The sequence below is a fragment of the Microbacterium sp. Beta genome (assembly GCF_005502545.1).
Classification (GTDB): domain Bacteria; phylum Actinomycetota; class Actinomycetes; order Actinomycetales; family Microbacteriaceae; genus Microbacterium; species Microbacterium oxydans.
The window spans coordinates 1-57,671 of sequence record NZ_SCOG01000020.1 but is presented as its reverse complement, the minus strand read 5'-3'; the positions used below and the strand labels follow the sequence as shown (position 1 = coordinate 57,671).

47 protein-coding genes (1 of these 47 running past the window's edge) are annotated in these 57,671 nt (G+C 66.4%); 14 read left to right on the top strand and 33 right to left on the bottom strand.

Going from position 1 to position 57,671, the window contains the following annotated elements; genetic code table 11:
• The 9 genes in view from FFS56_RS16020 to FFS56_RS15980 are tightly spaced (at most 18 nt apart) and all read right to left on the bottom strand, a layout consistent with a single transcriptional unit that may run on beyond the window.
• Nucleotides 1–85, bottom strand: partial view of a gluconokinase, GntK/IdnK-type gene (locus FFS56_RS16020; protein ID WP_233437346.1) — the 5' portion only. 410 nt of this gene lie to the left of the window's left edge; only the first 85 of its 495 coding nucleotides appear in the window; it begins with the start codon at nt 83–85; its stop codon lies off the left edge, out of view.
• Nucleotides 82–1,320 carry a D-mannonate dehydratase ManD gene (gene manD, locus FFS56_RS16015; RefSeq protein WP_127012831.1) on the bottom strand — a complete coding sequence of 413 codons (1,239 nt, stop codon included), beginning with the start codon at nt 1,318–1,320 and terminating at the stop codon, nt 82–84. The genes FFS56_RS16020 and manD overlap by 4 nt, the downstream gene beginning before the upstream one ends.
• Nucleotides 1,317–2,543 (bottom strand): mannitol dehydrogenase family protein, encoded by a 1,227-nt coding sequence (locus tag FFS56_RS16010; RefSeq protein ID WP_164734130.1) that lies wholly within the window; start codon nt 2,541–2,543, stop codon nt 1,317–1,319. Before FFS56_RS16010 ends, manD begins: the two co-directional genes overlap by 4 nt.
• Nucleotides 2,540–3,400, bottom strand: coding sequence for a sugar phosphate isomerase/epimerase family protein (locus tag FFS56_RS16005; RefSeq protein WP_127012833.1), 861 nt, complete (start codon nt 3,398–3,400; stop codon nt 2,540–2,542). The genes FFS56_RS16010 and FFS56_RS16005 overlap by 4 nt, the downstream gene beginning before the upstream one ends.
• Complete coding sequence (locus FFS56_RS16000) at nt 3,397–4,515, bottom strand: Gfo/Idh/MocA family oxidoreductase (protein WP_046748546.1); 1,119 nt, start codon at nt 4,513–4,515, stop codon at nt 3,397–3,399. Before FFS56_RS16000 ends, FFS56_RS16005 begins: the two co-directional genes overlap by 4 nt.
• Nucleotides 4,512–5,345 carry a TIM barrel protein gene (locus FFS56_RS15995; protein WP_127012834.1) on the bottom strand — a complete coding sequence of 278 codons (834 nt, stop codon included), beginning with the start codon at nt 5,343–5,345 and terminating at the stop codon, nt 4,512–4,514. Before FFS56_RS15995 ends, FFS56_RS16000 begins: the two co-directional genes overlap by 4 nt.
• Entirely contained in the window at nt 5,342–6,253 is a 912-nt protein-coding gene (locus FFS56_RS15990; RefSeq protein ID WP_046748544.1) for a carbohydrate ABC transporter permease, read from the bottom strand. Before FFS56_RS15990 ends, FFS56_RS15995 begins: the two co-directional genes overlap by 4 nt.
• Nucleotides 6,250–7,179, bottom strand: a complete 930-nt coding sequence (locus FFS56_RS15985) for a sugar ABC transporter permease (protein WP_127012835.1) — start codon at nt 7,177–7,179, stop codon at nt 6,250–6,252. Before FFS56_RS15985 ends, FFS56_RS15990 begins: the two co-directional genes overlap by 4 nt.
• A gap of 18 nt (nt 7,180–7,197) precedes the next feature.
• Nucleotides 7,198–8,556, bottom strand: a complete 1,359-nt coding sequence (locus FFS56_RS15980; RefSeq protein WP_046748542.1) for an extracellular solute-binding protein — start codon at nt 8,554–8,556, stop codon at nt 7,198–7,200.
• A 116-nt stretch (nt 8,557–8,672) separates the two neighbouring features.
• Here FFS56_RS15980 and FFS56_RS15975 point away from each other — a divergent pair, with 116 nt between their 5' ends.
• Both FFS56_RS15975 and uxaC read left to right on the top strand, forming a co-directional pair.
• Complete coding sequence (locus FFS56_RS15975; RefSeq protein ID WP_046748541.1) at nt 8,673–9,719, top strand: LacI family DNA-binding transcriptional regulator; 1,047 nt, start codon at nt 8,673–8,675, stop codon at nt 9,717–9,719.
• On the top strand, nt 9,716–11,143 hold the full coding sequence (gene uxaC / locus FFS56_RS15970; protein ID WP_046748540.1) for a glucuronate isomerase: 1,428 nt from the start codon (nt 9,716–9,718) through the stop codon (nt 11,141–11,143). The genes FFS56_RS15975 and uxaC overlap by 4 nt, the downstream gene beginning before the upstream one ends.
• On the opposite strand, the gene FFS56_RS15965 is transcribed toward uxaC, so the two are convergent.
• The gene (locus FFS56_RS15965) at nt 11,138–11,848 is read right to left on the bottom strand and encodes a WYL domain-containing protein (protein WP_208644282.1); all 711 of its coding nucleotides are present in this window, start codon (nt 11,846–11,848) and stop codon (nt 11,138–11,140) included. The genes uxaC and FFS56_RS15965 overlap by 6 nt on opposite strands.
• 61 nt (nt 11,849–11,909) lie before the next feature.
• On the opposite strand from FFS56_RS15965, the gene FFS56_RS15960 reads away from it, so the two are divergent.
• Nucleotides 11,910–13,046, top strand: coding sequence for an epoxide hydrolase family protein (locus FFS56_RS15960; protein WP_127012836.1), 1,137 nt, complete (start codon nt 11,910–11,912; stop codon nt 13,044–13,046).
• Between the two features lie 25 nt (nt 13,047–13,071).
• Here the strand turns inward: FFS56_RS15960 and FFS56_RS15955 are convergent, their stop codons facing one another.
• Entirely contained in the window at nt 13,072–13,686 is a 615-nt protein-coding gene (locus FFS56_RS15955; RefSeq protein WP_046748538.1) for a class I SAM-dependent methyltransferase, read from the bottom strand.
• A gap of 86 nt (nt 13,687–13,772) precedes the next feature.
• Here FFS56_RS15955 and FFS56_RS15950 point away from each other — a divergent pair, with 86 nt between their 5' ends.
• The 3 genes from FFS56_RS15950 (at nt 13,773) to FFS56_RS20695 (ending at nt 17,299) form a co-directional block, all read left to right on the top strand.
• Nucleotides 13,773–14,309: a Chromate resistance protein ChrB gene (locus FFS56_RS15950; RefSeq protein ID WP_231589713.1), complete on the top strand. Its 537-nt coding sequence runs from the start codon at nt 13,773–13,775 to the stop codon at nt 14,307–14,309.
• Nucleotides 14,306–15,505, top strand: a complete 1,200-nt coding sequence (locus FFS56_RS15945) for an MFS transporter (protein WP_127012837.1) — start codon at nt 14,306–14,308, stop codon at nt 15,503–15,505. Before FFS56_RS15950 ends, FFS56_RS15945 begins: the two co-directional genes overlap by 4 nt.
• Nucleotides 15,506–15,571: 66 nt before the next feature.
• Complete coding sequence (locus tag FFS56_RS20695) at nt 15,572–17,299, top strand: RNA polymerase sigma factor (RefSeq protein ID WP_212742674.1); 1,728 nt, start codon at nt 15,572–15,574, stop codon at nt 17,297–17,299.
• A gap of 62 nt (nt 17,300–17,361) precedes the next feature.
• On the opposite strand, the gene FFS56_RS15935 is transcribed toward FFS56_RS20695, so the two are convergent.
• Together FFS56_RS15935 and FFS56_RS15930 are read right to left on the bottom strand one after the other, a co-directional pair.
• The gene (locus tag FFS56_RS15935; protein ID WP_046748534.1) at nt 17,362–17,661 is read right to left on the bottom strand and encodes a DUF1330 domain-containing protein; all 300 of its coding nucleotides are present in this window, start codon (nt 17,659–17,661) and stop codon (nt 17,362–17,364) included.
• Nucleotides 17,662–17,843: 182 nt separating this feature from the next.
• The gene (locus FFS56_RS15930) at nt 17,844–18,302 is read right to left on the bottom strand and encodes a VanZ family protein (RefSeq protein WP_127012840.1); all 459 of its coding nucleotides are present in this window, start codon (nt 18,300–18,302) and stop codon (nt 17,844–17,846) included.
• Between the two features lie 421 nt (nt 18,303–18,723).
• Here FFS56_RS15930 and FFS56_RS15925 point away from each other — a divergent pair, with 421 nt between their 5' ends.
• Nucleotides 18,724–19,482, top strand: coding sequence for a hypothetical protein (locus FFS56_RS15925; protein ID WP_127012841.1), 759 nt, complete (start codon nt 18,724–18,726; stop codon nt 19,480–19,482).
• Nucleotides 19,483–19,521: 39 nt separating this feature from the next.
• On the opposite strand, the gene FFS56_RS15920 is transcribed toward FFS56_RS15925, so the two are convergent.
• From FFS56_RS15920 to FFS56_RS15895, 6 genes are all read right to left on the bottom strand, one after another.
• The gene (locus tag FFS56_RS15920; RefSeq protein WP_127012842.1) at nt 19,522–20,460 is read right to left on the bottom strand and encodes a hypothetical protein; all 939 of its coding nucleotides are present in this window, start codon (nt 20,458–20,460) and stop codon (nt 19,522–19,524) included.
• Nucleotides 20,461–20,550: 90 nt separating this feature from the next.
• Entirely contained in the window at nt 20,551–21,648 is a 1,098-nt protein-coding gene (locus FFS56_RS15915; protein WP_233437347.1) for a DNA cytosine methyltransferase, read from the bottom strand.
• Nucleotides 21,649–21,701: 53 nt separating this feature from the next.
• Complete coding sequence (locus FFS56_RS15910) at nt 21,702–23,579, bottom strand: DUF1998 domain-containing protein (RefSeq protein WP_283205802.1); 1,878 nt, start codon at nt 23,577–23,579, stop codon at nt 21,702–21,704.
• Entirely contained in the window at nt 23,518–26,712 is a 3,195-nt protein-coding gene (locus FFS56_RS15905; RefSeq protein WP_127012845.1) for a helicase-related protein, read from the bottom strand. Before FFS56_RS15905 ends, FFS56_RS15910 begins: the two co-directional genes overlap by 62 nt.
• The gene (locus tag FFS56_RS15900; RefSeq protein WP_208644283.1) at nt 26,709–28,244 is read right to left on the bottom strand and encodes a nuclease-related domain-containing protein; all 1,536 of its coding nucleotides are present in this window, start codon (nt 28,242–28,244) and stop codon (nt 26,709–26,711) included. The genes FFS56_RS15905 and FFS56_RS15900 overlap by 4 nt, the downstream gene beginning before the upstream one ends.
• The gene (locus FFS56_RS15895) at nt 28,223–33,016 is read right to left on the bottom strand and encodes a helicase-related protein (protein ID WP_127012846.1); all 4,794 of its coding nucleotides are present in this window, start codon (nt 33,014–33,016) and stop codon (nt 28,223–28,225) included. The genes FFS56_RS15900 and FFS56_RS15895 overlap by 22 nt, the downstream gene beginning before the upstream one ends.
• An 88-nt stretch (nt 33,017–33,104) precedes the next feature.
• On the opposite strand from FFS56_RS15895, the gene FFS56_RS15890 reads away from it, so the two are divergent.
• On the top strand, nt 33,105–33,551 hold the full coding sequence (locus tag FFS56_RS15890) for a very short patch repair endonuclease (RefSeq protein ID WP_127012847.1): 447 nt from the start codon (nt 33,105–33,107) through the stop codon (nt 33,549–33,551).
• A gap of 754 nt (nt 33,552–34,305) precedes the next feature.
• On the opposite strand, the gene FFS56_RS15885 is transcribed toward FFS56_RS15890, so the two are convergent.
• From FFS56_RS15885 to FFS56_RS15870, 4 genes are read right to left on the bottom strand one after another with little or no spacing between them, the layout of a single operon-like run.
• Entirely contained in the window at nt 34,306–35,751 is a 1,446-nt protein-coding gene (locus FFS56_RS15885) for a TniQ family protein (protein WP_137772190.1), read from the bottom strand.
• A complete protein-coding gene (locus FFS56_RS15880; RefSeq protein ID WP_127012849.1) occupies nt 35,751–36,881 on the bottom strand; it encodes an AAA family ATPase in 1,131 nt (376 codons plus the stop codon). Before FFS56_RS15880 ends, FFS56_RS15885 begins: the two co-directional genes overlap by 1 nt.
• A complete protein-coding gene (locus FFS56_RS15875) occupies nt 36,878–38,998 on the bottom strand; it encodes a DDE-type integrase/transposase/recombinase (protein WP_127012850.1) in 2,121 nt (706 codons plus the stop codon). The genes FFS56_RS15880 and FFS56_RS15875 overlap by 4 nt, the downstream gene beginning before the upstream one ends.
• Nucleotides 38,995–39,666 (bottom strand): TnsA-like heteromeric transposase endonuclease subunit, encoded by a 672-nt coding sequence (locus FFS56_RS15870; RefSeq protein WP_233437428.1) that lies wholly within the window; start codon nt 39,664–39,666, stop codon nt 38,995–38,997. The genes FFS56_RS15875 and FFS56_RS15870 overlap by 4 nt, the downstream gene beginning before the upstream one ends.
• Nucleotides 39,667–40,033: 367 nt before the next feature.
• Here FFS56_RS15870 and FFS56_RS15865 point away from each other — a divergent pair, with 367 nt between their 5' ends.
• On the top strand, nt 40,034–40,315 hold the full coding sequence (locus FFS56_RS15865; protein ID WP_127012852.1) for a hypothetical protein: 282 nt from the start codon (nt 40,034–40,036) through the stop codon (nt 40,313–40,315).
• A gap of 11 nt (nt 40,316–40,326) precedes the next feature.
• Here the strand turns inward: FFS56_RS15865 and FFS56_RS15860 are convergent, their stop codons facing one another.
• Entirely contained in the window at nt 40,327–40,701 is a 375-nt protein-coding gene (locus tag FFS56_RS15860; protein WP_127012853.1) for a hypothetical protein, read from the bottom strand.
• Between the two features lie 676 nt (nt 40,702–41,377).
• On the opposite strand from FFS56_RS15860, the gene FFS56_RS15855 reads away from it, so the two are divergent.
• Nucleotides 41,378–41,662: a helix-turn-helix transcriptional regulator gene (locus FFS56_RS15855; protein ID WP_127012854.1), complete on the top strand. Its 285-nt coding sequence runs from the start codon at nt 41,378–41,380 to the stop codon at nt 41,660–41,662.
• A gap of 24 nt (nt 41,663–41,686) precedes the next feature.
• Here the strand turns inward: FFS56_RS15855 and FFS56_RS15850 are convergent, their stop codons facing one another.
• From FFS56_RS15850 to FFS56_RS15805, 9 genes are all read right to left on the bottom strand, one after another.
• Nucleotides 41,687–42,475, bottom strand: a complete 789-nt coding sequence (locus FFS56_RS15850) for a DUF6602 domain-containing protein (RefSeq protein ID WP_127012855.1) — start codon at nt 42,473–42,475, stop codon at nt 41,687–41,689.
• Nucleotides 42,476–42,946: 471 nt separating this feature from the next.
• Nucleotides 42,947–44,539 carry a ThiF family adenylyltransferase gene (locus FFS56_RS15840; protein ID WP_164734133.1) on the bottom strand — a complete coding sequence of 531 codons (1,593 nt, stop codon included), beginning with the start codon at nt 44,537–44,539 and terminating at the stop codon, nt 42,947–42,949.
• On the bottom strand, nt 44,536–45,585 hold the full coding sequence (locus tag FFS56_RS15835; protein WP_137772191.1) for a nucleotidyltransferase: 1,050 nt from the start codon (nt 45,583–45,585) through the stop codon (nt 44,536–44,538). The genes FFS56_RS15840 and FFS56_RS15835 overlap by 4 nt, the downstream gene beginning before the upstream one ends.
• A gap of 392 nt (nt 45,586–45,977) precedes the next feature.
• Nucleotides 45,978–47,507, bottom strand: coding sequence for a multicopper oxidase family protein (locus tag FFS56_RS15830; protein ID WP_127012859.1), 1,530 nt, complete (start codon nt 47,505–47,507; stop codon nt 45,978–45,980).
• The gene (locus tag FFS56_RS15825; RefSeq protein WP_101305248.1) at nt 47,500–50,103 is read right to left on the bottom strand and encodes a heavy metal translocating P-type ATPase; all 2,604 of its coding nucleotides are present in this window, start codon (nt 50,101–50,103) and stop codon (nt 47,500–47,502) included. Before FFS56_RS15825 ends, FFS56_RS15830 begins: the two co-directional genes overlap by 8 nt.
• A complete protein-coding gene (locus FFS56_RS15820) occupies nt 50,100–52,553 on the bottom strand; it encodes a phosphoketolase family protein (RefSeq protein WP_137772192.1) in 2,454 nt (817 codons plus the stop codon). The genes FFS56_RS15825 and FFS56_RS15820 overlap by 4 nt, the downstream gene beginning before the upstream one ends.
• Nucleotides 52,554–52,611: 58 nt before the next feature.
• Entirely contained in the window at nt 52,612–53,472 is an 861-nt protein-coding gene (locus FFS56_RS15815) for a F510_1955 family glycosylhydrolase (protein WP_101305246.1), read from the bottom strand.
• A gap of 105 nt (nt 53,473–53,577) precedes the next feature.
• The gene (locus FFS56_RS15810) at nt 53,578–54,192 is read right to left on the bottom strand and encodes a DUF305 domain-containing protein (RefSeq protein WP_101305245.1); all 615 of its coding nucleotides are present in this window, start codon (nt 54,190–54,192) and stop codon (nt 53,578–53,580) included.
• Nucleotides 54,193–54,291: 99 nt separating this feature from the next.
• On the bottom strand, nt 54,292–54,762 hold the full coding sequence (locus FFS56_RS15805) for a DUF6153 family protein (protein ID WP_005049599.1): 471 nt from the start codon (nt 54,760–54,762) through the stop codon (nt 54,292–54,294).
• A 155-nt stretch (nt 54,763–54,917) separates the two neighbouring features.
• Here FFS56_RS15805 and FFS56_RS15800 point away from each other — a divergent pair, with 155 nt between their 5' ends.
• From FFS56_RS15800 to FFS56_RS15785, 4 genes are all read left to right on the top strand, one after another.
• Complete coding sequence (locus FFS56_RS15800) at nt 54,918–55,382, top strand: DUF6153 family protein (RefSeq protein ID WP_101305243.1); 465 nt, start codon at nt 54,918–54,920, stop codon at nt 55,380–55,382.
• A 394-nt stretch (nt 55,383–55,776) separates the two neighbouring features.
• Nucleotides 55,777–56,448: a M23 family metallopeptidase gene (locus tag FFS56_RS15795; RefSeq protein ID WP_157831541.1), complete on the top strand. Its 672-nt coding sequence runs from the start codon at nt 55,777–55,779 to the stop codon at nt 56,446–56,448.
• A complete protein-coding gene (gene lgt, locus FFS56_RS15790) occupies nt 56,448–57,338 on the top strand; it encodes a prolipoprotein diacylglyceryl transferase (protein WP_101307116.1) in 891 nt (296 codons plus the stop codon). The genes FFS56_RS15795 and lgt overlap by 1 nt, the downstream gene beginning before the upstream one ends.
• Nucleotides 57,316–57,671 (top strand): cytochrome c biogenesis protein ResB (locus tag FFS56_RS15785; protein ID WP_137772331.1); only part of this gene is annotated, 356 nt, incomplete at its 3' end. The genes lgt and FFS56_RS15785, both read left to right, overlap by 23 nt.

The following is a 57,671-nucleotide window of genomic DNA, read 5'->3' as shown; positions in this document are numbered from 1 at the left end:
TCCGGCGGGCGAGCTCCTGACCGACCGTGGTCTTGCCCACCCCGGAGACCCCCATGACGACGATCGACCGAGGCTCGGTGCTCACCAGTCGTGCACCGTTCCATCCGCCAGCCGGTTGTACGGCAGATAGGCGCGCTCATACGGGTACTTGCCGGCCTCGTCGACGTCGAGCTCGACGCCCAGGCCCGGCTTGTCGCCGGGGTGCAGCAGTCCGCCACGCCAGGTGAAGGACTGCCGGAACACCTGATCGGTGCGGGATCCGTGCTGCATGTATTCCTGGATGCCGAAGTTGTGTATCGAGAGGCCGAGGTGCATCGCCGCCGCCATGCCGACCGGCGAGATGTCCGTGGGCCCGTGCATGCCGGACTTGATCTGGTACATCGCGGCGTAGTCGAGCGTCTTCTTCAAGGGGCTGATACCGCCCATGTGAGTCACGGCCCCGCGCACGTAGTCGATGAGCTGGTCGCGGATGATGTCCTTGAAGTCCCAGACGGTGTTGAAGATCTCGCCGATCGCGAGGGGCGTGGTCGTGTGCTGGCGCACGAGTCGCAGCGCCTCCTGGTTCTCGGCGGGGGTGCAGTCCTCGAGCCAGAACAGGTCGTACGGCTCGAGAGCCTTGCCGAGCTTCGCCGCCTGGATCGGCGTCATCCGGTGGTGGCCGTCGTGCAGCAGCGGGATGTCGGGGCCGAACTCGTTGCGCACCGCCTCGAAGACGCCGGGCAGGTGGTTCAAGTAGGCGCGGGTGTCCCAGTCCTCTTCGACGGGCCTCGCCCCTCGACGTGCCGGCTCATGGTCGTACCGGGCTTCTCCCCCTCCGGTGTCCGCGGCCTGCGAAGCGATGCCGTAGATGGCCTTGAGCCCGGGAACACCGGTCTGGATCCGGATCGCCCGATACCCCTGGTCGAGGTGCGCGCGCACGGAGTCGAACAGTTCCGGCAGCTCCTTGCCCGACGCGTGACCGTAGGCGAGGAGGCCGGTGCGCGATGCCCCGCCCAGCAGCTGGTAAACCGGCATCCCCGCCTTCTTGCCCTTGATGTCCCACAGCGCCATGTCGACCGCGGCGACGGCGGCCATCGTGACGGGTCCCCTTCGCCAGTACGCGCTCCGGTAGAGGAACTGCCAGGTGTCCTCGATGCGATCCTCGTCGGCACCGATCAGCAGCGGGACGACGTGCTCGGTGAGATACGCGACGACCGCGAGCTCGCGCCCATTGAGGGTGGCGTCACCGAGACCGGAGAGGCCGTCGGCCGTCGTGAGCTTGAGGGTGACGAAGTTCCGGTCGGGGCTGGTGACGATGACCTCAGCCTTGTCGATACTCATGCGAGGGTCCCTTCGGGAGTGAGGTGGTCGATGACGGTGCGTGCGCGGTCGGCCGCGGGCACGGCGGAGATGGTGCGGGCGATCACGGCCGTCGCGGAGTCGGTCGGGTCGAGTTCGACGAGGGAGCGGATCCAGCTCTCCACGGCGTGCAGCTGCGCGTCGTCGACGGCATCGCCGGCCTCTCGGCGTCTCCGCAGGGGAGCGACGAGGCGCAGCGCCACCTTGATCGGACTGTCCCGACGGATCTGGTCGAGCCGATGGGCGATGCGCGGATTCGAGAAGCGGAGGCGCAGATCGTCGAGCCACCCGTCGAGCTCCGCGACCGGCAGGTCGACCGCGGTGCGCTGCGCAGCCCACAGCGCCTCGGTGTCGGCGCGCAGGTCGGCATCGCCGAACGCCTCTGCGATCGTGTCGTAGCCCCGCAACCGCCCTGCCGCGGCGAGGAAGGTGTGCCCGGCGTTGAGCAGATAGAGCTTGCGCGCTTCGTACGGCCCGACATCGGCGACGAATCTGGCTCCGACCTGCGCCCACTCCGGAGCACCGCCCGGGAACTCACCCGCGAGGATCCATTCCGCGAACGGTTCGGTGACCACCGCGGACGGATCGTCGAGGCCGGTGAGCTTCCGCACGGCGTCGATGTCGGCAGGCGTCACGGCAGGGGTGATCCGGTCCACCACCGTGTCGACGAACGACGCGATGTCCGAGATTCGCGCAGCCTGGGAGCCGGCGGCCTTGCGCACCGCGTCGCTCAGCACCCGGCCGTTCTGCGGCAGGTTGTCGCAGCTCACGACCGCGATGGGTCCTGGACCGGCCCGCGCTCGCGCGACGAGGCCGTCGGCGATGCGCCGCGGAACCCCGGAACCGGCCGAGTACCCCGCCTCGGTGACAGTCACGGTCAGAACCGCGACCCGAGGATCGGTGAGAGTGTCGAGCCAGGACCGCTCATCCGATCCGGGTACCGCCCGCACGATCGACTGCACGGTGGTCGCCCGGTCTCCCTCGGCGGAACGCTCCAGCACCGTGTACACGCCGTCGTTGCGCGACAGCAGCTCTGCGGCCTCCGGGGCACGCCCGGTGAAAGCGGCGATGCCCCAGCCGTCGTCTGCGGCTGCACGCTCGTTCGCCTGCTGGGTGTACCAGGCCTGGTGAGCCCGATGGAAGGCGCCGAGACCCAGATGAGCGGCACGGAGCGGGGGATGCTGCGTGCGCGCCGGCCCGGTCACGATCCGATGCCGGCGGCGCCGGCAGACGCGCGCAGGAATGCGAGGTCGTCGATCAGGCGCTCCTCCAGCGGAGCATCCGTCGAGAAGTCCTCCAGCGTCACCCAGCCGTCGTAGCCGACCTCGGCGAGGGCGCGGAAATAGTCCGGCACGCTGGCGATGCCCTCGCGAAGCGGAGCCCATGCCGACTCCCAGCGCACATCGCCGTCGAGCCCGGTCTGCCCGGTGCGCTGCCAGACGGCGTTCTTCACATGCACGTGCGCGAGGTACTCCCCCAGGAGTTGCAGGCCGGCGCGAGTGTCCTCCTGCCCTTCGATCACGAGGTTGCCCAGGTCGTGGATCACACCGATGGTGCGCGGGTCGATGCCGTCGACCAGGCGGAGGGCAGCCGACGCCGACGCCGAGATCGTCTGATGGTGCAGCTCGACGAGCACCTTCACGCCGAGTGCCCCCGCCTCGCGGGAGGCCCACTCCAGGTCGTCCCTGGTCTGCGCGAACACCGTGCGATAGTCCTGGGTGTCGTTGAAGGGGATGCGCACGCGCACCTGACGCGCACCGAGTTCTGCGGTGGCCCTGAGCGTCCGCAGCACATCGTCGTGGTCGGGTGCGAGCGCGTAGCCGCCGATGCCGCTGAACTCCAGCCCGGCCTCGCGGGTGATGCGGGCGATCTCGGAGACCGACCCCTCGAGCCCGGTGAGCGGCCAGGTCGCGCGATTCCCGGCCCAGAATCCGGGCGGGTCGGCCTCGTCCTGGTCGGTGATGCGCCACTCGATGCCGTCATAGCCGATCGCGGCGATGCGGCGAGCCGCCTCTGCCGGCTCCCAGTCGGGGGTCGCCGCGGTGAACACCGAGAACTTCATGCGATGCCTCCCGTCCGCACGTCCGCATCGTCGACGGTGCCGTCGATCAGGTCGGCGACGCGTACCGCAGAGCCGGTGGTCGCCGACACGTAGATGCCGCGCACCACGGCGAGCGCCAGCAGCGCCTCGGGTACGCCGACCCGCGAGGCTCTCCCCTCACGGATGCTCTCGACGATGTCGGCGTACTGGCGGGCGTGACCCTCGGCGAACGCCTGCGGGTCACGGTCGTCGCCGAGCCGATGCCCCTCGGGCACCCAGTCGACGCTGCGGTCGGCGGTGTCGCCGTCCACCCACAACCGCGCGAGCTGGTCGTTCTCGATGATGCCGGTCCCCTGCGCGCCGTGCACGGCCAGCCGCACCGGCTGCTCAGGGAAGGCGGCGGTCGTGGCGTGCAGAACGGCGAGCGCGCCCGACTCGAAACGCACCGTGACGACCGCCACGTCTTCGACCTCGACCCGCTCGTGCGCGAGCAGCGCCGTGTGCGCGAACACGTCGACGGGGGTGCCGAGGAACCACAGCAGCAGGTCGACGGTGTGCACACCCTGGTTCATGACGGCTCCTCCGCCGTCGAGCTCCCAGGTGCCCCGCCAGGCGCCGGAGTCGTAGTACTCCTGCGAGCGCCACCAGGGCACGGAGGCCACCGCACTCGTGATCCGCCCCAGGCGTCCGGTGTGGGCGGCCTCAGCGACGGCCACAGCGCCCGGGTCGAAGCGGTGCTGACTGATCACCGAGATCCGGATGCCGCGCGCCTCGGCGTCCCGTGCGATCGAGGCCAGCCGGCGACCACGTTCCATCGACACGTCGAGGGGCTTCTCGAGCACAACGTGCATCCCCCGCGCGACCGCCCGCTCGGCGAGTTCGACATGGGAACCGCTCGGGGTGCAGATGACGACCACATCGATGTCGTCGGGGATCGACTCGATATCGGAGTGCGTGGATGGGCGCTCTCCTCCCAGTTCTTCGACGATGAGGTCGGCCAGACGATCGGTCGCGGTCGGCACTTCGTCGACGACCGCGACGATGCGCAGGCCGGGGGTGGCCGCGATCGCTCTGGCGTGGTTGACGCCGATGATGCCGCATCCGACGATGGCGACGTCGAGGATTCCGTCGGTCATGAGAGGGTGACTCCGATCTCGTCTGTGAGTGTGCGAAGGGCTCGGCCGGCACGACCGAAGGCCTCAGGCCCCGAGAAGCCGCCGAGCGCGTCGACGTCGGTGAGGTGGGGTTCGAGCGAGGCGAACCCCACATAGCCGTCGTCGCGCAGGGCCGTGAGGGTCTCGCGAAGTTCGCCGTCGCCGTCACCCACCGGGACGACCTCACCCGTCGCGGCGAGAGCGTCCTTCAGCTGCAGATACTCGAGGTGCGGCCGCAGCTTGGCGTAGCCGTCGGTGAACGGCCGGACGCCGACCTGGACGAAGTTGGCGTTGTCCCAGGCGACGCGCAGCCGGTCGGAGCCGACCGACTCGATCACATCGAGCACGCGCGAGGGGATGTCGCCGTAGATGTCCTTCTCGTTCTCGTGCACGAGGGTGACCCCGGCCGCTTCGGCGGTACGGGCGAGCGCCGCCATCCGCACGAGCACCTCGTCGCGGATGTCGTCCGCCGAGAGGTGCTCGGCTCGGAAGAACGAGAAGATGCGGATGTAGGGGGCCTCCAGCACCTCGGCCGCCCGGATCGCCCGTTGCAGCCGACCGACCTCGTGCTCGACGGGCAGGGACACATCGACCTTGCCGATCGGCGACGCGATCGCCGAGACCGCCATGCCGCGCTCGCGCACCACGGCCGCGAGCTGCGCGAGCTGCGACTCGTCGAGATCGACGACGTTCACCCCCCACGCGCTGCGCACCTCGATGTGCCGCGCGCCGAGCGCCTGGAGCACGGCGATCTGCACAGACGGATCCGGATCGATCTCGTCACCGAATCCTGAGAGCTTCCACGGGGTCATTTCACTCCTCCTGCGGTGAGACCGCCTACGAGATAACGCTGGAACACGAGGTACAGCACGACGACGGGGATCGCGCAGATGAGCGAGGCCGCCATCATCTGGCCGTACAGGGGCACGGCTCCCGTCTCCTGCGTCGCGCCGAAGATCTGCAGGGCCACCGCGGCGGTGCGGCTGTCACGGTTGGTCATGACCGAAGCGAACAGCACGTCGTTCCAGCCCTGCAGGAATGCGAAGATCGCGGAGACCACGATCCCCGGCCAGCTCAGCGGCAGCACGATGCGCGTGAGGACCCGGAAGTTCGAGGCACCGTCCATGCGGGCCGCCTCCTCGAGCTCGCGCGGCAGTCCGCGGATGTACGTCACCATCACCCAGGTCGAGAACGGCAGCGCGAAGGTGAGATAAGTGACGAACACCGACCAGTGGGTGCCGATGGTGGGGATGCGCAGCACCGATGAGAGCGTCGAGAACATCACGAACACCGGAAGCAGCATGAGCGTGCCGGGGACCGACTGCAGCCCGAGCAGTCCTCGCAGGATCGTGACGCGTCCGATGAAGGTGAAGCGCACCAACACCCACGCCATCGAGACCGCGACGGCCGCGCAGACGACGGCGACCGCGCCGCAGATCAGGAGGCTGTTGGCCAGCCCTCCCGCGAGATCGACGCTGCGCCACACCTTGACGTAGTTGTCGAGCCGGAGCTCGGTCGGCCAGTACGCGCCGCCGGCGACCGCGACATCCGCATTGATCGAGGCGAACAACATGTACGAGACAGGCCCGAACACGAGCAGGCACAGGACGATGTTCGCGGCAGCCAGAAGCGGGCGCGGCAGCAGCCGATCCACCTGGCTGTGACCGCCGGGGCGGCTCCGGCGCGGGTTGACCTGCGCGATCGTGGTGGTGGCGCTCATCGCTTCGCGTCCTCTCCGGTGTCCAGGCGCACGGCGCGCAGGTAGATGAACAGGGGGATCGCGACGATCGCGAGCGAGGCCACCGCCATGGCCGCCGAGAGGCCGAACCGGAAGCTCTGGAACGCCGTGACGTAAGTGAGGACCGGCAGCACCTCGACATCGACCGGCGCCGGTATCCCGAAGAGCACGAACGGCATCGTGAAGGCGTTGATGCTGTGCAGGAAGGTGAGGATGAATGCCAGCAGGATCGATCCGCGCAGATACGGGAGGATGACCTTGCGCAGCTTGATGCCCCACCCCGCGCCATCGAGCGCCGCGGCCTCGTGCACCTCCGCATCCACCCCCTGCAGTCCGGCCAGCGTCAGCAGGTACACGAACGGCCAGCTCACCCAGAGCTGCGCGATGACCAGGGTCCAATAGCTCTGCGGCCCGTTGAGCCACAGCCCCGGGTCGACCCCGAACACGCCGAATGCCTCGTCGACCACTCCTTCGGGCTGGAACATCGCCCGAAAGACCGTGGCCACCACGAAGGCGGGGAGGATGTACGGGATCAGGTAGACGGAGCGCACCAGCCCGCGACCGCGGAAGGCGTTCTGCGTGGCCAGCGCCGCCGTGACTCCGATCGGGATCGCCGCCACCGACACGATCAGCGCATAGCTGACGCTCAGCCCGATCCCGCGCAGCAGCGGCGAGGAGGAGAACGCCTCGACGAAGTTGCCCAATCCGACGAACGGCGCCTGCAGCCACTGCCGGATCGTGTACTGGTCCAGGTCGAGCATCGAGATCCAGAAGGCCAGCAGCAGCGGCACCAGGATCAGCAGTGTCATCAGCACCCCGCCGGGCAGCAGCATCCACAGCGGGCGGGGCCGCTCGCTCGGCGGGGTGTCGTCGGTCCGTTTCCGACGCGTGTCGGTGGCGATCGCCATGTGCGTGTCCTCGCGTCGCTACTTGGACTTGTCGAGCGCCGACTGCGCGCTCGCCTGAGCCTCGGCGATCGATGCGGCGATCGCGCTCTGGCTGAGCGATCCCCCCTGCAGGGCGGGCAGCGATTGGACGACCACGTTGGTCAGGGCGAGCTGCGTGTCCCCCCAGGCGCCCGTGAACGGGGTGGCCACCGACTGCGAGGCGGCCTGCACGTTGGCGCTCAGATCGGGGTTGTCCTTCTCGACCTGTGCCGCCGCCTCCACGCCCGTCGGCAGTTCGCCGAACGTGTCGAAGTAGTCGAGCTGCGACTCGGTGCTGGTCAGCATCTCGATGAACGCGAATGCGAGGTCCTGGTTCGGCGAATACTGCGCGACGACGAGGTTGTCACCGGAGAGGATGCTCGCCGCTTCCTCTCCGCCCTTCGGGAGTTCGGTCTCCCCCGGCGGGATGGTCGGCAGGAGCGCGTAGGCGTAGGAGTCGGCGACAGGTGAGCCAGCGAACGTGGGCTTGGAGTTGGCGGAGGTCATCGGCAGGAAGCCGGCCTTCCCTTCGGCGAAGGCGGCGACGGCCTGCGCGTTCTTCCACCCGACCGATGCCGGGTCGACGAGTCCGTCCTGGTACCAGCCGAAGTAGGTGTCGTAGGCGGCGGCCACGGCCGGGTCGTCGATCTCCGCCTTCTTGGCGTCGACGTCGATCAGCGGGTTGCCCGCCTGCACACTCATACCCCAGACGAACTTCCAGGGGTCGAAGCTGTCGGCGTAGCCGATCGCGAGGCCGTGCACATCCCCGGATTCGATCTTCGCGGCCGCAGCCGTCAGCTCGTCCCACGTCGTGGGCGGCTCCTCGATGCCGGCAGCCGCCAGCAGCTCGGTGTTGTAGGCCATCACGAACGGTCGGCTCACGAACGGGATAGCGATCTCATCCTTCTCGCTCGGGCCGGAGATTCCCAAGGTCGACGGCACGAAGCGGTCGCGGCCGCCGACCTTGTCCCAGTCGGCATCCGTGAGCTTCACGAAGGCGCCCGTCGCGTAGGCGGTCGGTGTGAAGGTGGTGCCGAGACCGTAGACGTCGGGGCCCTGTCCGGAGAGCACGGAGGTCTGGATCTTCGTGAGCTCGTCGTTGGCGCTGGCGAAGGTCTCGAACTCGACGGTGGCTCCGGTCTTCTCCTCGAACGCATCGGAGACCTTCCCGAACCATTCCTTCTGCTGCTCGGGGTAGAGGCCGTTCGCGGCCATCATCACGGTGAGCGTCTGGCCTGTCCCATCGACAGCGCCACCGGTGCCGCCGTCATCCGTACCAGCGCCGGATCCCGAGCATGCGGTCAACGCGATCGCTGCTGCGGTCATCGCCCCGAGGGCGATCAGGGGTCGAGACTTCATTGAACTCTCCTTCGAGACAGTGAGTGGACGTGACTGCGTCTCCGCCAAGGTAGGCAAGCGTGGCAATTGTTAGCAATCCATTGCCAGTAATTGCCATCCTGTGATTCTGTTGCCCCATGTCGTCCCTCACACCGCCTCCGCACCGGCCGACCCTCGCAGACGTGGCCGATGCCGCCGGCGTCGCGATCTCCACGGCCTCGCGCGCACTCGCCGTCCCCGGTCGCGGGAACCCCGACACCCGCGAGCGCATCATCCGCATCGCGAAGGACCTCGGTTACACCCCCGTCACCGCGTCGAACGCCTCGGCGACACCATCGACCCGCATGGTCGCCGTCCTCGTGTCGGACGTCACGAACCCGTTCTACTTCGGCATCATCCGGGGCACGCAGCAGGCTCTTCGCGTCGCCGGATACTCGCAGATCCTCGTGCATACCGAGGAGTCGCCCGAGATGGAGGAGAGCACGCTCGAAGAGCTGCGCAGCTCGTACGACGGTGCGATCCTGACCGCCTCCCGCCTGTCCGATGAGCGGCTGGCTGAGCTCAGTGCCGAGCTCCCGCTCGTCGCGTTGAACCGGGCGGTGCCGGGAGTGCCGTCGGTGTTCATCGACACACCGCTCGGCTTCGACCAGGCCGTCGAGCACCTCGCCTCGCTGGGCCATCGACGCATCTGCTACGTGGCGGGCCCTCCGACGAGCTGGGCGAGCAACCTGCGCTGGCGGGCCGTGGCGGCCGCGTGCGAGCGGCTCGGCATCGAGTACACGAAGGTGGGGCCGTACCAGCCGCGCACCAAAGCGGGCGCCGCCGCGGCGGATGCGGCACTCAACACCGGAGCAACCGCGTGCGTGGCGTTCAACGACCTCCTCGCGATCGGCATGCTCATCCGGCTCAAGGAACGAGGCGTGCGTGTTCCGGAGGACATGAGCATCGTCGGCTGCGACGACATCTTCGGCGCCGACTTCTGCAACCCGCCGCTGACCACCCTCACCGCTCCGGTCGAACAGGCCGCACGGCTGTCGGTATCGATGCTGCTCGATCGATTGCAGAGCGAGCGCATCGGCGCGAGCGCACTCACCCGCCGCCACATCGCCGCGCTGCCGACCCATCTGACCGTGCGGGAGTCGACCGGCTCCGCACCGCGCCGTACCCCTGGAGGAGAATCATGAGCAGAGAACTCAGCCCGCACGTCGACCGACTCCTCCCCGCCGACCCCGGCGTGCGAGAGCTCGCCAGGAGGCTGTACGACACCGTCGCTGCCGCGCCGATCCTCTCCCCGCACGGCCATGTCGATGCTGCATTGCTCGCCGACGACAAGCCCTTCCCAGACCCTGCGACACTGCTGATCACGCCCGACCACTACGTGCTGCGTCTGCTCCACGCAGTCGGCGTGCCCCTCGACGCGCTGGGCCGGGGAGCCGCGCCCGCTGATCCGCAAGAAGTGTGGCGGGCGTTCTGCGCGAACTGGGATGTGTTCCTCGGAACCCCGGTGCGCTACTGGTTCGAGACCTCGCTGGCCGAGGTGTTCGGGGTGACGGAGCAGCCGAGTGCGGGCAACGCCGACGAGCTCTACGCACACATCGACGCGCAGCTGCACACCGCCGCGTTCCATCCGCGGGCGTTGTTCGATCGCTTCCGCATCGAAGTGCTCGCGACGACCGACGATCCCGCAGACGATCTCGCAGCTCACGCACGATTGCGCGACGATCCTTCCTTCCACGGGCATGTGCTCCCGACGTTCCGCGCCGACCGCTACATGGATCCGTCGTCCGCAGGGTGGGCGAGCGCGATCGCGGATCTGTCGGAGGCGGCGGGTGCGGATGCCGGGAGCTACGCCGGGCTGCTCGAGGCTCTGCGCCGCCGCCGCGCCGCGTTCCGGGCAGCGGGCGGCACAGCGACCGACACCGGGGTGCTCGATGCCGGATCGCAGCCGCTCACGAGTGCCGATGCGGAGCGCATCCATGCCGCGGGGCTCCGGAGCGAAGTCACGGCGGAAGACGCGACGGCGTACCGCCGCAACATGCTCTACCGACTGGCGGAGATGTCGTCCGACGACGGGCTGGTGATGCAACTACATCCCGGCGTCATCCGCAACCACCACCGCGACACACTCGCACGGTTCGGCTCGGACAGCGGACACGACCTTCCGGACGTCGCCGCCTTCACGCGGCCGCTCACCCCGATCCTCAACGACTTCGGCACGAACGAGACGTTCCGGATGGTGCTGTTCACGGTCGACGAGACAGCGTTCAGCCGTGAGATCGGACCACTCGCGGGCTTCTATCCGTCCGTCTACGCCGGTGCGCCGTGGTGGTTCCTCGACACCCCCGACGCGATCGCCCGCTACCGGCGGTCGGTGACGGACAGTGCCGGGTTCACGAAGACGAGCGGGTTCGTCGACGACACCAGGGCTTTCTGCTCGATCCCCGCCCGGCACGACATGTCACGACGACTCGACGCCGGCTACCTGGCGGCACTCGTCTCCGAGCACCGGCTCACCGAAGAACAGGCCTTCGCATTGGCGCACCGTTTCGTGGACGACATCCCGAGGACGACGTTCCGCCTGCCCGGGGGTACCGCCTCAGCTTCATGAGGTGGACGCCTTCGTCACCCTGCGGACGACGTACTCGACGACGTCGCCCTCCGGGATCGCGCGGGGCCGGAAGCGCACACCGGTCGACGCCCGTGGAACCATGCGATCGACGCGGAAGATGCGCCAGTCGTCTCGATCGAGATCCCACGCGAGCAGGTACCAGACCGACCCCCAGCTCACCAGGCGCTGCGGTTCGGTGTGCCGCTTCTCTTCGTCTCCGCCGGGTTTCGTGTAGCCGAAGCGAAGCCGTTCATGGGCACGGACGGCCGCGGCGACCGTGCTGAGCGCCGCGAGGTCGAGCGGGGGTTCGGCCCCAGGAACCACACTCGTCGCCTCACGGATCGCGTCGACGCGACGGCGCAGTCGCGAGGGCATGACCTGCTCGAGTTTCGCGAGGGCGGTGAGCGAGGTCTCTTCGACGCCGAGCCGCCAGGTGGCGGCCACCCCCAGCCCGACGGCGACCGCGACCGCCTCGTCGTCGTCGAGCAGCAACGGAGGCATCGCGGTTCCGGCGGCCAGGCGGTATCCGCCCGCGACGCCGGGGCGCGCATCCACCGGATAACCGAGCGAGCGGAGCTTGCCGATGTCGGCGCGCACGGTCCTCGTGCTCACACCCAGTCGGTCGGCGAGTGCGGAACTCGTCCAGTCGCGTCTGAGCTGAAGCAATGACAGCAGTTCCAGCAGACGGGCCGAGGTCTCGAGCATGTCTGATCCTCTCAGCAAATGCGGAAGCTGGTCTTCCGCATTGCCTGAGAGCGTCAACAGCATGACACAGAACACCTCCCTCAGCCCTTTCCGCATCGACATCCCGCAGGATGCCATCGATGACCTGCACGATCGTCTGACCCGCACGCGCTGGCCGCTCCCCGTTCCCGGACGTGACGATCGCACCGACTTCAGCCGGGGGATCCCGCTTCCCTACCTGCAGGAGCTCGCGGATCACTGGCGCGATGGATTCGACTGGCGGGCGCAGGAGAGGGCCCTCAACGCGCATGAGCAGTTCACGACCGTCGTCGACGGTCAGACGTTCCATGTGCTCCATGTGCGCTCGGCGAACCCGGCAGCCACGCCTCTGCTTCTCAGCGACAGCTGGCCGGCGTCGTTCATCGAGTACCAGCGACTGATCCCGCTGCTGACGGACGACTTCCACGTGGTCATCCCGTCCCTGCCCGGACTGGGGTTCTCGAACCCGCTCTCCGGCACCGGGTGGGATCTGGCTCGAACCGCCGACGCCTACACCGAGATCATGACGCGCTTCGGCTACGACCAGTTCGCGGCGCACGGCACGGACGTCGGCACCGGCATCATCGGCAGACTGGCCGCGCTGCACCCGGAGCACGTCATCGGCACGCACTTCGCCAGCGACCGCGTGTGGCTCGGACTGGTCGGCACCATGTTCCCCGCCCCCGATGGTCTGTCCGAGGAAGAGCTCGCCCAGCTCGAGGCCGCACATGCTGCGAGCGCTGCGGAACGCGGCTACGTCGGCATGCACAACCATCGACCCGACACGGTCGGACCGGCCCTCACCGACTCGCCCGTCGGCCAGCTCGCGTGGATCGTGGAGAAGTTCAAGCGCAGGATCGACGGCGGGTACGGGGCGCCGGACGTCGACCGCGACCAGCTCCTGACGAACGTGAGTCTCTACTGGTTCACCCGCAGCGGTGCTTCAGTCGCGCAGTTCTTCTACGAGTCGGAGCACGCCCAGCTGGACTTCGTCATGCCCTCCGGGGTGCGCGCCGGCTGGGCCGTCTTCGACGCGCATCCCCTGATCCGGCGCACGATGGATCCCGCCGGTGCGATCGACCACTGGAGCGAGTTCGCCGCGGGCGGGCACTTCCCGGCGATGGAGGAGCCGGAGCTGCTGGCCGACGACATCCGCAGGTTCTTCCGCGGTCTCGCCTGATCCGCTCAGGCACCGTGCGCATCGATCAGATCGCGACCGCGCTGATCGATGCGTGCGGGCGCCTTCTCTCCTGCACCCTGGTCTCGCTGTCGAGCACCGAGAAGCCGGCGCGCTCGAGCTGGTTCGACATACCCTGCACCGACCAGTAGTGCGCCGTCGTGACGGCGTGCGGGAAAGGCTGCCCGTCCGCCCCGTCGAAGAAGCCGACCAGCAGATGTCCGCCCTCACGGGTCCCGCGGCGAGCGGCCTCGAGCAGATTCGGAAGCCCATCCGGAGTCGCGTGGATCAGCGAGTACCAAGCCAGCACGCCGCCCAAGGAACCGGGCGGGATGTCGGTATCGGCCAGAGACGCCGTCCGATACGAGATGTGGGGGAATCGCGCCGAGGCGCCGGCGATGAAGTCCGGCACCAGGTCGATGCCCTCGGCATCGGCACCGCGCTCGACGAGGAACGCCGTCCAGTGTCCAGGACCACACCCCACGTCGAGGATGCGTCCGTCGACGCCGTCCGCCCAGCGACCGATGCGCTCCCGGTCGACGTCATCCATCTGCGCGATGTCGCCGAACAACTCCGTGTACTCGACCGCACGCGCCGCATACCCGTCGCGCACGCGCGCATCCTCCGTCTCCTGCTGAGCCATGGCCCTCCCCGCTCTCGCGATGATCGGACTCCACGCTATCGAGGTCTCGCCCACAGATGGATGTAACACCTGTTACAGTTTCGAGTGTGACGAAATCGGATGGCTGGCTCGTGCTCCTGGTGCAGGTACCCGCATCACCCTCGCGGCATCGCGTCGCGGTCTGGCGCGAGCTGCGTCAGTTCGGTGCGGTACCCGCAGGGCAGGGCACCTGGGTCACGCCAGATGTGCCTGCGTGCGTCGAGGGGGTCGACCGGGCGCGCGCGCTCGCACAGCGCGGCAACGGCGACATCCTCGTGCTTCGCACCCAGGCCGACGGCGGTGACACCGCCGCACTTCGGAAGCTCTTCGACGCCGCGAGAGCAGACGACTGGGCGGAGTTCGTCGCCGACTGCGCGAAGTACCGCGCCGAGATCGCGCGTGAGATCGAGAAGAAGAAGTTCACGCTGGCCGAGCTCGAAGAGGAGGAGCAGAGCCTCGACCGACTGCAGCGCTGGCACCGCACGATCCGCGCCCGCGACGTGTTCGACTCCGCCTCGTCCAAGGACGCCGACCGCGAGTTGGCCGCGTGCGTTCAGGATCTCGCCCGGTTCGCCGACCTCGTCTACCAGGCCGTCCACACGTGAGCCTGCCGACCGCGATCGGACCGGCGACCCGCCAGGTCGCACCGCTGTATGCAGCCGGCTTCGTGACGGCGTTCGGCGCCCACAGCATCGCCGCAGGCATCGGGGCGACCGGCGGGGACATCGGTCTCGACCTCCTGCGTCTGGGAGCGCTTCTGGCGATCTACGACCTCGCCGAGGTGTTCCTCAAACCCGTCTTCGGCTCGCTGTCCGACCGGATCGGCGCCAAGCCGGTGATCGTGTTCGGGCTTCTGGCCTTCGGCGTCGCATCGCTCGTCGGGGTGTGGTCGTCGAGCACGGCAGCCCTCGCGATCGCACGGCTCGGGCAGGGCGCCGCAGCCTCGGCGTTCTCGCCCGCTTCCTCGGCGACGGTCGCACGGCTCGCGGCCCCGGGCGCGAAGGGGCGATACTTCGGCAGATACGGATCCTGGAAGGGCCTCGGCTACACACTGGGTCCTCTCCTCGGCGCCGCACTGATCTTCCTGGGCGGCTTCCCCCTCCTCTTCACGTGCCTAAGCGCGCTCGCCGTCCTCACCGCGATCTGGGTGGCGATCTCCCTGCCCCGACTCGAGCCGCTACCTCGACCCCGGTACACGGTCGCCGACCTGGTCCGTCAGACGACGGAGCGGGGCTTCCTCATCCCGACGCTCGTGCTCGCCGCGTCCACCGGCGCGCTCGGTGCGGCGATCGGCTTCCTCCCCGCTCTCGCCAGCAGTGAAGGTGCTCCCCTCTTCGCGAGCATCGCGATCGCCTCGGTTCTGGCGCTGAGCTCGGCACTCACCCAGCCCTGGGCGGGCAGGCTCCGCGACAGCGGCCGCCTGAGCGATCGGACCGCGATGACACTCGGCCTCGCGGTGATCACGGCCGGCATCCTGGTCGCCGCGTTCGTCTCCGTGCTCCCGTGTCTCTACGTCGCCGCCGCCCTGCTCGGCATCGGGATCGGCGTCTCGACGCCTTTCGCCTTCGCGCATCTCGCCGAGACGACACCACCCGAACGGATGGGGCGCACGATGGGCACGGCCGAACTCGGCCGCGAGCTCGGCGATGCCGGTGGGCCGCTGCTGATCGGAGCCGTCGCGGTGGCGGCGACGCTTCCCTGGGGTCTCGCGGCACTCGCGGTCGTGGTCGCCGCTTCGGGAGCGACCACCCGGGTCCTGCCGCGATCACCGGGAGGAGAGCGGGCGGAGAGCGACACCTGATGCACTTTCGTCGCCGACGCAGGCCGCCCGATGGAACCGGATCTCCGTGCCGAACGAATACCTAGTGTGAGCAACGACAACGACATCATCCGCGAATCGCTCGAGGCCGCGGAACGGTTCTCCGAGATCTTCGAGCGACATATCGGCGCCGTCTCGGCCTACGTCGCCCGCCGCGTCGGACCGGCTGCGAGCGATGACATCGTGAGCGAGACGTTCCTGATCGCGTTCCGCAAGCGGAGGCGCTACGACTTGACGCGGAGTTCCGCGCTGCCCTGGCTGATGGGCATCGCGACGAATGTCCTCGGACAGCACCGAAGGGACCAGGCGCAACACTGGCGCGCGCTGCAGGCGTCCGTCGGTCAGCACGACCAGGTGGCTGCCGACGATCACGACCGCTCCTCCTCGCAGCTCGATGCAGCAGGCGAGATCGAGCGCCTCTACCCCCGCATCGCCGCGCTGACGGCCCGTGACCGCGAGGTGCTCTTCCTGCACGCCGCGGCGATCTCACATACGAGCAGATCGCCGCGGCGCTCGCGATCCCGGTCGGTACCGTGCGTTCACGCCTCAGCCGCATCAGGGCGAAGCTCGCCGCTCCTCCGCCGCCGGCGGCTCCACCCCACCGGCCGCGCGCGGCGACCACCCACATCCGACTTGCCGAGAAAGAGACCATCCATGGACATCCTTGACACCGTGCGGGAGATGAAGCCCACCTACCCCACATCGCCGCAGGCACCTCGCCGCGCCCTCCACCAGGCGATCGCGCAGTCGCGACGTCGCCGCCCACTCGGACGGATCATCGGGATCTCCCTCGCGGGCACGGCGGTCGCCGCGGTCGCCGTCGCCGCCTCCGTACTCATCCCGCCGGGAGTCGTCGGCCAACCGCCGGCCGCCTCGGCATCGACCTATCTCAACGAGACCGCGGCCTCCATCCGATCGGCTGCCGCGCAGCCGGTCCAGGTGACCATGGCGACCAGACACCTGCGCCTCGTCGGTGGTCGGAATGAGCAGTCCCCTCCGTTCGGCAGCTTCAGGACGGATGCCACGGGTGCCGTCGTCACCGAATCGGCTGTGACGTATCTCCATGCGGCGGACGGAAGCTCGTCACAGACGTCGCACACCGAGTTGCACGCCACCGAGACCTACGGCGACGCCACGGCCGTCCACCGCGTCTGGACTTCGTACTACGGGTCATCCTTCCCCATCGGCGCGGAGCCCCTCACGGTGCGCGATGTCGACGTCGACGCCCCTCCCATCGGGGAACTCCCGGTGTCGACCACCGACTTCCCGTCGGACCCCGCGGCCTTCCTCGCCGCATGGACGACCGGCATGGAGGATCAACTGATCGCTGCCAAAGCAGAAGCGGCGAGGATGCCCATGGACGGCGAACCGGAGTCGAACGGACTGTACGCGAGCATCGAGGAACGGCTCGACATCCCCGCCGCGGAGCATATGCTCAACGAACTCGGACATTCAGTGCCCATCCTCTCCGCCTCCCCGGAGTATCGCGCGACGTTCCTGGAGGCACTCGCCCTGGCAGACGGGATGGCAGTTGAGAACGACGCCTCCGCCGACAAGATCCTGGTGTACGAGACCGACGACGCCCGCTTCCGCCTGACGGTCAATCCCCCGACCGGCTCCATCCTCCGGATCGAGAAGTTCCTGCTCCGGGTTCCCCCCGGTCCCGGGAACGTGTCCATCGAAGACACCACTCCCGTCGAGGTCGGCTCCGCATCCTTCCTCCCGAAGGAGATTCCGGATTTCGCGGTGACCTTCACGACGGAACCGGTGGGCTGAGCCCGGCGCTCCGCAGTGCGCCTCCGCATCCTCTCGGGTGCGGAGGCGCACTGTCGCCGGGCTCAGTCCGCCGCCGGCACCGCCGCGATCACCCGGATCTCCCTCGTCGCGGCATCACCGAGGATGCGCAGCGCCTCCTGATAGGCCTCGGAATGGTACGCCGCCACCGCAGCCTCGAGATCCGGGAACTCGATGATCGTCGTGCGCAACGCCGACTCGCCTTCCAGCACTGCGAGAGGCGCACCCCGCGCGAGGAACCTTCCGCCCCCGGCCCGCATCGCGGGACCTGCGCGCTCGACGTACCGCGCAAGCGTTTCGTGATCTCGAATGCTCGTGAACGTGTTCACCCAATAGACAGTCACCGTGATGCTCTCCCGTCCATCTCGGAGAGTCCATCCTGAGCGACCGGCGTATGTCCGACCAGGCCGAGAACCGCCGACGATCGACTCGATCCTGCCGATTCCGCTCGAACGCGGGCTCGGCGCCGACTCGGTGTTCGTGCGGGCCAGGACCGGGCCGACCGCTACCGGAGCAGCATCAACGACTACTTCCCGTCGCCAGCGCGAGATCGGCGGATCGGCCGGAGAACTGTTCGGACGATCCCCACCACGACTGCTCCCACGACGCCGCCCACCGTGTTCCAGACGATGTCCTGCACGTCGGGAACGCGACCGGGTATCGAGGCCTGTACGTGTTCGATCGCGAACGATGCACCGAACACCAACACGGGCGCGAGTATCCAGAGGCGCCTGCTGAGCGCGAGCGCCACTGCGGTTCCGAGCGGCACGAAGAGCAGAGCATTGAGAGTGCTCTCCAGCTGGAGATAGCTCATCAGTTCGACCAGCGGCGCGGCGAAGACGTGGGCGAAGTCCATGAAGAGCGCGCGGGCAGGACCCGCGAATCGGCGCGGCGTCAGTGTGACGGCGACGACCGCCAGCGCCGCGAGACCCGCGACGAGCAGCCGGGGACCGGAGGATGCACGAGGGCGAGCAGAGGGGTTCATATGTCCACCCCACCGCATCCGATGTTGCGTGAGCGTATGCGTTTCGGTCGGCAACCTTCAGAGGTGGAACGCGATCAGCGCCGGAATCCCCGGGTCATGTAGGTTTCCGCTCGAGATGGCAGCCGTTACTCGGGAATCCACGGTAATTGGCAGTGGCTTCCGGTCGGGATTCCACATGAGATGGCGGATTCCTACACGCCGCTCTGTCCCTCTGGCTCCGCATCAGCACAGCTTCGGCGCCAGTAGTAGGGGGGCTCGGCCCGCAGCGGCGCCTCGTGGAGCTCCGTGCTGGAAACGTTGTCGGATGATTTATTTAGCGCGGCGAGTCAACGTCTACCGATGCGATCATGATCTGGTGGCGTCCATCAGCTTCCTTCATCACAACCAACGGGTTGTGGATCTAGAACGCCGAGGGGCGGAGATGACGAGCAACATGATCTACAGGATCCGCCGCTCCGGCACACTCGATTGGCCGATAAAGGTGCCCACCCCTGAAGGCCCGCACTTCGTCTACCACCAGGCTCGGCATCTCTTCCTCGGTCGATCCGGGCGAGGACCGCTACACGTCGCATGGGACACCAACCTTCTGCTCGACTATTTCGACCATGGGGCCGCCCTCTGGGACAACGAGTCCCTCGCGGAACGATGCCCGGGCGAGTACGGCGAAGAGCTTGAGGCCCTACAAGTGATCATCAGCTTATGGGTTGTCCGAGATATCAGATTCCACATCCTCGAAGGAACGATCGCCGATTCCCGAACCCCGCTGTCCGATGAACGACGCGCGAGACGGCGGCAGGCATGGCGAGAGTTCTGTGACGCACTCGCCCTGGTCGCCGACGACGAGAGTCTGCGGATCGACACGCTCCTGCTCCCGAGATCTGCACTGCAGAACGCCCTCGCCATGGTCCCCGCGGGGAACGACCGCCGCCTTGTTGCTGAAGCCGTTCAAAGCCGCCTCCATGTTTTCCTCACACGCGACAAGGGGGTGCTCGCGGCAAAGGAAGCGCTTCGCCCATTCGGCCTCCTGATCATGTCCCCAGGAGACCTACTCGAGGCGCTCGCGGCCGCCGGTGCTATCCACTGCCTGCTTGACCGACGGCACCTGTACTGGCCAATGCCTGATCAACAGCGAGTCTCTCACCTGATTCGCGCGCTCGATCCAACTGAGTTCAGAGCATGAACGGGACCCGACGCACCGAGCCGGACTGCACGCCAGGCTTTACTGACGCTCGAGGAAGCTTGACCCGTCCGTACCAAGAGGAAACGTCGGTGACACTTGCCGTTGCCCATACTCACGATGACCGACAGGCTGCCCGGTCGTGAAGTCCGTTGCCGTGACTCCGATCCGACGCTGATGAATCTTCCGCTGGTACTCGTCTACGTCCGTTCCCGCGTGCCCGCCAAGCGCCGCTGCGAAGGCACTTGCGAGCTCGAGGATCTGCAAGGTCACCGTGATCGCTACTTCCCGGCTATCCATAAATGGCGCCTCATCGTATGTGCCCACGACGTTCGGGAGAAACCACCCTCGAGTGTGGGTTGCGCCCGAACCCAGCGCCCAGTCCCAGTAGCCGACCGGCAGGTAGCGCTTGTACGCATCGGTGGTGTTGAAGCTGACGTTCTCGGTCTCTTCGCAGAAGGTGAGGTTCACTGTGAACTCAGCGCGACGTTGTCCGGCGAGGCGCACGAACCCATTGCTCTCGAGGTAGCCATGCATGGTGGTGATGTTCTCACGTGACTCACGAGCGTCACTGTCGCCGTGAACGCCGAACGCCTCCGCAGTACGAAGGTTGTCCTCGATCGACTCGAGCTGGTACGCGCTCATCCGCAACAAGGTGTGGGCTGGTGAGACCTTTGGGTCATGAATGTGGCAAAAGCGCAGGATCGCCTCGCCAGCCGATCGCGCGAGAACCATAGCGCTCACAGGGGCGCCGCCGGATTCGAAAAGCGTGATGACTCCACCGACGAGGTCAGCCACCGCGCGGATCGAGCGCTCCATATCGATCTTGCTCTGCAGTACCACTTCGGCGAGGAACTCAGCGCATTCATGCCCCTCCACGAACTCGCGGAGCGCCGTGCGCGGGGCACCCTCAACGAGATCGGCGCCAGCAGCCAGCGCGTCGGCGATCAGCGGGAGGGCATCGTCGAGCGTCGAACGCAAGAGCCGGGCGCACCACTCCGGTGATCCGACCTCCCGGCGTCCGGTACGCGCACCCTTGTCACTTTCAGTCCGCACTGCTGATGCCGTGAGTCAGAGAACGTCCGAGAGAAGGCGGCCGATCGCGGCACCAAGAGGAATCGGCACAGCGTTGCCGATCTGCCGTGCGATGTCCGTGCGCGAACCTACGAACCGATGCGCGGGGCCGAACCCTTGAAGCACGGCCGCTTCATAGTGAGTGATCGCCCGATCCTCCTCCGGGTGGATGTACCGCCCCTTCTCGGGCTTGAAGAACTCGGTGCGAATCGTCACCGCGGGACGGTCCCAGTGGAGACGACCCATGACATCCCCCGAGCCCGTCTTGTGCGTGGTCCAGCACGGTGCCATCAGATCCGGATACGGCTCCAGGTTGCGTCGGTTGCCACCGGCCGGGATCACGGCGAACCGCTTGAGCGAGAGATCTGTGTACCTACGGCTCCAGTGCAGATCGCGTACTGAGAATGCCCCTGCGTACTGCCTGCCCGCGAACTCGGTCCGACGGCGATCGAACAGTTCGTCACGGTCGGGAACGCGGGGCAGGCGACCGAGCGCGTCCTTCACGGTCACGTATGGCTTCAGTCCGTCGATCTCGGGAGCGGCCGAGTGCGTCGGCTCAGGGAAGCCCGGAAAGCCAAGATCTCTGCGGTAGCCGATGATCACCGTTCGTCGTCGAGACTGCGGAGCCCCGAAGTCCGCAGAGTTCAAGACTTCCGCCCGGAAGTCGTACTCAGCGAGCATTCCGCCCTCGGAGGTTGCTTCCTTGAACTGTCGGTACTGAGGCGACTTCTTGAACTCGGCGACGTTCTCGACCACGAAGTACTTCGGTCGTGCGCGCCGGATCGTCTGCGCGTACTCCTGCCAGAGCGAGTTGCGCTCGTCCTCTACGTCCTGTTTCCCAAGGCTGGAGAATCCCTGGCAGGGAGGGCCTCCGATGATCAAGTCCGCGCGCGGCACTTCCTCCTCGGCGAGCCATGTCTTGATGTCACCTGCGTAGACGATGCCTTCACCGTAGGTCGCCTCATACGAGGCCGCGGCTGCACGATCCACCTCCACTGCGCCGACGGTTCGGAATCGGTCCGAGGCCGCATGAAGCCCCGCCGTGAGTCCACCCGCCCCGGCGAACAGGTCCAGCACTCTGATCTCACGGGTCACTTCGTCATCGTAATCAGCCTTCAGCCCACCCGCCCGCCGGCGCGCCGGCGCACTCATGAACCTGCTCCCAAGGCGGCCCGCACCTCGGGGAGCACACCACTAAGCAGCCCCGTCACCTCGCTTCCGCCGAGAACGAGTTGCCGATCCAGGAGTCGGTTACCCGTCTCGCAGGAGGTCTCGCTCACCAGGGCGCAGCCGTGACAGGCCGAAAGGTTCAGCTGGGATGATCCTTGCCGATCGCTCTCGATGCACACCGGGTCGTTCGAACAAACGTCGCCATCGTCCAGTGCTGCAATGAGCAGGGGGATCAACAGGTTCGGGGCTCCGAGGCGAACAAGGCCACCGAGAGTCCCCTGCGCGTCGCCGGCCGCGGTGTAGATGAGAATGCCCGCCGTGTGATCAGGTCGTTCAGTGCTTGCGTAAACCCGTTCCTGCAGGGCCGCCGACGAGTAGCCGCTGGCGAATGCGAGGCGACGGATCAACAGATGAGCGATCGTGTGCAGCGCGATGAAGCGGGGTTCCGGGACGTCGAGGCGCGAGCGAGCCCACTCCAGCTGTTCACGACGTTCCATAAGGATGTGCGCACGGGCTTGCACGTCTGGACGGGACTCCCACGCCTGCAACGCCAGCTCGTCGAACTGTAGAAAAACTCCCTCGCCGAAGAGCTCCAGCGATGGGTACACCGGACGCTGTTTCGGATCCTGACCCAGGTCGGCGCTGATGAAGGAGGCGCTCGGGCTGTACCTGCGGAACCCTTTGAGAGCGCGCACTTCGCGGACGCGGTGTACCTGCCCGATCCCGGCAATCACACCGCGAAGCTCAGACGGCCCGGAAGTGATGGACTCGTCGGACCAGCCATCGACGACGAAGTCGCTGACATCCTGATCTTTGCCACCAGCGATCTTCTTCACAAATGCAGCCCACTCGCCGTCCTTGAGCGCATGCATCCCGGTGTCAGCTGAGTGCTCTTCTCCCCCGGCGACAGACAAGACCGTGTCGGTACCGGCGCCGATCTCCTCCGCGATCCATTCGGCGATCATCTCGGATTTCGGCCCGCCGTTGTCATCGATGAGGCGCTGGAAGTAGTCGTGAGCCCGGATCTTTGCGATCAGATCTTCCGACCGCGTCTTCTCCTCGGGGATGTCGAGCGCGGAGACGCGGTCGGCGATATAGTTTCCAGTCGCCCCGCGCTGGACCGCGACGAGGTCCGCTTCGCAGGGCTCGGACACCGAGTCCTCTGGCTCCCACGGCTGTCGACCGTTACACCGGATCCCGTCGCGGTGGAGCGCACCTTCACCTACGAGGTCCGAGAGGGAACGCGACCGCTTGCACCCGTCGCAGACGACGCGGAGAGATGCGAGACCTTCGCCGCTCGCATTGGAACGCACGAAACGCAGTTCCTTGTACGCGCGGCAGACGCGGACCTCCTCGGTCATGCCCTTGTCGCGCCCACGATGGGCCCACATAAACCACGGCACATCCTGTACATGGCTACCCGTCTTGCAGACGGCGACGTACCGCATCGGAACGAGCACACCGCCGCATCCGCACCGGTTCCGGAACCGCCCTTTGTCGATCGTCGTGAGCTTGGAGAGCTTGAGACATCGCTCGCAGAAGCGCCACGCCGGGAATCGCCAGTAGGGAAGACTCGCGGTCTCCTGCCCCGCTCTGCCGGCATGCGAAGGGGCCTGGCGGAGCACGGGACGCGGGTGCCCGATCTGCACGAGTTGGTCGACGAGGCGGTCGCAGTGGATCTCCGGTGCGACCTTCCGATCCCACCATGATGTGTCGGGCGCGATGATGGATTCTCCCCGAATGTCGACGATCGCGCCCACGCCGAACGGCGAGACGGTCTCCGACAGACGGAGATCATGAAGGATCTTCTGCACGCTGCACCTCCCGCTCGGGCTCCTGGACCTCGACGGCGACATTCGGCTCGACGGAGCGCATCGAGTCGCCCACCAGCCATTCATCGCCCGTCTGTCCGAAGCGCTTCACCAGTGCCCGGTCCGCCGCTTGACGGTGCTCGTATCGAAGACGCTCTCCGGCGTCGCGGGCTTCCTGGGCCTTTCGATCCCATTCCCGAAGAAGCCTCCAGACCTGGTCGCCGACCGCATCCACTTCCTCCTCCTCCTCGGACTCCCGGACCAGGTTCAGAAAACGCCCGATCAACGTCACGACCGAGTTCCGGAAGCGGTCGTCGGACAGATCGAATGCACCGGCGTCGCTGTCCCCGGCGAGCACCGGCAGTGAGTGGCGGAACAACGAGACAAGCGCCCCCGCGAGTGAGCGATCTCGAGAGGAGAGGGACCAGGGTGTCACGCTCGTCGGCTCGACGCTTCTGTATAACGCATCGTGGTAGCCCCGAAAGGTCTCAAAATGGGATCGGTCACGAGCTCGGTTCGACCGGAACAACGTCACCACGATGCCGTTCACGGACCCGCGGCCCACTCGACTCGTGGCTTGGATGTACTCCGCCGTCGTCTTCGGCTGTCCGACCATCAGCATCAGAGCGAGTCGTTGAACGTCGATCCCGACCGACAGCATGTTCGAGGACAGCACCGCGTCCACAGCCTCGCCGGATTCGTCCACGCTGAGGCGGAGCTGGCGCAGGTCCTTCGGCAGCTCTTCAGGTCCGCGGCGGCTCGTGAGCTCGAGCACCCGGTCCGCACGCACAGTCCTAAGTCCGAGCCCAAGCCGATCCGCACGGGTTCCGAGACGACCGTTGATATCGTCCAGGAGCAACGCCCCCGTACGCCCGAGCTCCCGAAGACTGTTGTGATACATCACGAAGGTCCAATAGGGGTCGACTTGATCTCCGATGCGATCCGTGCCGACCAGGATGCCTGGCAGCTCGAGCAGTGGCGAAGCCGCGGCAACGAGGGCGGTGGCCTGCGAGACGCTCTGCGGCATCATTCCGGCGTACAGCCGGCCCTCGCCACTGGCCACCGGACTGGCGAAGAACGTGGTGTCGCCGTCGAGGCCTGCTGGCGGGTAGAGCGCCACCTGTCGGCCGTACAGACCCCGCACCTGAGACCCGGATGCTCGGATCGTCGCCGTCGAGGCGACGATCTTCGGCGTGGAGCCCGCTCGATTCAGCAGCAGCTGGATAACAGCATCGAAGACTGCGACGGTGGTACCGAGCGGGCCGGACAGCAGGTGGAGCTCGTCCTGGATGACGAGCGACGGCTGCCGGTAAGGCGTACCGATGCCGAGGAGCCGTCCGGCGGAGTCTTTGAATTGAAGACGGGCGAACTTATCGACCGTGGCCAGCAGGAAGGTCGGCGGCTCCTCGTAGAGCAGCTCGTCCACGACGTTCATCGGGAGATCGCGACGCGAGAACTCACAATCAGAGTCCACGCATCGGAAGACCACATCGTTGCCCACTTTGCGGGCGCCGTACAGCCGGCGCGTGTCGTCCTTCTTGACCGGGACCAATTCGGCCAGGCACCAAGGGCACTCCGTGATCTGGAACTCGTTCGCATCCTGCGGATGCTGAGCCTTGTAGAGCCGGTCAAGGGCATACCTCGCGTCGGAGCGGGTGCCCGGGGTCGCCTCGTTCCCGACCCAGAGTCCGATCGAGAATCTCCCCATCCCCTTGGCTCTGGAGTCCGTCGCACGAAGCAGTTCCATCGCACAGATCAACGAGGCGGCGCGTTGGAACTGCTGCGAAGTGAGCAGTCGCAGAGTGTAGCGCGTGATCACCGCAGTGCCGCCACCGGCCCCTCCGTGCTCGATCCGGCGCAGGAAGATCACGACAGCAGCGAGAGCCAGGTACGCTTCGGTCTTTCCGCCGCCGGTCGGGAACCAGATCAGGTCGACCAACGATCGATCAGGGTGAGTGTCGTCGACTGTCGATGCCAGCGCCACCAGCAGGAAGCCGAGCTGGAACGGACGCCACTCCGGCTGCGGATCCTTCTCGCCGCGACCGATTGCCGCCTGGCGCATCTGGAGGCGCATGGCAGACATGGCGAGTGAGAACGCTGACCGGAGCGCGGTCGACTCAGGATTCGCGAGCAGGTCGACTCCCTGCCACATCCGTTCGGCCGTGATGCCCGCGCGCCCGGCGATCGACTCGGCGTCCGGGCCGAGCTCTGAAGACTGCACCTGCTGATCCGCGACCCACTCGGAGAAGGCGTCGACGAAGGAACCGAGTGCCTCCAGCACTGATGCCGGCTCCAAGCCGATCGTTGCGAGGAACGCCAGGTCGAGCGCGGGTCGAGCACGATCGTTGAGCTTGTCCCCTCCGGCTTGCTCGATCGCCGGCACGACGAAGTGCGGCACTGGGTCGAGCTTGATACGAACGCAGTTCCCTCCCTCGTCCGTCTCCCAGTCCGCGGCCATTCCGTGTCCGACCGCGAAGACCTTGCGGCTCCGGTACCTCAGACGGAGTTCAGCGGCCTCCGGGTCGACGTCGATCGCACGCGACGCGTCGTACTCGAGAATGCTGGCGCCATCGACCGGCCGCGCGGACAGATCGACCTGGAACAGCATGAGCGGGATATCGGTTCGATCCTCGCCTGTCGTCTTCGTCCGTAGTCGGACATGAAGCGTGACGAGCCAGTTCGAGGACCCGTATGGCCGCCACCGGGTGCCGATCTCGAACGGTACATCGCCGGCGTCCAGCTGCCGCAGCTGCGTCTTTCCTCGCGTGAGCTCGATGTTGCGGAACTCGTGACCGGTGCGTTGCCATCGCTGCGGGCCGTCGTCCTCGATCAGCGCATAGGTGCCGGCGGAGAAGTCGCAGCGCACGGATTCCGAATCCGTGACGAAGGAGATCGCAGCGGAGGACGGTCGCCAATCCTCGGCGATCGGGTTCGTCGCTTCGTCCTCTTCGACATCGCCTTCTTCGACGTCGGCCATGACGAGCTGCTGCGGATCGTTCTCTCCTGCAGTAACGCTTCCCAGCGGTGCCGCCTCGTCATCGGAGGGGAAGAGCATGCCGACCGCGTACTGCAGCGAGGGTCGGTTCTCGATGAGCACTTCGTCCTCGCCCTGCTCGGGTCCGACGTAGGCAGCACGGAGATGGTCCAGCGCGCGCGCTTGAGCTGGGGTGAGTGTCACGAAGGCACCTCCATCCTGCGCACGAGCGCCTGCAGGCGTCGACGGTCGGCATCGGTGCAGAAGACATGGAGTGTCACACGCGCGCGCGTCACCGCGACATAGAGCGCTGCGAGTGCGGAGTCCGAGTACTCCGTCGGCAGCTCGCAGACGAGGACGTGCTCCGCTTCGAGCCCCTTGGCGACCCTGGGGCTGAGAACCCGGATACCGTCCACGGTCTCATCGAGCGGTTCGACCGCAGCCGCCGGAATGACCCAGATGTCGGAAGCATTCACGCCCTCCTTCTTGAAGGACTTCGCGACGCGGATCGCCCGAGCCCGAGACTCCCCCTCGGCTACGGTCTCCCACTGGATCCGCTCACCATTCACGATCCCCGGGTCGCCGACATCGGCGCCGAGATACTCCTGGACCAGGTGGACGATCGCACGGGTGTTGCGCACATTCTTGCTCAAGTCGTATTCGATGCCTTCAACTCGGACGATCTCGAAGACCTCCTCATCGAAACGGCCGTCCACATGAGCCTGGTTGTTCTGGTCGAGGAACATCCTCCAGCGACCCTGCCCTCGGCCGCCTACGACGACCCGGTCGAAGATATCCATTGCATCGGCGTACATCAGATCCTGCGCCTCGTCGACGAGCAGCACGTCGAACTGCAAAGAAGGGTCGATCGCACCGAACTCGCGCACCTCGATCGCTCGCCCGACCAAGCGCGGCTCGAAGAACGTTCGGAGGCCAGGCGACCTGAACGTGACGAGAACGGAACGTCCGGCCGCGGCTTCCTGTTTCGCCGCCTCTGCAAGAACGACCGACTTCCCGGTGCCGGCACCGCCCAGCACGAGGATGCGCTGATTCTTCGATAGACCGGCGAGAACTCTCGCCTGCTCCGACGTGGCGGTGTTCTGTTCATCAACCACGGCGCCACGCTGTGCGTCGATGACTGGCAGGCGCGAGAACTCTCCGAAGAGTCGCTCGCGCAGCTGATCGACTCGAACTGTGGACGCGCCTCTCGGAGCGCTCGCTGACGCACTGGCCACCGCGTCGAGCGCAGAGGTCAAAGCATCGACCGTCATGGACTCCTTCGCCAGCCAGTGCGTGGTCTTCCATGCGACGTCCGTCGGCGGATGATCGATATCCGGCGTAACAGCGATAGCCTCCGAGGGATACCAACCCAGCCCGTCCTCCTTGAGGATCTCCCTCAGAGCGAACATCGCATCTCGAGCCTGGTCGATGGGCGACGACTTCAGCTTGTGGTTGTCACCGTGCCTATCGATGGTGTACCAGGCGCCGTCGAACTTCTTCACACCACCGCCCTTCACCTCAGCGATGATCGCGACCCCCTTCCAGAGGATGATGAAGTCGGCCTCGGCCATCTGCTTCCCCGGAGCGGACCGAAGCTTGACCGAGTGGAACGCGACCGCGTCGGCCCTCGGCACGGCGTGGAGGAGTCGAGCCAGCTTGCGTTCGGCGTCGCTCTGCGCGGTGAGTTCGATGTCCCGAAGGTCCGGGCTGAGGATCACGACTGCTGCTCCTGCCACAGCTCTTCGTACTCGCGGAAACCGAGCAGATTGTTGATGTCGGTGCTGCCGAAGTTGTCGGCCATATCGACGATAAGGCACACGTCCTTGCCGCCATTTCTCGGACCGCGCAGACCGCGACCGGCCATCTGGATGTAGGCGTTCGGACTGAACGTCGGGCGCGCGATGTAGAGCGCCGTCACACCCGGCGCATCGAAGCCCTGCGTCAGAAGGTCGCAGTTGGCGAGCACCTGGATCTCGCCGTCTTTGAAGCGCTTAATCACGTCACGCCGTTCCTGTCGGCCGGTCTGACCGCTGACTGACGCGGCTTCGACGCCGCGGTATCGCAACGTCGCAGCGAGCACCTGCGCAGACAGGACGTTCGGTGTGAACACGAGAACCGAACGTCCGCGATCTGCCTCCAGGTTCATGATGCTCTCGACCAGAACCCCCATGCGGGCGTGGTCCGCCGCCACACGGTCGAGCACCTGAACGCTCACGCGATTGGTCCGCATCGCCTCGCGCGCTTCATCGTCGGAGAGTCGGACCTGCGCGCCTTGAAGCACGTCGTGCTTCACCTTCGCGAGCACTCCGATCGCCACAAGCTCCTGATACGGATTCTCCTCGAACGCGGCAAGCTTCTTCCGTCCGAAGCGAGCGGCCAACTGATCCGTCGCCTGTACAGAGGTCCCCTTGAACGGCGTTGCCGACAGGCCGATGAGCGGTCGTTCGAAGCTGCGCCCGTCGACGCCGAGCCACGAGAGTATGCGTGTGTACCGTGTCGACGTGCCTGCGACGTGTCCTTCGTCGACGAACACCGCGGCGGCCTTGCTCAGCCACTCGTACTCGGCGCTGCCGAGGATCACTTCGAGCTTCGCGTCCGTGGCGACAACCACGCTGAGAGCGGTGTCCGGCTCGTGGACATCGTTGCTCTCCCACAGCCGGCCGATGGTCAGCGGCAGGTCGACTCGCTGCTCGGTGCAGAGCCCTCGCCAGACCTCGCTGAACGTCTGCACCGCCTGCTCGCACAGCTCCTGTGACTGTGCGATCCAGAGAACCGGTCCGTGGAGCTCCCCGTCAATGAACAGCTGGAGGATCGTCTGCGTCGCCACACGAGTCTTGCCAGCACCGGTGGGAAGCTCAACCATCGCCTTGGCGCGGCGGGCCGCTTCACCGACCTCGAGGAGCGTCGATCGAAGGTCTGCGCTGATGCGCACTTGATAGTCGTGGAGGGGCGGCAGGATCGTCGCCCCGGGCACGACGAACTCTGCGTCCTGTCGCTGCGTGCGCTGGCCAGCGAACTCCGAGGCGAAGCCCATCTTCCTGAGCCAGCTGATCGTCGCGGCTCCGCCCGCCCATTGCGTGGGGACATCCGGGAAGCCCTCTCGACGAAACAGATCGGCGAGCTCGCGGATCGTGTCCTTGCCGTACACCGACAAGCACAGTTCGGCGACCGAGGTCTTCTTCGATACCAGGCCCTGAGCCTCCAGGCCCTGCCATAGCCCTCTCGGAAGCTTCTCCCGCAGATCGTCCTCGCCGAAGTACACCTCGAGACGCGCGATGTCGGTCGACGCTGCCAGCGCATCCTGTCGGATCAGCTCCAGATGGTGATCGAGTCCGACCTTCAGCACACGATCGATATCGGCATTGTTAAGGCCCAAATCGAACGCCTCATTGGCTGCACGCAGAGTCGCCTTCTCATCGAAGGCCGTGACGACCACAAGGCTTACCCCGTCGCGGTATGAGTCGAGCGACTGGGTCTCGACGCCGTCCTCTGTGGTCACCCACTTCGCGACCGACTCGGCCCTCGCCAAAGTCGCGCTGCTCAAGTCGTCCCCGCTCGGCCAGCCGCGGAGACCGGTGAACACGTCGAGCAGTCGCTCCGCATCCTGCTGACCGTCGATGCGGATCGAGAATGCGAAGCTGTCTTCGAAGCGCTTGCACCCGACTTCCGTCGCAAGCCGTTCCGCTTGTGACTCGGACGTTTTCAGGTACGGCCTCTGGTGCTGGGCGAGATAGTCGCGCTGCTCGTCGTCGACTGCCACGTATATCGTGCCCGAAGGGCGCGACTCGAGCACACGCCCCACCCGCGCGGGGACACGAGGCGGCCGCCCCTCCGGATAGGCGAGCGGAACGACGTCGAGTATGAACCGGACGAGCAGTGCATCGTCGAATCCCGGGGGAAGCAGCTCGACGGCAAGCGCATCACGAAGGACCGCTGCCGGGATCACCCCGAGCTCCTGCGGCAGACGAAGCGTATCGACGACGCTCCGGGGCCCATCGTAGAGGGGCAGCAGATCGCGATACTCCACCAGCGACGGCGCAACGACATCAGTGATCGGTCTGAACCCGCGCGAGGTTCGGAGCAGGCCTGCACGCTCGGCGGCCCAGCGGACAGGCGACTTCACGCGGTATGAGACTCCCGTCGCCGTGTCCTCACAGTCCCACGGCGCATCCCCGAACTCGAGGAGCCCCCTCGTCCATGCCTCGCGCAACTGTTCCGAGGCCTCTGCCTCCTGGAGTAGAAACAGGGCCGAGAACGGTCCCGCCGAGTGGCCCTGACTCGGGTAGAGGGTGATCCGCTCGATCGGGCGGTCTCCCGGCGTCAGCCTGCTGTTGAGGTCTGCGATCACCCAGTCCCGGTAGTCGTCGGCTGCGGACTCGTCTTCGAACGAGTAGTCGCGGACTGGTGCGTTGACGACGCCTAAGTCGTGGGCGAGGGCGGGGACGCATCGCTGCCGATCGAGCAGGAGACCTCCGTCGGCCGAGGGTAGCTCGCCGTCGATGTCGAGGACCTGCTGCGGCCAGAGCCAGCCTCCGTCGCGCGTCGGAACGAGGACCTGCGCGGTCGGATTTGCCCGAACCGCGGAGAGGGCATCCCTGGCACTCACTCCGAGAGCCGCATCCCAGAACTTCTCCTGCAACTCCGGAGTAGCACCCGTCGTCAGTTTGGCCAGCCGAGCAGTGAGGATCGCGACGGGGTCCAGATCTCGGAATCCTGCGGAACGGAGCATCTTCTCCATCTCCGGGTACTCCAGGAACTCCGGCACGACGAACACCGCACCTTCGATGTCGAGGTCGTCCGCCTTCGAAAGGAACACCAGTGAGCGATCCGCGAACGCACGGAGCCCGTTCGTGGTCGGGATGACTCGAGCCTTCTCCGCCTCTTCTGCACCGCGATTCGCCATGACGACCTTGAGGGCGTTCGCCGCGGACTCGACATCCTGGCCCTCGGCCCACTCCCGGAGCCAGGACTGAATACCGCGCTTCGGCACGAACTCCAGCGCGCGTTTCATGTCGCGCCCGTCCTCATCGAACTTCCCCGGATCGACGCTCACGGCGAAGAGCTGGCGGAGCCGGGTAAAGCGCTGTGTCGAGGCGTAGCACTTCCAGTGCGGAACGTTCGACGATGTGTTGGGCGACTCCGTCCAGGCACGGTATCCGTTGTTGGAGTCATCTCTCAGCGGCGCAGACAGACCCTTCCATTCGCATGTCAAATCCAGCGGCACGAGGTCTGCCGGCGCCTTAAGTTCGCCATACGCGTCTGGAATCAGCTTAGAGACTGCGGCGATCGGCGGCACCAGCGCACACAGTACCTCGTCGCCGAAAAAGGTCGCTTCGCGCCCACGTGCCGGGAGGTAATCGAGTTGCGCAGCCGGGTCTTCGGCCGTGCTGACGTTCGGGAGGATTTCGACGAACATTTCAGCGAGCGTCGCCAGCACCTCGCGGTTGTATCCGTTCCGGAGCAGAGTTGTGCGGTCGTCGTTCACACTCCACGGGGCGTTGAAAAACGCGGTGGCCGATGTCCGATCCTGCAGAGGGAAGTAGCTCCAGAACTGGCCGATCTGCGTGCCAGCGTCCCCGGCCTCGGGGTTGGCTCGGCGGGGCTTGACGGGTATCGCGATGCTGACCTTGATCTCGTTGCGGGAGACCGCTTCGCCGACCTCGCGTCGAGCCGCCGGGCTCGGAGCGTGCATCCGCTCGTTGACGAGCCATTCGTCACCCGTCGAGTCAGGACGCTCGATCTTGTACCGGCCGTTCCCGAGGTCCTTCGACACGTGGCTTGTCGCAAACCCTCGGTCTCCGAGGACAGTGAGCCTGACCTCCCGCACTGCGCTGACGAACAGAAGGAATTCGGACGTGAATGTCTCCATCTCTCGACGGATTCTCGCAGTGTCGTGCACACCCGGCAGACGGACTATGGTGCTCGCCCATTCAGCGAGATTCCTGGCGATCGGGTCCTCGTCGAAGAGCCGATCCGCGTCGAGCAGTGTGGCCGTACGGAGCGCGGGTAGCCGCCGGTCGGCGGAGCCGATCCCCTTGATCGCTGACTGCGCCTTGGCGGAGTTGAACTCGAACGACACTGAACGGCTCAGAACCTGTGGTGAGTCGGTGACTGCCAGCACAGACTTGAATCCAAGTCCGAACCGACCGATCTCATCTCCTCGCTTGCCGCTGAGATGAGCGTGGGTGATGGCGATGAGACCGTTTTTGGAGAAGGGCCGGCCGGAGTTCGCGCAGTACAGAACGTTCGTCGTGGGGTCCAGCACGATCTCCACCCGTCCGGGCCCGAGATCCTGGGCACCGCCAGCCATGGCATCGGCGGCGTTCTGAACGAGCTCCAGGAGCGTCCGGTTCGCGTACCCGCCTGTCCGGATGGACTCTTCATGATTTGCATGCTCAGTGATCAGTGTGGGCTTTGCGGAGTAGGCCGCGATCGCACTCTCGAACTGCTCGCCGATCTCGCGCACGAGCTCCGCGTCAGGAGTCCATGCCTCGGTCGTCTTCGACATCCTCCGTACCAATCGCTCTCTCGATCCGTCTCCCCTCAAAGTAGCGGCACCCACGGACTTTCGTCGGCTGAGCGGCTACTGTGCCTCCATGTCCTGGGCAAGCAGCGAGGGGTCACGGCGATCGATGCTCGCGAACCGTGGGCGCGATACGTCACCTGAGGTTGCCGTACGGCGCCGCATTCATGCCATGGGATTACGCTACCGAGTTGACTTCGCACCCATCGGCGGACGGCGGAGAGCCGACATCGTGTTTACGAAGCTGAGGATTGCGGTCTTCATCGACGGATGTTTCTGGCACGGATGCCCCCAGCACGCGACCCTGCCCAAGCGGAATGCCGACTACTGGGTGCCAAAGCTCCGGCAAAACGTTCAACGCGATCGCGAGACAACCACGCTCTTGCACGAAGCGGGTTGGACTGTGCTTCGCTTCTGGGAGCACGAGGATGCAGATGCAGTCGCGCAGGCAATCGTCGACGTCGTGAACACCGACAGCATAGATCCATGGCTCCCTGCGGCGGACGCGTCGGACCGCTGAGAGAGTTCGCGTGCGTCGCAAGACCGTGCGCTCCGTCCGAGGCCGCAGGAAGCGGGCCGTCCCGATCCACTCGAGGTTCCCGGCTGCGGATCGCGCGGCCTAACTGCCGCGGCCGGGGCCAGCCCGTAGCTCGCCGCGCACCGGTCCTGATCCATGCTCAGCGATTCCTGATGTCCACTCCGCAATGTTGCGAGCTACGTCGCAATCCGCGTGATGCCCGCCACGCAGAGATGCCTCCGGATCGTCGTCGGACTGCAGCCGAGCTCGCGAGCAATGCTCGCCGCGGTCCGTCGTTCCGTCTCGTACTGCTCGCGTAGCCACTCGATGTCTACGTGGAATCGCGGCTGGCGACCGGGTCCCGAGGGGATACCGCGCGCGCCTCGAGTCCGAGCGACCGTTTGACGCGAGAGACCGAGCTTGACCGCGGTGGCACGTATTGAAAGGCCCTCGTCGTGTGCCGTGGTGATCGCGATGTCCTCGGGACCGCCACTCGCACCGCGCACCGGACGCCGCGCGACCCATTCGCGGTCACCTGCTCGATCGGGTTTGAACGGTTCTAAGCCAAGCGCGCTCGGGCTCGGATGCCACGACACCGGCTCCTCGATGCCGAGGCGGTCCAGATGCGACGCCCCGACGTCTTTAAGAGCGGAAAGCACCCGAAAGGGCGCGTTCCGTGTGAATCCGTCGACCTCCGAGTCGGTGACGGGTTCCGTCGCAGTGTCAAGCGGCGGAAGGCGTTGGACTCGATCACCGCTCAGCAGACGATGCACGTATGCACGTATGCACGAGCGAGTACTGCTCTGCGCGGGAAGCCGGAATGCACGTTCTGCGCGATGGCGATCCTCTCCCACTCCTCTGGCTGCAGCAGCTCCGTGTAGTCGAGCGAGCGTCGTCGGGCATAGTCAATAGGCGTATCGACCGCATCCAGGAACCGAGCAAGCTGCAGAAGCGTCGGCAGAGTTTCAGACTCCGCACCGCTCCTGCCGAGCGAACGCATCACGTTGGTGACTCGGCGACTCGGTGCGTCCCGATCAAGCAGGCCCAGGCTCGCGGCGTGCGTGAGTCTGCTTCCTGCCAGGACGACCGCGGCAGACAGGGCCGCCGCTGCAATCCTGCGATCAACACGTCGAGGCGCAAGGCGCGCGGTCCACTCCGGCCAGAGAAGCGCGGGAATCTTGGCTGCGCGAGCTGCCGCGTCGCCACCATCGAAAGCCGTCTGAAGGACGAACGTGGCTCGACGTTTCGTACCTCGGGTAGATGCGATCAAGGTCTGCATCTGCGGCGATAGCCCGTCGTACGAGGTGTTGACGTTGACGTTGTCGCGGAGCAGTTCATTGAGCAGGGCACTGTCATGCACCGCCCGACATGCGACGGCATAAGCGGACGCGCGATGAATCGGACCGGCGCCGCCCAATGATGTCCGACTTTCGTCTGGACCCCGTTCCTCCAGGTCGCGACGAGCGAAACCGGCGAGGAGGCCAAGGTCCCCGAGCACACGACTCGCCGGCTGTGGACCCGAGGACCAGATTCCATCAGCAGTACGGGGCTTCGACAGTGCGCGCATGATGAGTCGCTGCGCATCGAGCACGTCAGCGCCGGCATCCATCGCATCAGAGTGATCATCACGAAGATCAGCGCCGCAGGATCTCACCCGTCCGTTGTCGAAGCGCCCTATCGGATTGCGGCACGCGCCTGGTGTCGGCACGAGACGGTGCGGAAGTGCCGTCCGGTGGGGAGACTTTCGGCACGCCGCGCACACGTCGTTGAGGAGCCGATGATGGCGCACACACGCGAACCCGAACGGAAACTGCCACGTCAGTCGCCAACGACCGTTCGAGTCGCGCAAGCAGTCTGGGCAGTACCGCCCGGATGCCCCGCTGATCGGGCTGAAGAGCGATATCGCCCCACGCCGGTCGAACTGGACGGCGTTGGCCGCAAAGCCTTCGCGAGTAGTGGCGCGCAAGACCTCACGCGTCAGTCCTGTGGTCCGTTCCAGGTTGGCCAGCTGCTGGTCATCAAGCTGCACGGACCACGAGGTGCTTCCCAACGGGCCTTGCGCCAGCACACGCAGACCGAGCGCGCGGGCGAGATCTCCGCACGTCGTCCGCAGCGTTGCCGCCATCGTCTCGAACCAGGACCCGAACGGCTCGTCAGGGAGCGGTCGTACGACGAACGGGAGTCGGCGCAATTCCGCCGTCATCACGCAGCTTCTTCCGTTGATCCGTCGTCCAGTTCACGCTTCAGCTTTCGATCGAACTTCTTCTCACGGTCGGCACGCCCGGACTCGGCACCCTCATCCAGCCGGATGGTGTCGAGCAGCGCGCGATCGAGCTTCTCGTGACCGGTGCGGATCGCCCTGGTCGTTCCGCGGCGGATCAGATCCATGAGCGAACCGATGTTGCCGCCTGTGCGGACGAAGATGTACGTCGCCAGTTCCTGGATCATCCGATCGTGACCGTTTGCGAGCACGACCGCTTTGTCCAAGGAGCCCATCAACCTCGCCCACTCGCGTTTGTCGGCCTGGGTCTGCAGCGAGAAGCTGTTCATGCCAAGTACCGTCCAGCGGCGGAATGTCTGCGCGAGCGCCGTATCCTCCCCTGTGCGCCCCTCCTTGAGAAGTCCGCTCTCTCGTAACGCGACTCCAGCGAAGACGAAAGTGGCGTCATACTCGTTAGCGAGCCACTTGAGTTGGTTCGCAACTTGGACGCTGTCGTTGGTCCTCATGTTGAGGAAGTGAAGGTCGTCGATGATGACGAGCCGCGTATCGTGCCTGGCGATGCAGTCGGCCGCGGCACGGGCGAGATCACGTGACAGAGTCAACGACTGCCGGAGCTCGCTCCGAACGCTCGGGTGAGCGTAGAAGCCCAAGAGCATCTGATGCAACGCCTTGATCGTCGGCTTGCCGGCCAGGGTGACGTGGCAAACGGGAATGTGTTTCGTCGTCTGCGTATCCGGGTCGAGGTACTCGCCCGCTTCCGCGACTCGCCGGCGGTGAAAGTCACGCCCGAACATGCGCAGCGCGGTCGTCTTACCCATCGTTGGAGGTGCGTCAATCGCCGCGGCACTCTTGACCCGGTCCGAGTCCTGTTGGTTGCTGTCCACAATGTCCAGCAGATCCTGGTGGAGGCGGTCGACCTGTTCGGACCGCAAGACGATGTTGGCGTGCCATTCTCGACGACGCCGGTTGTAGTCGGCGCGAGCGCTGTCGCTCAGGCCAACGAGCTGCGGCGTCGTGAGTCGGTCAGGAATCGTCCGAGCTTCCCGATCGGTGAACTGGCTCCAACTCTCGTACGTCGAGAAGCTCCCTCGGAGCGGTTGCGCGCTGGTCACATCATCTCCATGAGCTCATCGTCACCGAACACGAAAGCGGCGAAGAGATCGTCATCGTCGTCATCGTCTCCGCCCTGCGGTATGGCTGGCGCGGGCGCTTCTGGTTCGTCGTCTGGCCACTCGCCGACCGCGGTGCCGAGCATCCGCTGAACCGTCCGCAATGACCATGCGCCCTCATCCCCTCTGTGGTTCTCCGCCAACTGTGATGCCAGACGTGCGCTCACGCGACGCTCAGTCGGCGTGAGATCTCGGCCGGCACCCCAGTCGGCCAGCAGCTTCGCAGCGGCCGCATCGACGTCAGGTCTCTTGCCATCCGCGATCTCGAGCGCGAGACGCTTCGCATGCTCAAGCGCCTCGGAACTGAACGGCACCGACTGCGCCCCCTTCAGCTGCCAGCGCAGCGCGTGCCAGGTACCGTCATCGGGATCACGGAAGTAGATCCGGCGCACGTCATCCGGGTCATACGAGAAGGGCCAGAGCACATCCCCATCGCTGCCGCGAGTGCGATTCCGGTACTTCGCGACGATCTCACCGCGATAGCGGATGCCGTTGAGCTCAACGCCGTAGTGATTGAACTGCCTCTTCGCCACTGGTAGTAGTTCGAGGAGATAGTTGCGGTTCCGCGGAATCCGAAGCTCGCCCGTCACTGCCAGCCCCTGCGAGTAGCGCTCTGCCGGACTCATCTTCACGCCGAACATCCCCGGGTCCGCGAGAGCGGCGTGCGGGCGCACGTGATACACGGTTGCCACCCACTCACGGATGATCTGTTCGAGCTGAGGAAGTGTATAGACGGCCTCGGACTCCGGGTCCTGGCCACGGGAGGCGACGTCGGCGCCCTTATATCCGGGAAGTTCTTGGAGCAGCGAATCGAGGGTTCGAAAGAAACGCTCGACCGGGCCCTTGTCAGTGGGCGTGTAGACACGTGCCGGTTGGATCGAGATCCCAAGACGGGCGCACGCGCTCGTGACGTGCTCAGACACGTAGGCGCTCCCGTGGTCGGTGACGAGACACTGTGGGATCGTCGGCGGCGGCATGAATCGCCCTGCGACGATGACACGATCGGGGTCGACAATCAGTGTCTTCGGTACGCCGTGGTACGGCCACCGCCCCTTGTTCATGTCATCCTGCGATGGCTCGAATGGATACAGCGATTCGACCAGCACGCCGGCGACGTCGACCGACTTTGTCGACCCCGGCGAGAGCCGCATGCCAAGCACGCATCTCGAGTAGAGGTCCATCGCGAAGGTCAAGTCGACCGACACCCACTTTTCGGTTACCGGCGACAACGCGAACACGTTCAGCGGAGTCGTGTCCATCAGCACGTACTCGCCCGGATGCGTGGCGCGGATCTCTCCGTACGCTCCCTGGGGTCTGTTTGCGTTGGAGCGTTTGCGCTTCGTCGAGCCCTCGAACGTGCTGCGACCACGATCGAGCGCCGCCAACGCCTTGTACGCAGTACTCTGACCCGGAACTGGAACCTCACCCACCCCATGGACCTTCGCGAGCCGTGCTTCGATCCGGCTCAGCACGATCCTCTTAGTGACCTTGGGCTCGTTGATCTGCTCGTCGAGTACGACCTTCGCCATCGACAACCACCGTGCATCGATGCTGGGCGCCGGTCCATCAGGAGTCTTCTGCCGTCCGTCGACCAAACCGAACTCGCCGGAAGAGCGATACTCGCCGATCCATCGCTCCAATGTGCGCTGGCTCACCCCGAGCTCGGCCGCCTTCGCTGTCACGCGGCTTCCCCTGCTCTTGTCGGGTGCAAACTCGACCTTGGGTTCGCTCGCGAGTGCTGTGGAGGAGTCACCCGAGCGATATCCGGTCAGGGCCTCGCGAATGTGGGCAGCACGATCCCGTGCCGCTTCCCGCGCTTTGTCGGAGGCATCCGCCCAGAGGACGCCAGGCTCCCCGGCATCCTCTGGTAGGTCTATGTCGCCAAGTCGCGCCCTGCCGCCGTCAGACAGCGGCCGGAGGAGCTCAGCAATCTCCACTCGCCGGAAGTGGCCGTTCACGGCGCGGAGGACGACGGCACTGTCGAGAATCTCGGTAACTACGTAGCGCGAGCCATCAAAAGCGATCGGCGCGTTGATTCGCACGACATGCGACGTGGTCATACCGGGATCACCTCGCTGTCGTTATCGAGCGTTCGCGTGAGATCGCTCGCGAGCAGCCGGCGCCACAGCAGGTGCAGCACCACGGCTCGAGCGCGAGCTCGATTGTTGAGCGCAAGCGACACCTGTCCCACAGCCGAAGCGAACGTCGTGGGCGCGTTCACGGCAGTTCGCGCGCTCTCGACCTCGGCCTCTTCGAACCGGTCGCTCCAACGAAATCCGCTGAGGAATCGCACGTTTGTGCTGAGTGTGGGGTCTGGCTCAGAGCAGATCTCGTACTCCCAGCCGGGGACCGCCATCAGGCGTCTCGTCCATCCGAGAGAATCGCGGACCTTCGGAACGTCAAGTCGATGCGTGGGCTTGACATCGATCACGCGGATGCCGCCGTCCCGGAGACGGAGCAGGTAGTCAGGCACGTGACGGCGAATCCGCTTCCCATCCCATCCCTCGACGAGAAACGGTTGCGACACAATCGACAGAACGTCGGAGTCGAAATCCATCAGGATGAGGTTGGCGAGCTCGAGCCGCGACTCGTAGCCGACTGGCGCCTCCATCCGCGCAGACCAGTAGGTTCCCGGAAGATGACGCTGCCCTCGGTACCAACGGAACGTGCGCCAGGGACGGGCGTCGATGAGATGTCTGGCTCCAACCTCGGATAGGGGAACCGCCATCTCCTCGCCCGACTGGCGGCGGACTCGGATCACTGTCTCTGCGATCATCGGCGGCACCACCGGCGGTGTCGTGCTTCGTGCTCTCTGGATCGCGTATCGCGGAGTCGGGAACGTGTCATACGATCCACGATGCGAGCAGCGGGTGTATGTACGGAGCGTCGTATCGCACCGAATCTTCGTCAGTATTCAGCAGGCTGCGAATATTGACAACAAACCATGAAAAGCGACTCGCGATTCGCACTTAATGGCCTGATGAACATGACATTCATTAGCGCCCAGCTTGATGATAGCCCGATATTGGTACAGCTCAAATGAACTATGCAGTGACGACCAGAGCGATGTCCGGCACGTGTGGGAAACTCGCTATATGACCGCCACCGCACTTCTATCGACAGATCAGTCCAAACTGTTCTTCGGGAACAGTCACATGTTCGATCTGGTTGTGTCGATCGTGCGCATCGACGGCGAGTTCTCAGCGAAACTGCTGGTCGAGCGAACGGGACTTCCGAACAGCATCGTGACCTCCCTCATGAAGAAGCTCCGAGACGCCGATTTCATCACCTTCGTCGGAACGGCCCCTGGGGAACGCACCCGGCCGTATGTCATCAACGAGAACCCCTGGTGGGACGCCGCCCGCCAGTACGCGTAGCGCAACAGCGGTTAGTGCGACACGGACCTCAGCGCGTCCGCGTGTTCGTCGCACACCGTCCAGACCCACATGCGAATCACGTACTGCTTGGCCGAAGCGCCGCAGAGCTCGCACACCTCGATGCTGGCCCACTCCGCAGCTCGGATCGCTTCGATGAACGCCTCGTTGTAGTCGTACGGGTCGTCTGACGGACTCGCGGAGTAACTCAGCGAGCCGAACTTCGACTTGACCTGTTGCACACGGTAATCGGGTGCGATCTCCACGAGCGCGGCATCAAGGCGTTCCAGGAGTGTGTACCAGCCAGGGTTGACGTCCACGATGGGCGGCCAACCCGCATCGATGCGCGCGACAATCTTCCGGATGCTCGGCGGATACTCGTCGTTCATGCGGGCCTCCCTAGCGTGACCTGCCCTTTAACCACATCGACGTCGAGTCTGCTGTTGGCGTCAGACATCGCGATCTTCACGCCCCCTGCCACTCTTGTTCCTCGCGCGAGAGAGCTCTCTGAACGCTCGCCCCACACGCAGGCTTCGCGTCACTCCGGAATCCCACGCGATCATGTTGCGACGCCGCCACTCGATCGCCACATGCCCACGAAACCCCGAGATGGCACGACGCCGCTCCATGAACTCCAGGCCTGGCGGAAAGGGAGCCGGTAGCCCGCACGTGTCCGGTAGGAGGTGAGCGAACAGCTCCGCGAATGTCGGACTCAGTCCCGTCCGTCGACGGGTCTGAGCGACGAAGACCGCCGCGGCGAGAGCCCACGACTCCGCCGTGTCGTCGCCGGTGAAGTCCTCGAAGACGTACACCCAAGATGCAGGAGCCGGCGAGCCGATTCCTCTCCACCAGATCGGGTTGGGATCGGGTCCCACCGCCACCATCTCAATCACGATCGCACGCACGGGCCTCTCCCGAGATGCGACCGGCTGTCGTCGAGAAGGGCAGCACACGTGCAGGAGCAGCGGAGGAAATCCGGAGAGCAAGGATTGTTTCGTATGGCCTCCCAAATTATGCCATACCGATTAGGCCATACCGCGGCTTCACCTTCAGCACGCTGAGAATGTGACCCGTCGGAACGAAGCGACTGAGCAGGAGTGGAGCCTCTACTCCCAGCGCTTCGCGACCACGCTTCGTTCCGTGCGCGAGCGCGCCGGCCTCAGCCAAGAAGAGGTCGCCTACCGCTCCGGGCTCACCCGCTACACCTATCAGAAGTATGAGAAGGGCGAGTCGAGGCCTGGCAACCCAGCGAATCCCACGCTTCGTACGCTGATCGCGATGGCTCAAGTACTCGCCGTTTCCGTGGACGAGTTGATCCCCGATGCCCCGCCCGATCTTCGAGCGCGCTAATCCGCGTGCATGCGGGAACGTCGCTCAAGCGGAGCCCGCCCCCGAGTCCTCTTCAACCTGATCTAGAAGGTCATCGCTGTCGAGGACGCCTCGTTCTTCTAACGGCGCGTAGTAGGCATCGAGATCGATAGCGAGCGCCGTTCCAAGCTTGGACAATGCGCGGAAGAGATGCGTTGCGAACCAGATGAGTTCCTGCCCGTCCGGCGCAAACGTCAGCTGGTCAGTCTGATCGAATGCTCCGCCGCGCACCGATATGCCCAGGTCAAGCGCGGTTGGATCGTTCGCAGTGATCGCGTCCTGTGCCGCGTCCCCTCGGATGCTGGTCCACTCCAGATCCGTGCTGAGGAATGCCCCAAGGATCGGCTTGCTAGACGGATCCTGCGGCGGGTAAATGCCACCGGCATGCCTGATCGAAGCTGACGTACGGTGTAGCGCTCGGACACTGGCCACCTTGTCTCGGGCATAGTCCAGGTTTGCCTTATTCATCACGGGTTTGATCTCGCAGACGGCGTAGATGCTCTCCACCGGCACGAAACGAACCCCGTTGTCATCGAAGAAGAGCGGCGAGTACTGCTGGTCGTAGACCGCCAGATCTATCTGATCGCTCTGGCCACCTTGCGAATCGATTGCAAAGACTGGTCCGACCCCATATCGTCGCGGCAAGAACTCCGCGAGCACCTCGACCCAGCGGGCCTCAGTGGAGTCACCCTTGGTGCCCGGATGATTCGTAAATGTCGGCATGATGCCGAGTCCGGTAAGCATGTGCTGCTGCTTGGCGGCGTAGGCACGTGAGAGGTCGAATGGCTGGGCCATGGTCAAGGCTTCCCTTCGTTCGTAGGCTCTGGTAGGTCGCCGGCAAGAGAAACATCACAGGGCCGAACGACGACGCCTCGTGCGAGGTGGACATCGTGTGAGTAGCTACTTCCAACGCGTCGTGCGACCAAGAGGATTACTGGCGCCATCGCTTTCGCAGAGGTCGCTACGAGTGTCGCGCGGTCTGTTGGGCTCGCGGGCACGTCCATCGGGTGTGAGTGCCAGTCGCCCAGGTACCCTAAACGCGGGTCGCGCTCGCGCAACCCGCGAACCGCGGAGCGTGTTGCCCCGCGAGGAATGCGGTAACTCGTGCGCCCGCGCGCGTTTGTTGAGATCTCCACCATGTCCGTGATCCATTGAAGTCCTCCGGTGTGAACTCCCACGAGAATGCCGCCTGTTTCGAGCGGATGCGAGCGGGTCGCCGCAAGGTCGATCCGCTCCAGCGTCGATTCTGAGAACAGAACCATCGGCCTACTCATCAATAGCCTCCGCAACGGAAGCCTTACCTGGCGCCGCAGGGAAGCCGTACGTTCCGGGTCGATCGAAAGGCTCTGCATCGAGGCCGTCCAGCACGGTCACGGTGTCTTCTGCATCGCGCGAGCGGCCCGCAAGTATGGCGATTGCGGCGAGACCGGTGTCAGCTGCGGCACGGGTGACCGCTGCCGGAGGCGAGTTGTGCACTGGTGATGTGCACCCGAGTTCGAGGAAGCCCGTCAACCCACTCTCTTCCCCTGCGGGAATGACCGGATACTCGGGTGGTGCACGTCGCACAAGCGGGGTATCTGTGGTGAGTTGGCGCCGGATTCGAAAGGCTCGCCCCTCCCGGAAGAGCGCGACGGTGAGGAACGGCACTTGCTCAATGGCACACGCTTGCGCGATGGCCAACGTGGTCGCGAACATGCCCGTGGAGTCGACCACAAGATCGAAGCCTCGAACAACTTCCGCTACCTCCTCCGGGTTCGCCGATATTCCTTCCCGGGTGGTGACCTCGCACCAGGGGGAGGCGCTCTCAATCAAGACTTTCAGTCCGGACGTCTTCGTGTATCCGACCATGTGCGCGGGCAACACGTGACGAACCAAGTTCACCGAGCGGAGCTCATCATCATCGCTGAGATGAAGTACGCCGGTACCGCTGGAGGCGAGGGTGAGAGCGACCTGTCCGCCGATGGCCCCGACGCCTACGAGAAGAACACGCCGGGTCCGGAGGATCGCCGCGTCTGCTCCCGCCCGACGTAGTCTGCTGGCGACATCTCGGGGTGAGGCTATGTGTGGCACGGCACCCAACGAGTCTTTGTCGCCGGAGAAGGAAAGCACCAAAGCTTCGAACTGTCCATGCTTCGGCCATACGAGGACGGCGAAATCGTACCCGCCGCTCGCCCTGCCCTCTTCGACGGCGGCGCGTCTCCCCACTCCATGCATCAGGTTCTCACGCTGGCGACGAGTCAAGCAGGACAGCAATGCGTCAAAGGTTCGTGGCGTTTGCCGGACGACACTACGGTAGAGCACCACGCCTTCGAGCGGATGATCGGCAGCCGGCCCCCGAGTCAGGGTGAGCAGCACGTCTGCCTTGCCATGAACGACGTGAACGTCACCGTTCCTTGGATTCGTTCCCACGAGGCCCGGCAAGTCGATCTCAGCCCGGCGGGGCGACAGCCCCTCGAACATCGCCCAGGCGTCAAGCGCGCCGCCTTCGGGACCGAAGGCTGTCTTGGCGCTCTCAGCCCATTGCTCCAGTCGCCCTCGAAGCCCTTCCCACGTCTGCCCGGCGAGCTGGCCAGGGTCGTCGTCTGCCCATAGACAGATGTACCCCGTTCCGGGCATGACGTGATCTGCAATCAGCCCTGGGACTGCTGTTTTCGCCGCGACCGCCGGCCACCCGTCGACGATCGTGACGGACATTGCGTCCGCGTCGGTGAGATCGGAGAGTACTTCAGGTAAGGGCCCGGTCCATCGCGCCTGATTCGCATCCGGAAGAGGACTGAACCCGGCGCGCACGAGTTCAGAGCAGAACGCCTCGAAAGCCGCTTGATCATGCACGTACGGCCGGCGGAGCTTCTCAGTCATGTGGACAGTGCGAATCCTCGCGCTTGTGTCGGACCCACAGCCGACACCGCGGTGATGCGAGGAACAACACTTCCGTCCGCCGCGCATCCCGGAGGCAACGGGAGGATCTGTCCGCGCTCGTTTGTGCCCAGGATGTCACGCCAGATCTTCGCTGCGCCACACCGGTCAGAAGACAACGCTTCGTCCGCTTTGTCGGCCAACTCGATGAACAGATTCGCGGCTGTGCGCCACTGTTGAGCAGAAAGTCCCGGCGTGAGTGAAGTACCAAGGATGGGATCAGCCATTCCGTTGGTGACCGCTTTACTGAACTCGATGCCTACTTGACGGAGAGATGCCGCACGGAGCTCCGCCCAAGACCCACCACTGACGCGATTCGCCTCCCAGGCGTAGTAGGCGGCGATCTCGACGTACAGTCCGCCGGGACGAGCTTCGCCAAGATGCGTGTGACGGACTTGCCTCAGGAGCCGCACGATCGGCTTGTAGGCATTGCGGTCACCGACGGTCGGGCTCGCTGTCCGTGTCGATAACGCCGCCGACGCATCTGCAAACGCCACGGGGCTCGTCTTCATCCATCGCGTGTTTGCATCAGACCAGTCCGTTCGATCTCGAGCCGGGATTCCCCAGTGTTCACCCCACGGCACTGCCGGTACGGCATCCACACTGAACCCGAGGTCGGGCCGGGCCGAAGGAGGACCGAAATCCACCTTCACGCTCCTCGCCTGCAGCGTGACCCTGCCACCATCTTCGACCCGCCCGTACTGACGGATCAACAACTGCGCGACACGGTCGTAGATCAACGAGGGGTTGTCTCGAATCGACAACTTGGTAAAGCGCAGGAAGATATCAACGTCCTTCCCGGGGTGTCGACCTGTCTGGCGTGCATACGAACCAATCAGGATCGAGTCGACTCCCCATTCACGCAGAACCGCATCAGACTCGAGAAGGTTTCGCACCTCGGTGTGCGCCGCGATCGCGAGCTTCTGCTTGTCCGGGCTGATCGTCACGTTCGATACAGCGTCTTCGAACTGACTGGCAAGAGTTTCCATCTGGTCCTTGCGATCTTGGTCTTGGTGGCAACGGTGTGAGGAGTACCGACTATGGACCGAGGCTACTCACAGCCTCCGACATCCCGCGTTCGTTCCATTGCTAGCGAGCCTCGCGGACCCTCGCTAGTTGGCAGTACTGCCAAGTGACTGACAAGTAGCGGTGGATTTTGCCATCTTCACGCGGAACCTACAGGTCAGTTGTGTAGGTTCCCGGTCAAGGTGGCGGAGAACTCGGGGATTCCACGCTAATTGGCAGCAGTTTCGTCAGCAGGATTCCGCGCGAAATGGCAGATCCCTACATAAGAGTAGGAAGTCCACTTAGACTTGACGTCCGCCGCCGCCGTCCGATCGCCCGCGCGATCATCCTCCCGTGCTGGGGATGAACGCGCGGTTCATGACTGGTATCCGAGCACCGTGGTCATGCCGGTCTCGGCGTGGTAGATGTTGTGGCAGTGCGCGACCCACTGGCCGGGGTTGTCGGCGTCGAAGTCGACTGTCAGGGTCTGGCCCGGGAGGATGATGGAGGTGTCCTTCCGGGGGCCGCCGTTCGCGTGCTGGTAGGTGTGGCCGTGCAGGTGGAACGGATGCCACATCTCGGTGTCATTGCGGATCCGCAACTGCACCCGCTCCCCCATACTGACCGCGTGCGCGTCCCGCAACGGGTCGTTCATGTCGAACCGGCGCCCATTGATCCCCCAGTCGTACGCCTCCATCCCCCCGGTCAGCGCGAGGTGCACGACCCGGTCGGGGGACGCCTCGTGCAGGGTGACGGAGGCGGTCGCGCTCAGTCCGGCAGCGGTGCCGACCCTGCCGGTGCCGAGCTCGGCGACGGGGACGTCGCTGGCCGGAGCCGTGCCAGCGGCGGTGCGAACGAGCGCGAACGCGCGATCCTGCTTGCCTTCCGCGTCGGCGACGACAGGGAACACCCCATCGTCCAGGGTGACCTGCAGGTCGTAGCGTTCGCCCATCCCGATCAGGACACTGTCGACCTCGACAGGATCCACCGGGAACCCGTCGGTGTGGGTGATCGTCAGGGTGTGGCCGCCGATCGCGAACCGGAACGCGGTGTCGCTGCCGGCGTTGATGACACGGATCCGCACCCGGGCACCAGGAGTGCCGGTGAATTGGGCGGGGTCGGCTTTGGGTTTGCCGTTGATGAGGTAGTGCGGGTAGTAGACGTCGCCGGCGTCGCCGCCGAGCAGGTCGGAGGTGGCGCCCATCAGCAGGTTCCCCATCCGCATGAACATGTCGCCCATCCCGCCCATGTCTCCCATGCCCTTCGAGAGGTCGGTGAGGACCTGGTCCGGGGTGGCGGTGACGCCGTCGAGCCAGTCGTCGAGGATCAGCACCCATTCGTCGTCCCACGTCACCTTCTCGTCCGGGTCGTCGATGATGAGCGCACCGTAGAGGCCGTGGTCCAGTTGCGGGCCGACGTGGGGGTGGAACCAGTAGGTGCCCGGATGCGGGGTGACGAACTCGTATGCGAACTGTCCGCCCGGGGCGATGGGGGCTTGGGTGACCGGAGGGACCCCATCCATGTCGTTGCGGAGGGCGAGTCCGTGCCAGTGCACGGAGGTGTCCGCGTCGAGCTGGTTGCGGACGGTCGCTTTCAGCGTGTCGCCTGCGGTGAGCCGGATTACCGGGGCGGGGATACCTCCGAACGCCCAGGTGGCGGCGGCGGTACCGGCCAGGTCGAGCGTGGTGGGGGCGGCGGTGAGGTCGACGGTGGTGACTCGGCCGGTGCCGCCGCGGTTCTTCTCCGTGCCGGACACCGCTGCGCCGGTGGGTGTCACCCATTGCGGCGCGGGGGTGCAGGAGGCGAGCACGGCTGCCGCGACGGCGCCCAGTCCGAGTCCGAGCACACCTCGTCGGGTCAGCAGCATCGGGGAGGACGGTGTGGGAGAGAGCGGACGGTCAGGCATGTTCGGGCTCCTTCTGCATGGTCGTCGCAGCGGGCGCCTGGGCGGGCAGGCGGAGCCGCTTGAGGAGGAGGGCGTTGACGGCGACGATCACGGAGGAACCGGACATCGACAGGGCGGCGATCTCCGGGGACAGCATGATCCCGAACGCCGGGTAGAACACGCCGGCGGCGATGGGGAGGGCGGCGGCGTTGTATCCGATGGCCCAGCCCAGGTTCTGCCGCATCTTTCGCAGTGTGCCCTTGCCGATCTTGAGTGCGATCGCAACATCGAGCGGGTCCGAGCGCATCAGGACCACGTCGGCGGTCTCGATGGCGACGTCGGTGCCGGCGCCGATCGCGATGCCGAGGTCGGCCTGGGCGAGGGCGGGGGCGTCGTTGACGCCGTCGCCGACCATCGCGACCTTCTTGCCCGTCTTCTGCAGCTCGGCGACCTTCGCGGACTTGTCCTCGGGGAGCACATCCGCGATCACGGTGTCGATGCCGAGGAGAGCGGCGATCCGGTCGGCGGTGGGCTTGTTGTCCCCGGTGAGCATTGCGACCTCGACGCCCTGCTCGTGGAGAGCGTCGATCGCGGTCTTTGCGGTGTCCCGGGGTGCGTCGGCGAGACCGATGATCCCGGCGACTTGCCCGTCCACGGCGAACAGGATCGCGGTGCGGCCGGACCCAGCCAGGTCCTGCTGAGCGGCCTGCACCCCGCTGATGTCGATCCCCTCCCCGGTGAGAAGGCGCGGGTTGCCGAGGACGACCTGTCGACCGTCGACGGTGGCGATCGCGCCCTGCCCGGTGACGTTTCGGAACGCGGTCGCGGTGCGACGGGGGATGTCGCGGGTGTCGGCGTAATTCACGATCGCTTTCGCCAGAGGATGCTCGGATTCCCGCTCCAACGCGACCGCGAGGGAGAGGGTCTCGAGCTCGTCGCTGCCGACGGGGATGTAGTCGGTGACCTCCGGCTCCCCCTTGGTGAGGGTGCCGGTCTTGTCGAACACGACCGTGTCGATGTGGGCGGCGGTTTCGATCCCGGAGGCGTTCTTGAACAACACGCCCCGTTTCGCGCCGAGCCCGGTGCCGACCATGATCGCCGTCGGCGTCGCCAATCCGAGGGCGTCGGGGCAGGTGATGACGACGACGGTGATGGCGAACAGGATCGCCATCGGGATTGCAGCGCCGGCGAGCAGCCACACCAGGAAGGTGAGGGTGCCGCCGATCAGGGCGACCAGGACGAGCCAGAACGCTGCCCGGTCGGCGAGGCGCTGTCCGGGGGCTTTGGAGTTCTGCGCCTCCTGCACGAGCTTCACGATCTGGGCCAACGCCGTGTCCGACCCGACTTTGGTGGCTGTGACGCGGAGGGTGCCGACGGTGTTCACGGTCGCTCCGATCACCTCCGACCCGGGCGCTTTGTCCACCGGCATGGATTCGCCGGTAACCATCGACTCGTCCACCTCGGACTCTCCGGATTCCACGACACCGTCGGTGGGGATCTTCGCCCCCGGCCGCACCAGCATCAGATCCCCCGGGACGACCTCGCTGGTGGGGATCTCGACTTCCTGCCCGTCACGGATCACGACCGCCTGCGAGGGTGCGAGCTCCAGGAGGGTGCGGATGGCGTCGTTCGCGCCGCCGCGGGCGCGCATCTCCACCCAATGCCCCAGCAGCACGAAGGTGGCAAGCACCGTGGCGGCTTCGTAGAACACTTCACCGCCGCCGGTGAGGGTGACCGCGAGGGAGTACAGCCAGCCGGCGCCGACTCCGACCGCGACGAGCACCATCATGTCGAGGGTCTTCGCGCGCAGCGCCCGGTAGGCGCCGTCGAAGAAGATCCACGCGGAGTAGAAGATCACCGGCAGCGACAGGATCAGCATGAACACGTCATCGCGCAGCCCGAACGGGGCCGGCACCTCGAATCCGATCACCTCCCGCCCGATCGGAGACCATAGGGTGATCGGGATCGACAGGATCAGCGCGACCAGGAACCGGTTGCGCATGTCGCGGATCATCGCGTCCATCGACATCCCGCCGTGGTGCCCACCGTGGCCCATCATCTCCTGCGCACTGTGACCCGACGCTGCACCATGATCGTGCCCACCCGCGGCCGCGGTGTGACCGGCGTGCTCGACGTGGTGACCGGCTTGCTCACCGTCATCCGCCGTCGCCGACGGGGCGTGCGTGTGGTCGTGGCCAGCGGCGTGATCGTGGACGGGGTCGTCGTGATGGCCTGCGTGACCCTCGTGGTTTGCGTGGCCTGTGCGATCCGTGTGGCCTTGGCGCGCGTCGTGACCCGCCTGCGGTTCTTGTGCGCCGTCGGCTGAGGGGCCGGCGTGGTCGTGGGCGCCGTGGTCGTGTGCGTCGCCGGTGGGAGGGCAGATGTGGTCGGGGACGGACTGGCCGGCGCAATGGTAGCCGCAGTCGATGACCCATTGCTGGAGGTGGGCGACCGAGGTGGTCTCGGGGTCGTAGGTGACGGTCGCGGTCTGTGAGACCGGGTTCGCGTCGACAGCGATCACTCCGGGTTGTCGGCTCAGGTGGGCTTCGGTGACGTTCTTGGAGGTCGCGCGGATCATGCCGCTGACCTGCAGGGTCACGGTTCTGGTGTCACTCATTTCGGTTCCTTCCGGATGGCGGGGTCGGTGGTGTCGGGGTGGGGCCATTGCCAGTCGGCGACGGCGGGGATGTCGGTGCCGTGCTCACGGGTGTGGGCGCGGGCATGCAGGCGGGCGTCCTGCAGCTCCTGCCGCAGCTCCGCGTGGCGGGCGGCGAGGCCCGGGACGTGGTCGAGGACGTCGATCGTCAGCCGGTACCGGTCGAGGTCGTTGAGCATGACCATGTCGAACGGGGTCGTGGTGGTGCCGCGCTCCTGGAAGCCGTGCACGTGCAGGTTCTGGTGTCCGGCGCGCTTGTAGGTGAGTCGGTGGATCAGCCACGGGTAGCCGTGGTAGGCGAAGATCACCGGCTTGTCGGGAGTGAAGATCGCATCGAACTCCCGGTCCGGGAGACCGTGCGGGTGCTGGTCCTCGGATTGCAGCCGGGTCAGGTCGACCACGTTCACCACCCGCACTCTCAGGTCGGGGATGTGCTCGCGCAGCAGCGCCGCCGCGGCGAGGGTCTCGAGGGTGGGGACGTCGCCGGCGGCGGCGAGCACCACATCCGGCTCGGTGCCTTCGGTTTCGGTGCCCGCCCACGGCAGGATCCCGAGCCCGCGGGTGCAGTGCTCGATCGCCTCGTCCATCGTCAGCCACTGCGGGGCGGGCTGCTTCCCGGCGACGACGACGTTGATGTACCCGGCCGAGCGCAGGCAGTGGTCGTAGGTGGACAGCAGCGTGTTCGCGTCGAACGGCAGGTAGACGCGGACGATGTCGGGGCTCTTGTTCAGGGCGAGGTCGATGAACCCGGGGTCCTGGTGAGAGAACCCGTTGTGGTCCTGCCGCCAGACGTGGCTGGAGAGCAGGTAGTTGAAGCTCGGGATCGGGTCCCGCCACGACACCTCCCGGGCCGCTTCGAGCCATTTGGCGTGCTGGTTGAACATCGAGTCGACGATGTGGGTGAACGCCTCGTAGCAGTTGAGCAGCCCATGCCGGCCGGTAAGGACGTAGCCCTCGAGCCAGCCCTGGCACTGGTGCTCGCTGAGCACCTCCATCACCCGCCCAGTCGGGGCCAGGTGCTCGTCGACGGGCTCCACGGCCGCGTTCCACTGCTTGCCGGTGGCCTGGTAGACGGGTGGGGCGAGCCGGTTGGAGGCGGTCTCGTCCGGGCCGAAGATGCGGAAGTTGTCCGGGTTGTCCCGGATCACCCCCGCCAGCCACTCGCCCAGCACGCGGGTCGCTTCCCCGGTTCCCGCACCCCGCTCGGCCGGGTCGACCGGCTGCGCGTGCTTGTGGAAGTCCGGGAGCCGCAGCGGGACGGTGAGTTGTCCGCCGTTGCCGGCCGGGTTCGCGCTCATCCGCCGATCCCCGTCCGGGGCGATCGCGACCGTGGCCGGGCGGGGGGCGCCGGTCACGTCGAACAGCTCGTGCGGGCGGTAGGACGCCAGCCAGTCCTCGAGGATCCGCAGGTGCTCGGGATTGTCGCGGACCTCGGCGAGCGGCACCTGGTGTGCCCGCCAGGTGCCCTCCACCGGCAGACCGTCGATGATCTTCGGGCAGGTCCACCCCTTCGGGCTGCGCAGCACGATCGCCGGCCACGCCGGCCGCCCCTCCAACGTCCCGGCCGCCGCGGCGGCCTTGATGTCCGCGATCTCATCCAGCACCGCATCCAGGACCGCCGCGAACGTCGCGTGGGACTCCTGCGGGGTCTCGCCATCGAAGCCGACAGTGACGACGTGGGGGTGATGGCCGTAGCCGCGCAGCAGCGCGACCAGCTCTTCCTCGGGGATGCGGGACAGCACGGTCGGGTTGGCGATCTTGTACCCGTTCAGATGCAGGATCGGCAGCACCACCCCATCCGCGGCGGGGTTGAGGAACTTGTTACCGTGCCACGCGGTCGCCAACGGCCCGGTCTCTGCCTCCCCGTCACCGATCACGCAGGCGACCAGCAGGTCGGGGTTGTCGAACGCGGCCCCGTAGGCGTGCACCAGGGAGTAGCCCAGCTCCCCGCCCTCGTTGATCGACCCCGGCGTCTCGGGGGACGCGTGCGAGGGGATCCCGCCCGGGAAGGAGAACTGCCGGAACAACGCCCGCAGCCCCTCTTCGGTGCGGTCGATGCCCGGGTAGCGTTCGGTGTAGGTGCCGTCCAGGTAGGCGTTGGCGACAATGCCGGGTCCGCCGTGCCCGGGCCCGGTCACGTACAGGGTGTTCAGGTCGCGGTCGCGGATGGCGCGGTTCAGGTGGGCGTAGAGGAAGTTCAGGCCCGGGGTGGTGCCCCAATGGCCCAGCAGCCGCGGCTTGATGTCGTCCCGGATGAGGCGGTGGCGCAGCAGCGGGTTACCCTGCAGGTAGATCTGCCCGATGCTCAGATAGTTCGCCGCCCGCCACCACGCATCCACCGCCGCCAACTGCTCGGCGGTGGCATCAGTGGTGCGGTGCGCCCACGCGGGGGGTGCCGGTGTGGGGGTCATGGTCGGTCTCCTTCCGATCCGCGGCCGCTCGGGTCGCGCCAGGTGCGAATGACGGTGGTTATGGTGTTGCCGCCGGGATGAGAACGGTGGCGGTGGTGTCGCGGATCCAGACCACGCCGCGGTCATCGACCAGGACGATCGCACCGTCCCCGGTGACCCCGAGGGCTTGGACGGTTCCCGTGGTGGTGCCGACGTCCTCCCAACCGGTGCCGACCAGACGTCGCAACATCCCGTCGGTGTCCACTCCGACCACCCCACCGGTTGGGTCGGTCTCCACCAGGTACAGCACTGGCGCGTCCGGCGCCGGGGTGAAGGTGGCGCCACCGTCGGTGCTGTGCTGCAGCCCGTCCTGGGTGGCGGCGTACAGGGTGCCGTCGGTCGCGGCGGCCAGGTCGACGGCGGGCAGCTCGGCACCGTCCGCCCAACTCTGCCCGCTGTCGCTGCTGGTGCGCAGCAGCGGGCGGGAGGATCCGATCCCGTACAGGGTGCCGTCGCCGGTGACGGTGAGGACGTGGAAGTCTTCTTCCCCGGTGAACGCGACCGGTTCCCACGAGGCGCCGGCGTCGAGGCTGCGGATGATGCCGAGGTTGGGGGCGCCGAGCTCCGCCGGGGTGGACTGGCCGGGGTGTCCGGACGCGTAGAGGGTGTCACCGGTAGCGGTCAGTCCCATCGCGTCCAGATCGATGCCACCGACCGGGCCGGTGACGGTGCCGTCCTCGCCCAGCGTGTACAGGCCGGTGTGGGTGCCCAGCAGCACGGTGCCGTCACCGTCGTCGACGATGCCGTGCACATGCCCGAACCCGGCCGCGGTGCTCGCGGGTGCATCGGGCTCCGCAGGGGTGGTGCTGCAGCCCGTGAGCAGCAGCGCGACGGTGACGGTGGCCGTGATCGCCAGTCTGCGGGTGGTGGGAGAGATCATGAACGGAGGGCCTTTCCGTGCGGGTACGCCGGATACCGGTGACCGCACAGGGGTCGAGGGTGGGGCCTCGGACGGGAGCGCGGGTCCCGTCCGAGGGGTACCGGGTCAGAGGCTGGCGAGGATGTCCTGCATCGTGGTGATCTCGGCGGTCTGCCCGTCGATGATCTGCTGCGCGAGGGCGGCCACGTCCGTGTTCTGTCCGTCGGTGAGCACCGACTGCGCCATCGTCACGGCGCCCTGGTGGTGAGCGATCATGCCGTTCAGGAACAGGCGGGTCGCCTCGACCCCGGTCGCGGCATCCAGAGCGGCCATGTCGTCCTCCGACATCATCCCGCCGCCCATGTCCATGCCGTCCATCCCGGACATGGAGTCGTCGTACGGGACGCCCCACTCCTCCAGCCAGCCCTTCATGGTCTGGATCTCCGGGTCCTGTGCGGTCTTGATCTGCTCGGCGAGGGAGACGACTCGCTCGTCGATGCCGTCTTTCGCGAGGATCTGATCGGCCATCTCGATGGCCTGCTGGTGGTGCGGGATCATCATGGTCACGAACATCTCGTCCGCGGCGTTGAACGCGGCGGCGGACTGGGAGGGGGCGGTGCTGGTCATCCCCCCGGAGCCGTGGTCCATGCCGGGCATGGTGCCGTCGGTGGGGGCGCAGCCGGCGAGCACGAGCACGGTGGCCAGGGCGCCGGCGGTCAGCGTGAGAGTACGAAAACGCATCAGGGGTGTCCTTGTCTATTCAGTCGGTGAGGGTCTGATCAGTGCCCGGGAGGGCAGGGTGCAGCATCCCCGGCAAGGGTCGCCGGGGTTCAGGCGGAATCAGGTGCGACTGATGGACAGGACAAGCAGTGAAGGCGGGCGGGGATGCGGCAATCCGGCCAGCAGAGTCCGGGTATGGGAGCGCGAGCGGGCTACGGCGTATGTGAGAAGGGCACGGGACGTCGGGGCGAGCAGGACGATCACCGCGGCCAGCAGCGCCAGCACGCACACCATCATCAGCATCGAGTGATCCGGCATCCCCGCAGGGCTGCCGCACCCGTCCTGGCAATGCCCTCCAGCGCCCTCCGCCGCAGCTGCGGTCATCGGCGTATCGTCGGCGGCGGCTGGTGCGGAGCCGACCTGGCTGTGCGTGCTCATCGCGCTGGTCTCTGATGCCAGGGCGGGCTGGTGGGAACCGGTCAGGACGTGCATGGACAGCAGCCCGGTGATGATCGCCAGGGCGATCGGAGCGGCCAGCAGGAGCCGTCGCACCCCGGGGGTCAGACGCGCGTGCGAGCGAATCACGTTCACGACCGACCTCCTTCCCGTCCAGGGTAGCGGTGCCTTGCCTCCGCGACACGGTCAGAACACCACGCACGGGAGCGGGTGCCCCCTACCACTCAGCATATACCCATCCGGGGTATCCAGGATGGGTATCGCTTCGGGGATGGCTACCCGCCCGGGGTATGCTGGGCGTGATCGAGGAAGGGGCGTCGACGGTGAACCAGGTGGTGGCGCGACGGCGGGCACTCGGGTCCCGGCGTGCCCTGTGGTTCTACCTGGCCGCGGTGACCGCGATCATCGCGGGGCTGCTTGCGATGCATTCGCTGAGTCTGGAAGAGGACCAGGCGGGCACTGTCGTGTCCGCCTCCGCAGTCGTTGCGGCCCCCGATGCCGCCGCTGATGTCCTGGTCAGCGGGGTGGCGACGCCCTCGTGCGATGAGACGGTCTGCGGGACGTCTCATGCTTTCGCTGCCGTGACGTGTCTGCTCGCGTTGCTGACCCTGCTCATCCTGGTGCTCCCGGCCCGGGACGGGTGGATGTCGCTGCTGGCGTGGCTGCGATCCCTCCCCGGCAGGTCGGGCTCGTTCACGTCCGGGTCGCCTCTTCTGCGGCCCTCCCTGATCGTGCTGTCGATCAGCCGCACCTGATCAGCACCCCGCCCGCGCCCGCCGCCTGAGCCGCCGCCGGCGCGTGATGTCGCCGACGGTCCACGATGTGCGGCCCGCAGGCGAGCGCGACCCGTCTGCGGCAGCGCCATGGGTGATCCGATCCCGGATTCTCGCCGTGCACTCCGGGCCGCGGCTCCCGGTTGGACCGTGTGACGGCGACCGTGCGCACCTTCATCGTCCCCCTCATCCAGGAAAGTCTTGTATGCCCGAACCCGCCCCCTCCACCCCGACTCCCGGTACCGGGACGCGCCGTGCGGCGAGAGCCGCCCTGTCTTCCCCACCCGTCCAGACGCGACGCGATCGACGCCGTCGGCCCACCCGTGCCGCCCGGACACCTCGACACGCGCCGCGCCGCACGCTCACCCGATCCCGGATGCTCGCCGGCGCGGTGATGCTCCCGGTCGCGTCGATCGCCGGACTGCCGTTGCTGATCCCGTTGACGCCGGAGCCGGTGTTCGCCGTCGAGGCGACCCGCACCCCGGTGCGCGCCCAGTCGTTCACCACCCCCGACACCGTCACCGGGACGGTGATGGTGCGCGGGGACTACACGGTGGCGGTGACCGCCCCCGTCGGGACCGAGTCGTACGCGCACACCGCGGACACATTCACCAACGACCCGGCATCGGCGGTGCAGTGGCCGTTCACCGTGGGAGTGCCGATCAGCAGCACGTTCGGGTACCGCACCCCGCCATGCCCGTCCTGCTCAAATTTCCATGCCGGACTGGACATGACCCCCGGGATCGGCACCCCGATCCAGGCGATCGCCGACGGGGTGGTCACCACCGCGACGGAGCAGGGCGGCGCGTACGGGGTGTACGTGGTGATCCGGCACGAGATCGACGGGCAGGTCGTGGAAAGCGCGTACGCGCACATGCGGGAAGGGTCCCTCGCCCTGACCCCGGGACAGACCGTGCGGGTGGGGCAGATGGTCGGCCGGGTCGGGGACAGTGGGCGCAGCTTCGGCGCACACCTGCACTTCGAGATCCGCACCGGAGGCGAAGCGGTGGACCCGCTGGCGTGGCTTCCGGCGAGGGTGAGGTCCTGATGGACGCACTCCTCATTGTGGCTCCGGCGCTGATCCCGAGCCCGGGGATCAGCTTCGTGCAGGTCGGTCCGTTCCAGATCCGGTTCTACGCGCTGGCGATCCTGGCCGGGATCGTGCTGGCGGTGCTGATCACCGGCCGTCGGCTGCGGGCGGTCGGGCACCCGGCCGGGGTCGTGGTGGATGTGGCGATGTGGGCGGTGCCGTTCGGGATCCTCGGCGCCCGGATCTACCATGTGCTCACCCATCCCGGCGACTACTTCTTCCCTGGCGCGGACCTGTGGCGGGTGCTCTACATCTGGGAGGGCGGGATCGCGATCTTCGGTGCGATCCTGGGCGGGCTGGTCGGGATTGTGATCGGCACCCGTCGCGCCGGGATCCCGGTGCTGCTGTTCCTGGACGCGCTCGCGCCGGGGATGCTGGTCGCCCAGGCGGTGGGGCGGCTGGGGAACTACTTCAACCAGGAGCTGTTCGGCCCGCCCACCGCCTTACCGTGGGGGTTGCAGATCGACCCCTCAGCCCCCGCGATCCCGCCGGGGACCCCGGCGGGGACCCTGTTTCATCCGCTGTTCCTGTACGAGCTGCTGTGGAACCTGGCCGGTGCCGCCGTGATCGTGCTGCTCGAGCATCACCGTCGCCGGCACGGCCGGATCACGCTGGGCGCCGGGCGGAGTCTGGGCGTGTACCTGCTGTGGTACGGGGCGGGGCGGGCGGTGCTGGAGTCCATCCGGCTGGATCCCACCGAGCTGCTCGCCGGCGGGCTGAAAGCGAACGTGCTCACCGCCCTGGTGGCCGCCGTACTGGGGGTCGGGCTGCTCGCCCACGCCTCCTGGCGCGCCCGCCGCCGCGCACCCGTCCGGGGGAGGGGGGATGCGCGTGTCGATCCGCAGTGAGCAGGCCCCGCAGCTGCCCGCCGATCACGTCGACCGGCCGGTGGACGAGCCCACGAATCCGCGCCTGAGCGTGTCGGGGTGGGCGCGGTGGGCGTGGCGGCAGCTGACCAGCATGCGCACCGCCCTGGTGTTGTTGCTGCTGCTCGCGGTGGCCGCGATCCCCGGGTCGTTGATCCCGCAACGCTCCTCCGACCCGAACGGGGTGATCCAGTTCGACAAGACCAACCCGGGCTGGATGTGGGCGGTGGACCTGCTGCAGCTGCACGACGTGTTCGGGTCGGTGTGGTTCTCCGCGATCTACCTGCTGTTGTTCGCGTCGCTGATCGGCTGCAT

What these genes read in the sequence shown, in the direction of transcription:
- manD (WP_127012831.1), bottom strand. Translation starts at nt 1,320, where the DNA reads ATGAGTATCGACAAGGCTGAGGTCATCGTCACCAGCCCCGACCGGAAC.
- FFS56_RS16005 (WP_127012833.1), bottom strand. Translation starts at nt 3,400, where the DNA reads ATGAAGTTCTCGGTGTTCACCGCGGCGACCCCCGACTGGGAGCCGGCA.
- FFS56_RS16000 (WP_046748546.1), bottom strand. Translation starts at nt 4,515, where the DNA reads ATGACCGACGGAATCCTCGACGTCGCCATCGTCGGATGCGGCATCATC.
- FFS56_RS15995 (WP_127012834.1), bottom strand. Translation starts at nt 5,345, where the DNA reads ATGACCCCGTGGAAGCTCTCAGGATTCGGTGACGAGATCGATCCGGAT.
- FFS56_RS15990 (WP_046748544.1), bottom strand. Translation starts at nt 6,253, where the DNA reads ATGAGCGCCACCACCACGATCGCGCAGGTCAACCCGCGCCGGAGCCGC.
- FFS56_RS15985 (WP_127012835.1), bottom strand. Translation starts at nt 7,179, where the DNA reads ATGGCGATCGCCACCGACACGCGTCGGAAACGGACCGACGACACCCCG.
- FFS56_RS15980 (WP_046748542.1), bottom strand. Translation starts at nt 8,556, where the DNA reads ATGAAGTCTCGACCCCTGATCGCCCTCGGGGCGATGACCGCAGCAGCG.
- FFS56_RS15975 (WP_046748541.1), top strand. Translation starts at nt 8,673, where the DNA reads ATGTCGTCCCTCACACCGCCTCCGCACCGGCCGACCCTCGCAGACGTG.
- uxaC (WP_046748540.1), top strand. Translation starts at nt 9,716, where the DNA reads ATGAGCAGAGAACTCAGCCCGCACGTCGACCGACTCCTCCCCGCCGAC.
- FFS56_RS15965 (WP_208644282.1), bottom strand. Translation starts at nt 11,848, where the DNA reads ATGCTCGAGACCTCGGCCCGTCTGCTGGAACTGCTGTCATTGCTTCAG.
- FFS56_RS15960 (WP_127012836.1), top strand. Translation starts at nt 11,910, where the DNA reads ATGACACAGAACACCTCCCTCAGCCCTTTCCGCATCGACATCCCGCAG.
- FFS56_RS15955 (WP_046748538.1), bottom strand. Translation starts at nt 13,686, where the DNA reads ATGGCTCAGCAGGAGACGGAGGATGCGCGCGTGCGCGACGGGTATGCG.
- FFS56_RS15930 (WP_127012840.1), bottom strand. Translation starts at nt 18,302, where the DNA reads ATGAACCCCTCTGCTCGCCCTCGTGCATCCTCCGGTCCCCGGCTGCTC.
- FFS56_RS15925 (WP_127012841.1), top strand. Translation starts at nt 18,724, where the DNA reads ATGACGAGCAACATGATCTACAGGATCCGCCGCTCCGGCACACTCGAT.
- FFS56_RS15910 (WP_283205802.1), bottom strand. Translation starts at nt 23,579, where the DNA reads ATGTCGCCGTCGAGGTCCAGGAGCCCGAGCGGGAGGTGCAGCGTGCAG.
- FFS56_RS15895 (WP_127012846.1), bottom strand. Translation starts at nt 33,016, where the DNA reads ATGTCGAAGACGACCGAGGCATGGACTCCTGACGCGGAGCTCGTGCGC.
- FFS56_RS15890 (WP_127012847.1), top strand. Translation starts at nt 33,105, where the DNA reads ATGTCCTGGGCAAGCAGCGAGGGGTCACGGCGATCGATGCTCGCGAAC.
- FFS56_RS15885 (WP_137772190.1), bottom strand. Translation starts at nt 35,751, where the DNA reads ATGACGGCGGAATTGCGCCGACTCCCGTTCGTCGTACGACCGCTCCCT.
- FFS56_RS15875 (WP_127012850.1), bottom strand. Translation starts at nt 38,998, where the DNA reads ATGACCACGTCGCATGTCGTGCGAATCAACGCGCCGATCGCTTTTGAT.
- FFS56_RS15870 (WP_233437428.1), bottom strand. Translation starts at nt 39,666, where the DNA reads ATGGCGGTTCCCCTATCCGAGGTTGGAGCCAGACATCTCATCGACGCC.
- FFS56_RS15865 (WP_127012852.1), top strand. Translation starts at nt 40,034, where the DNA reads ATGACCGCCACCGCACTTCTATCGACAGATCAGTCCAAACTGTTCTTC.
- FFS56_RS15860 (WP_127012853.1), bottom strand. Translation starts at nt 40,701, where the DNA reads ATGAACGACGAGTATCCGCCGAGCATCCGGAAGATTGTCGCGCGCATC.
- FFS56_RS15850 (WP_127012855.1), bottom strand. Translation starts at nt 42,475, where the DNA reads ATGGCCCAGCCATTCGACCTCTCACGTGCCTACGCCGCCAAGCAGCAG.
- FFS56_RS15840 (WP_164734133.1), bottom strand. Translation starts at nt 44,539, where the DNA reads ATGACTGAGAAGCTCCGCCGGCCGTACGTGCATGATCAAGCGGCTTTC.
- FFS56_RS15835 (WP_137772191.1), bottom strand. Translation starts at nt 45,585, where the DNA reads ATGGAAACTCTTGCCAGTCAGTTCGAAGACGCTGTATCGAACGTGACG.
- FFS56_RS15830 (WP_127012859.1), bottom strand. Translation starts at nt 47,507, where the DNA reads ATGCCTGACCGTCCGCTCTCTCCCACACCGTCCTCCCCGATGCTGCTG.
- FFS56_RS15825 (WP_101305248.1), bottom strand. Translation starts at nt 50,103, where the DNA reads ATGAGTGACACCAGAACCGTGACCCTGCAGGTCAGCGGCATGATCCGC.
- FFS56_RS15820 (WP_137772192.1), bottom strand. Translation starts at nt 52,553, where the DNA reads ATGACCCCCACACCGGCACCCCCCGCGTGGGCGCACCGCACCACTGAT.
- FFS56_RS15815 (WP_101305246.1), bottom strand. Translation starts at nt 53,472, where the DNA reads ATGATCTCTCCCACCACCCGCAGACTGGCGATCACGGCCACCGTCACC.
- FFS56_RS15810 (WP_101305245.1), bottom strand. Translation starts at nt 54,192, where the DNA reads ATGCGTTTTCGTACTCTCACGCTGACCGCCGGCGCCCTGGCCACCGTG.
- FFS56_RS15800 (WP_101305243.1), top strand. Translation starts at nt 54,918, where the DNA reads ATGCTGGGCGTGATCGAGGAAGGGGCGTCGACGGTGAACCAGGTGGTG.
- FFS56_RS15795 (WP_157831541.1), top strand. Translation starts at nt 55,777, where the DNA reads ATGCTCGCCGGCGCGGTGATGCTCCCGGTCGCGTCGATCGCCGGACTG.
- lgt (WP_101307116.1), top strand. Translation starts at nt 56,448, where the DNA reads ATGGACGCACTCCTCATTGTGGCTCCGGCGCTGATCCCGAGCCCGGGG.